54 protein-coding genes are annotated in these 57,671 nt (G+C 58.7%); 27 read left to right on the forward strand and 27 right to left on the reverse strand.

The window, feature by feature from the left end; all coding sequences use genetic code 11:
* Positions 1 to 261: 261 nt before the first annotated feature.
* The 4 genes from lhpI (at position 262) to EYC79_RS14360 (ending at position 5,713) form a co-directional block, all read left to right on the forward strand.
* Complete coding sequence (gene lhpI, locus EYC79_RS14345; RefSeq protein WP_130978420.1) at positions 262 to 1,212, forward strand: bifunctional Delta(1)-pyrroline-2-carboxylate/Delta(1)-piperideine-2-carboxylate reductase; 951 nt, start codon at positions 262 to 264, stop codon at positions 1,210 to 1,212.
* Between the two features lie 4 nt (positions 1,213 to 1,216).
* On the forward strand, positions 1,217 to 3,706 hold the full coding sequence (gene hrpB, locus EYC79_RS14350) for an ATP-dependent helicase HrpB (protein WP_130978421.1): 2,490 nt from the start codon (positions 1,217 to 1,219) through the stop codon (positions 3,704 to 3,706).
* A gap of 18 nt (positions 3,707 to 3,724) precedes the next feature.
* Positions 3,725 to 5,032, forward strand: coding sequence for an ActS/PrrB/RegB family redox-sensitive histidine kinase (locus tag EYC79_RS14355; protein WP_130978422.1), 1,308 nt, complete (start codon positions 3,725 to 3,727; stop codon positions 5,030 to 5,032).
* Positions 5,033 to 5,128: 96 nt separating this feature from the next.
* Positions 5,129 to 5,713, forward strand: coding sequence for an ActR/PrrA/RegA family redox response regulator transcription factor (locus tag EYC79_RS14360; protein ID WP_062597505.1), 585 nt, complete (start codon positions 5,129 to 5,131; stop codon positions 5,711 to 5,713).
* Positions 5,714 to 5,728: 15 nt separating this feature from the next.
* Here EYC79_RS14360 and EYC79_RS14365 read toward each other — a convergent pair whose 3' ends face one another.
* Positions 5,729 to 6,214 (reverse strand): MmcB family DNA repair protein, encoded by a 486-nt coding sequence (locus EYC79_RS14365; RefSeq protein ID WP_113326815.1) that lies wholly within the window; start codon positions 6,212 to 6,214, stop codon positions 5,729 to 5,731.
* 182 nt (positions 6,215 to 6,396) lie between these two features.
* On the opposite strand from EYC79_RS14365, the gene EYC79_RS14370 reads away from it, so the two are divergent.
* Positions 6,397 to 7,083 (forward strand): L,D-transpeptidase, encoded by a 687-nt coding sequence (locus tag EYC79_RS14370; protein WP_062424793.1) that lies wholly within the window; start codon positions 6,397 to 6,399, stop codon positions 7,081 to 7,083.
* Between the two features lie 113 nt (positions 7,084 to 7,196).
* On the opposite strand, the gene EYC79_RS14375 is transcribed toward EYC79_RS14370, so the two are convergent.
* The 4 genes from EYC79_RS14375 to hslV form a co-directional block, all read right to left on the reverse strand.
* Entirely contained in the window at positions 7,197 to 9,365 is a 2,169-nt protein-coding gene (locus EYC79_RS14375; protein WP_165457040.1) for a malate synthase G, read from the reverse strand.
* 118 nt (positions 9,366 to 9,483) lie between these two features.
* Positions 9,484 to 10,437: a DUF1402 family protein gene (locus EYC79_RS14380; protein ID WP_130978424.1), complete on the reverse strand. Its 954-nt coding sequence runs from the start codon at positions 10,435 to 10,437 to the stop codon at positions 9,484 to 9,486.
* A 173-nt stretch (positions 10,438 to 10,610) separates the two neighbouring features.
* Entirely contained in the window at positions 10,611 to 11,918 is a 1,308-nt protein-coding gene (hslU, locus tag EYC79_RS14385; RefSeq protein WP_062444636.1) for an ATP-dependent protease ATPase subunit HslU, read from the reverse strand.
* Positions 11,919 to 11,996: 78 nt separating this feature from the next.
* Positions 11,997 to 12,521 carry an ATP-dependent protease subunit HslV gene (gene hslV, locus EYC79_RS14390; protein ID WP_062444634.1) on the reverse strand — a complete coding sequence of 175 codons (525 nt, stop codon included), beginning with the start codon at positions 12,519 to 12,521 and terminating at the stop codon, positions 11,997 to 11,999.
* Positions 12,522 to 12,734: 213 nt separating this feature from the next.
* Here hslV and hisB point away from each other — a divergent pair, with 213 nt between their 5' ends.
* The 7 genes from hisB to coaA all read left to right on the forward strand — a co-directional run bounded on the left by hisB (position 12,735) and on the right by coaA (position 17,384).
* Positions 12,735 to 13,331, forward strand: a complete 597-nt coding sequence (hisB, locus tag EYC79_RS14395; protein WP_062424656.1) for an imidazoleglycerol-phosphate dehydratase HisB — start codon at positions 12,735 to 12,737, stop codon at positions 13,329 to 13,331.
* Positions 13,332 to 13,392: 61 nt separating this feature from the next.
* Positions 13,393 to 13,881, forward strand: coding sequence for a DUF2628 domain-containing protein (locus EYC79_RS14400; protein WP_130978425.1), 489 nt, complete (start codon positions 13,393 to 13,395; stop codon positions 13,879 to 13,881).
* Position 13,882: 1 nt separating this feature from the next.
* Entirely contained in the window at positions 13,883 to 14,533 is a 651-nt protein-coding gene (gene hisH, locus EYC79_RS14405; protein ID WP_130978426.1) for an imidazole glycerol phosphate synthase subunit HisH, read from the forward strand.
* A 1-nt stretch (position 14,534) separates the two neighbouring features.
* Positions 14,535 to 15,269: a 1-(5-phosphoribosyl)-5-[(5-phosphoribosylamino)methylideneamino]imidazole-4-carboxamide isomerase gene (gene hisA / locus EYC79_RS14410; protein WP_130978427.1), complete on the forward strand. Its 735-nt coding sequence runs from the start codon at positions 14,535 to 14,537 to the stop codon at positions 15,267 to 15,269.
* Positions 15,266 to 16,042, forward strand: a complete 777-nt coding sequence (hisF, locus tag EYC79_RS14415) for an imidazole glycerol phosphate synthase subunit HisF (protein WP_113267542.1) — start codon at positions 15,266 to 15,268, stop codon at positions 16,040 to 16,042. Before hisA ends, hisF begins: the two co-directional genes overlap by 4 nt.
* A gap of 20 nt (positions 16,043 to 16,062) precedes the next feature.
* Complete coding sequence (locus EYC79_RS14420) at positions 16,063 to 16,386, forward strand: phosphoribosyl-ATP diphosphatase (RefSeq protein ID WP_062444624.1); 324 nt, start codon at positions 16,063 to 16,065, stop codon at positions 16,384 to 16,386.
* A gap of 5 nt (positions 16,387 to 16,391) precedes the next feature.
* Positions 16,392 to 17,384, forward strand: a complete 993-nt coding sequence (gene coaA, locus EYC79_RS14425) for a type I pantothenate kinase (protein ID WP_186330281.1) — start codon at positions 16,392 to 16,394, stop codon at positions 17,382 to 17,384.
* Between the two features lie 40 nt (positions 17,385 to 17,424).
* On the opposite strand, the gene arfB is transcribed toward coaA, so the two are convergent.
* Positions 17,425 to 17,859 carry an alternative ribosome rescue aminoacyl-tRNA hydrolase ArfB gene (arfB, locus tag EYC79_RS14430; protein ID WP_130978428.1) on the reverse strand — a complete coding sequence of 145 codons (435 nt, stop codon included), beginning with the start codon at positions 17,857 to 17,859 and terminating at the stop codon, positions 17,425 to 17,427.
* Between the two features lie 209 nt (positions 17,860 to 18,068).
* On the reverse strand, positions 18,069 to 19,679 hold the full coding sequence (locus EYC79_RS14435) for a phosphoenolpyruvate carboxykinase (RefSeq protein ID WP_130978429.1): 1,611 nt from the start codon (positions 19,677 to 19,679) through the stop codon (positions 18,069 to 18,071).
* A gap of 340 nt (positions 19,680 to 20,019) precedes the next feature.
* Here EYC79_RS14435 and chvI point away from each other — a divergent pair, with 340 nt between their 5' ends.
* From chvI to trxA, 12 genes are all read left to right on the forward strand, one after another.
* Entirely contained in the window at positions 20,020 to 20,745 is a 726-nt protein-coding gene (gene chvI / locus EYC79_RS14440) for a two-component system response regulator ChvI (protein WP_062444621.1), read from the forward strand.
* A 42-nt stretch (positions 20,746 to 20,787) separates the two neighbouring features.
* A complete protein-coding gene (locus EYC79_RS14445; protein ID WP_062444619.1) occupies positions 20,788 to 22,578 on the forward strand; it encodes a sensor histidine kinase in 1,791 nt (596 codons plus the stop codon).
* Positions 22,568 to 23,032, forward strand: coding sequence for an HPr kinase/phosphorylase (locus tag EYC79_RS14450; protein ID WP_130978430.1), 465 nt, complete (start codon positions 22,568 to 22,570; stop codon positions 23,030 to 23,032). Before EYC79_RS14445 ends, EYC79_RS14450 begins: the two co-directional genes overlap by 11 nt.
* Positions 23,033 to 23,178: 146 nt before the next feature.
* Positions 23,179 to 23,580 (forward strand): PTS sugar transporter subunit IIA, encoded by a 402-nt coding sequence (locus tag EYC79_RS14455; RefSeq protein ID WP_062424667.1) that lies wholly within the window; start codon positions 23,179 to 23,181, stop codon positions 23,578 to 23,580.
* Positions 23,581 to 23,594: 14 nt separating this feature from the next.
* Entirely contained in the window at positions 23,595 to 23,870 is a 276-nt protein-coding gene (locus EYC79_RS14460) for an HPr family phosphocarrier protein (protein ID WP_062424668.1), read from the forward strand.
* 130 nt (positions 23,871 to 24,000) lie between these two features.
* Entirely contained in the window at positions 24,001 to 25,401 is a 1,401-nt protein-coding gene (ahcY, locus tag EYC79_RS14465) for an adenosylhomocysteinase (protein WP_062424669.1), read from the forward strand.
* Positions 25,402 to 25,710: 309 nt separating this feature from the next.
* Positions 25,711 to 28,191, forward strand: a complete 2,481-nt coding sequence (locus EYC79_RS14470; RefSeq protein WP_130978601.1) for a sensor histidine kinase — start codon at positions 25,711 to 25,713, stop codon at positions 28,189 to 28,191.
* The gene (gene tsaE, locus EYC79_RS14475; protein ID WP_130978431.1) at positions 28,188 to 29,705 is read left to right on the forward strand and encodes a tRNA (adenosine(37)-N6)-threonylcarbamoyltransferase complex ATPase subunit type 1 TsaE; all 1,518 of its coding nucleotides are present in this window, start codon (positions 28,188 to 28,190) and stop codon (positions 29,703 to 29,705) included. Before EYC79_RS14470 ends, tsaE begins: the two co-directional genes overlap by 4 nt.
* 10 nt (positions 29,706 to 29,715) lie before the next feature.
* A complete protein-coding gene (locus EYC79_RS14480) occupies positions 29,716 to 30,435 on the forward strand; it encodes a nucleotidyltransferase family protein (RefSeq protein WP_130978432.1) in 720 nt (239 codons plus the stop codon).
* Positions 30,436 to 30,556: 121 nt separating this feature from the next.
* Entirely contained in the window at positions 30,557 to 33,733 is a 3,177-nt protein-coding gene (gene addB / locus EYC79_RS14485) for a double-strand break repair protein AddB (protein WP_130978433.1), read from the forward strand.
* The gene (gene addA, locus EYC79_RS14490) at positions 33,723 to 37,301 is read left to right on the forward strand and encodes a double-strand break repair helicase AddA (RefSeq protein ID WP_130978434.1); all 3,579 of its coding nucleotides are present in this window, start codon (positions 33,723 to 33,725) and stop codon (positions 37,299 to 37,301) included. Before addB ends, addA begins: the two co-directional genes overlap by 11 nt.
* A 75-nt stretch (positions 37,302 to 37,376) precedes the next feature.
* The gene (gene trxA, locus EYC79_RS14495) at positions 37,377 to 37,697 is read left to right on the forward strand and encodes a thioredoxin (RefSeq protein ID WP_062424674.1); all 321 of its coding nucleotides are present in this window, start codon (positions 37,377 to 37,379) and stop codon (positions 37,695 to 37,697) included.
* An 82-nt stretch (positions 37,698 to 37,779) separates the two neighbouring features.
* Here trxA and EYC79_RS14500 read toward each other — a convergent pair whose 3' ends face one another.
* The 8 genes from EYC79_RS14500 to EYC79_RS14535 all read right to left on the reverse strand — a co-directional run bounded on the left by EYC79_RS14500 (position 37,780) and on the right by EYC79_RS14535 (position 46,085).
* Positions 37,780 to 39,123, reverse strand: a complete 1,344-nt coding sequence (locus EYC79_RS14500) for a bifunctional folylpolyglutamate synthase/dihydrofolate synthase (RefSeq protein WP_130978602.1) — start codon at positions 39,121 to 39,123, stop codon at positions 37,780 to 37,782.
* Between the two features lie 37 nt (positions 39,124 to 39,160).
* Complete coding sequence (gene accD / locus EYC79_RS14505) at positions 39,161 to 40,054, reverse strand: acetyl-CoA carboxylase, carboxyltransferase subunit beta (protein ID WP_130978435.1); 894 nt, start codon at positions 40,052 to 40,054, stop codon at positions 39,161 to 39,163.
* A gap of 165 nt (positions 40,055 to 40,219) precedes the next feature.
* A complete protein-coding gene (gene trpA, locus EYC79_RS14510) occupies positions 40,220 to 41,047 on the reverse strand; it encodes a tryptophan synthase subunit alpha (RefSeq protein WP_062597490.1) in 828 nt (275 codons plus the stop codon).
* A gap of 1 nt (position 41,048) precedes the next feature.
* Entirely contained in the window at positions 41,049 to 42,269 is a 1,221-nt protein-coding gene (gene trpB, locus EYC79_RS14515; RefSeq protein WP_130978436.1) for a tryptophan synthase subunit beta, read from the reverse strand.
* An 11-nt stretch (positions 42,270 to 42,280) separates the two neighbouring features.
* On the reverse strand, positions 42,281 to 42,940 hold the full coding sequence (locus tag EYC79_RS14520) for a phosphoribosylanthranilate isomerase (RefSeq protein WP_130978437.1): 660 nt from the start codon (positions 42,938 to 42,940) through the stop codon (positions 42,281 to 42,283).
* Positions 42,941 to 43,042: 102 nt separating this feature from the next.
* Positions 43,043 to 43,810 carry a M48 family metallopeptidase gene (locus EYC79_RS14525; protein WP_113226907.1) on the reverse strand — a complete coding sequence of 256 codons (768 nt, stop codon included), beginning with the start codon at positions 43,808 to 43,810 and terminating at the stop codon, positions 43,043 to 43,045.
* A gap of 44 nt (positions 43,811 to 43,854) precedes the next feature.
* The gene (locus tag EYC79_RS14530) at positions 43,855 to 45,090 is read right to left on the reverse strand and encodes a polyhydroxyalkanoate depolymerase (RefSeq protein WP_130978438.1); all 1,236 of its coding nucleotides are present in this window, start codon (positions 45,088 to 45,090) and stop codon (positions 43,855 to 43,857) included.
* Between the two features lie 152 nt (positions 45,091 to 45,242).
* Complete coding sequence (locus EYC79_RS14535; RefSeq protein WP_130978439.1) at positions 45,243 to 46,085, reverse strand: fumarylacetoacetate hydrolase family protein; 843 nt, start codon at positions 46,083 to 46,085, stop codon at positions 45,243 to 45,245.
* Positions 46,086 to 46,217: 132 nt separating this feature from the next.
* Between EYC79_RS14535 and EYC79_RS14540 the strand changes: the two genes are divergently transcribed.
* The gene (locus EYC79_RS14540; RefSeq protein ID WP_130978440.1) at positions 46,218 to 46,817 is read left to right on the forward strand and encodes a nitroreductase family protein; all 600 of its coding nucleotides are present in this window, start codon (positions 46,218 to 46,220) and stop codon (positions 46,815 to 46,817) included.
* A 24-nt stretch (positions 46,818 to 46,841) separates the two neighbouring features.
* Here EYC79_RS14540 and EYC79_RS14545 read toward each other — a convergent pair whose 3' ends face one another.
* The 6 genes from EYC79_RS14545 to EYC79_RS14570 all read right to left on the reverse strand — a co-directional run bounded on the left by EYC79_RS14545 (position 46,842) and on the right by EYC79_RS14570 (position 52,434).
* Entirely contained in the window at positions 46,842 to 47,063 is a 222-nt protein-coding gene (locus EYC79_RS14545; protein ID WP_130978441.1) for a hypothetical protein, read from the reverse strand.
* Positions 47,064 to 47,096: 33 nt separating this feature from the next.
* Positions 47,097 to 49,532 (reverse strand): DNA topoisomerase (ATP-hydrolyzing) subunit B, encoded by a 2,436-nt coding sequence (gyrB, locus tag EYC79_RS14550; protein WP_062597485.1) that lies wholly within the window; start codon positions 49,530 to 49,532, stop codon positions 47,097 to 47,099.
* Between the two features lie 160 nt (positions 49,533 to 49,692).
* Entirely contained in the window at positions 49,693 to 50,058 is a 366-nt protein-coding gene (locus EYC79_RS14555; protein ID WP_062424683.1) for a helix-turn-helix domain-containing protein, read from the reverse strand.
* Positions 50,055 to 50,630: a Smr/MutS family protein gene (locus EYC79_RS14560; protein WP_130978603.1), complete on the reverse strand. Its 576-nt coding sequence runs from the start codon at positions 50,628 to 50,630 to the stop codon at positions 50,055 to 50,057. Before EYC79_RS14560 ends, EYC79_RS14555 begins: the two co-directional genes overlap by 4 nt.
* A complete protein-coding gene (gene mltA / locus EYC79_RS14565; protein ID WP_130978442.1) occupies positions 50,630 to 51,745 on the reverse strand; it encodes a murein transglycosylase A in 1,116 nt (371 codons plus the stop codon). The genes EYC79_RS14560 and mltA overlap by 1 nt, the downstream gene beginning before the upstream one ends.
* Positions 51,742 to 52,434 carry a Tim44/TimA family putative adaptor protein gene (locus tag EYC79_RS14570; RefSeq protein ID WP_130978443.1) on the reverse strand — a complete coding sequence of 231 codons (693 nt, stop codon included), beginning with the start codon at positions 52,432 to 52,434 and terminating at the stop codon, positions 51,742 to 51,744. Before EYC79_RS14570 ends, mltA begins: the two co-directional genes overlap by 4 nt.
* Positions 52,435 to 52,575: 141 nt before the next feature.
* Here EYC79_RS14570 and EYC79_RS14575 point away from each other — a divergent pair, with 141 nt between their 5' ends.
* Entirely contained in the window at positions 52,576 to 53,085 is a 510-nt protein-coding gene (locus tag EYC79_RS14575; RefSeq protein ID WP_112519312.1) for an FxsA family protein, read from the forward strand.
* Positions 53,086 to 53,169: 84 nt separating this feature from the next.
* A complete protein-coding gene (secB, locus tag EYC79_RS14580; protein WP_112519476.1) occupies positions 53,170 to 53,652 on the forward strand; it encodes a protein-export chaperone SecB in 483 nt (160 codons plus the stop codon).
* A gap of 82 nt (positions 53,653 to 53,734) precedes the next feature.
* On the opposite strand, the gene dnaQ is transcribed toward secB, so the two are convergent.
* The 6 genes from dnaQ to EYC79_RS23475 form a co-directional block, all read right to left on the reverse strand.
* Positions 53,735 to 54,439: a DNA polymerase III subunit epsilon gene (dnaQ, locus tag EYC79_RS14585; RefSeq protein ID WP_112519313.1), complete on the reverse strand. Its 705-nt coding sequence runs from the start codon at positions 54,437 to 54,439 to the stop codon at positions 53,735 to 53,737.
* Positions 54,440 to 54,502: 63 nt separating this feature from the next.
* Complete coding sequence (coaE, locus tag EYC79_RS14590; RefSeq protein WP_130978444.1) at positions 54,503 to 55,093, reverse strand: dephospho-CoA kinase; 591 nt, start codon at positions 55,091 to 55,093, stop codon at positions 54,503 to 54,505.
* Complete coding sequence (locus tag EYC79_RS14595; protein WP_130978445.1) at positions 55,090 to 55,950, reverse strand: shikimate dehydrogenase; 861 nt, start codon at positions 55,948 to 55,950, stop codon at positions 55,090 to 55,092. Before EYC79_RS14595 ends, coaE begins: the two co-directional genes overlap by 4 nt.
* Positions 55,943 to 56,542: a Maf-like protein gene (locus EYC79_RS14600; RefSeq protein ID WP_130978446.1), complete on the reverse strand. Its 600-nt coding sequence runs from the start codon at positions 56,540 to 56,542 to the stop codon at positions 55,943 to 55,945. The genes EYC79_RS14595 and EYC79_RS14600 overlap by 8 nt, the downstream gene beginning before the upstream one ends.
* Before the next feature lie 135 nt (positions 56,543 to 56,677).
* Complete coding sequence (locus EYC79_RS14605; RefSeq protein WP_130978447.1) at positions 56,678 to 57,499, reverse strand: pyruvate, water dikinase regulatory protein; 822 nt, start codon at positions 57,497 to 57,499, stop codon at positions 56,678 to 56,680.
* Positions 57,463 to 57,666, reverse strand: coding sequence for a hypothetical protein (locus EYC79_RS23475; protein ID WP_165457041.1), 204 nt, complete (start codon positions 57,664 to 57,666; stop codon positions 57,463 to 57,465). The genes EYC79_RS14605 and EYC79_RS23475 overlap by 37 nt, the downstream gene beginning before the upstream one ends.
* Positions 57,667 to 57,671 lie beyond the last annotated feature (5 nt).

The raw sequence follows: 57,671 nt of genomic DNA on the forward strand, positions 1-57,671 counted from the left end.
CTTCGTCGCCAGCAGCGCCGCCGCCCTCGTCAGTGAGCGGACTTATAAGAGACACACCCCAAACAAGTCAACAGAGGTTTTTCATAAATCTGTCGTTTTTTGTTAAGGCACGGTAATCGTTGCGTTTTTTCGAGGGCACGCTTCGGGCTGCATCTCAGACCCTGACATCAAGCGTGTTTTACAGCTCTGTAAATCGCCCATCTCTTCAATGATGCGCTCACCATGCTAAGCTCGACGCATAAGAGAAGAAGGGAAAAATCGATGCTGGTTCTGAATGAAGACGAAACGCGCAACGCACTGGCGTGGCCACAGCTTATCGAAGCGATCGAAACGATGTTTCGCACCGGTTGCGAGATGCCAGTTCGGCATCATCATGATGTCGCCGTGCCGGGCGAGAGGGATGCGACGCTCCTGATGATGCCCGCCTGGGTGCCTGGCTCCTATATGGGTGTGAAGATCCTTTCCGTCTTCCCGGATAACAGTACACGTGCCCTGCCTGCGATCTTCGGAACCTATCTTCTCTCTTCCGGCAAGACTGGGGAAATGCTGGCGGCGGTCGAAGGCGGCGAGCTAACGGCGCGCCGGACTGCGGCGACCTCCGCCCTTGCAGCAAAATACCTCGCGCGGCCTGATGCGTCGTCCATCCTAATGGTTGGCACCGGGCGCCTGTCGCTCAACCTGATGCAGGCCCATGCCACTGTGCGAAACATTTCCACCTTCCATATATGGGGACGGAATATGGCCTCTGCGGAAAAGGCAGCCGCTGACGCCCGGCAGATGGGGCTCAATGCTTTTGCCTGCGCCGATCTGGAAGTTGGCGCACGGGACGCCGATATCATTTCCTGCGCCACGCTCTCCAACGAGCCGTTGATCCGAGGCGCCTGGCTGAAGCCGGGCGCGCATCTCGATCTCGTTGGCGCCTTCAAGCCTTCCATGCGTGAGAGCGACGATGCGGCCGTGCAGCTGGCAAGCGTTTATGTCGACACCTTCGATGGTGCTCTTAAAGAAGGGGGCGATATCGTCCAGCCGCTTGAGGCCGGTCTGCTTCAGCGAGAGGATATCAAGGCAGAGCTTGCCGATCTCGTTTCAGGGCGTCAAAAGGGCCGAGACAACGATAACGAGATCACGCTGTTCAAATCGGTCGGTGCGGCGCTGGAAGATCTGGCTGGCGCGATCCTTGCCTATGAAAGCGTGACGCGACGGACCAACTGACGTCATGACGAGTACGATCAAAACGGCAATCCAGGATTCGAGCAATCTCCCGGTCACGGATGTGCTGGCTGAGTTGGGGCAGGAACTCGCCCGCGCGAAGAAAGCCGTCCTCTGCGCCCCGCCAGGGGCTGGCAAGACGACCCTGGTGCCGCTTTATCTGCTCGACCAGGAGTGGCTGGGGGACGGCAAGATCATTCTTCTGGAGCCTCGACGACTGGCGGCGCGAGCGGCGGCAAGCCGCATGGCGTCACTCCTGAAAGAGGATGTCGGGGGCACGGTGGGCTATCGCATGCGTCTCGATAATCGCGTTTCTGCCAGAACGCGAATCGAAGTGGTGACCGAAGGCGTGTTCGCGCGGATGGTTCTGGACGATCCTGAGCTTCGCGGCGTGTCCGTTGTCATCTTCGACGAGTTTCACGAGCGCTCGCTTGATGGCGACTTTGGCCTCGCATTGGCGCTGGATGTGCAGGCAGGCCTTCGCGATGATCTGCATTTGCTGGTGATGTCCGCCACGCTGGATTCGGAGCGGATCAGTGCGCTGCTCGATGATGCGCCGGTCATCACCAGTCTCGGCCGCAGCTTTCCGGTCGATATACGCTACGAAGACAAAGCCGGACAGGAGCGGGTCGAAGACAAGGTGGCGCGGGCGATCATCGAGGCGCATGCCGCAGAGACCGGTTCGATCCTCGCCTTTCTTCCAGGTCAAGCGGAGATCAAGCGCACCGCTGAGAGATTGGAGGGCCGCTTCGACCCGGATACGCAGGTGATCCCGCTCTATGGAAACCTCTCGCAGAAAGAACAGGACGCGGCGATCAAGCCAGCGGAAAGCGGTCGGCGAAAGATCGTGCTGGCAACCTCGATTGCGGAGACCTCGATCACCATCGACGGTGTGCGGATTGTGATCGATAGCGGGCTGCAACGCTTGCCCGTCTTCGAGCCATCCACTGGCATCAGCCGGCTTGAGACAGTCAAGGTCTCGCGAGCGTCTGCTGACCAGCGCGCTGGCCGCGCGGGCCGAACGGAGCCGGGTATTGCCATCCGTCTGTGGCACGCTGGACAGACAGCGGCGCTGCCTGCCTTTACGCCGCCACAGATTCTTTCCAGCGACCTTTCCGGTTTCGCGCTCGATCTTGCCCATTGGGGTGTCAGCGATCCGGCGTCCCTCAAATTTCTCGATCAGCCGCCGGCGTCTACGTTGAAGGAGGCGAATGCGCTGCTGCAAGGGCTTGGCGCTCTCGACCGGTCTGGCGCGATGACCGCACGCGGCAAGCTGATGCGCGAGATGGCCCTGCCGCCGCGCCTCGCAGCCATGGTTCTCGCGGCAGAAGAGCTTGGATGTGGTCATGAGGCTTCGCTGCTTGCCGTGCTTCTGACTGAACAGGGGCTTGGCGGTAACGATATCGATCTTGAAGAGCGGCTTCGCCGGTTCAAGGGCGAGAAGACGGAGCGCGCAGCCGCTGCCAAAGGACTGGCAAAACGGCTCCTTTCCTCCCTTCCAGGCAAAAGGGACGGATCGGAAGCAGCAGCTCTAACGGCCGGGCAGCTTCTGTTGCATGCCTTTCCGGATCGCATCGCATTCCAGCGTGGTGGGCGCGGTCGATATGTGATGGCGAATGGACGTGGTGGAGAGGTGGAAGAGACGCAGCGACTGGCGGCCGAAAAGATGCTGGTGGTCGCCGACATCGTCGGCCGCGCCGCACGCCCGAGGATTCTGGCGGCCGCTTCGATCTCACTGCGGGATGTGGACGCATTTCTGCCAGAGGCGATCGTCAAGGAGGACCAGCTTTTCTTCGATAAGCAAAGCGGTCAGGTCCGGGCAAGACGCGTCTCGCGCATCGGCGCCATTATTCTCGATGAAACACCACTTGCGCGCCCGACCGGAGAGAAGGCGGCGCAAGCGCTTGCGAGCGGCATCCGCGAATATGGGCTCGGCATTGTGCCCTTTTCTAAAGAGGCCCAGCAGTTGCGCCATCGTCTCGGCTTTCTTCACCGCAGTGTCGGTGCGCCATGGCCAGATATGAGTGACGCGGCGCTGATCGACCGGCTGGACGAGTGGTTCGTGCCTTTTCAGCATGACGCCAAGACGATCCATGAGATCAATAGCGGCAACATCATCGATGGGCTGCGCTCGCTGGTTCCGCATGAGGAGCTGCGACAGCTTGGCAAATTGCTCCCCACCCATTTCGAAGCGCCGACCGGACAAAAGCACTCGATCCACTATGAGGGTGAGGAACCGACACTGACCATCCGCGTGCAGGAGCTCTTCGGCTTGAAGGATCACCCGAGTGTGGCAGGCGGCAAATTGCCACTGTTGCTGGAATTGACCTCGCCTGCCCACAGGCCGATACAGACCACGCGGGATTTGCCAGGGTTCTGGGCGGGCTCCTGGAAGGACGTGCGCGCGGATATGCGCGGGCGTTATCCGCGTCATCCCTGGCCGGAAGATCCGGCATCCGCGCAAGCCACACATCGCGCCAAGCCGCGCGGCACCTGAGATGATTAAGAGGCACCAATGGCAAAGCAGCCTGTAGAAACGACACGGTTTGGCCGCGCCAGCAGGCAGATCAGGCTGCAGACCATTGTCTGGCTGCGCTGGCTTGCCGTGGCCGGGCAGAGCACCACGCTTCTGATCGTTGCGTTTGGTCTTGGCTTTCCCCTGCCGCTGCTAACCTGCGCGCTTCTTATAGCGGCCCTTGCCACTGCCAACCTCTTTCTATCGGCTCGGTTTCCGGCGACCTATCGTCTGGAGCCCTGGGAGGCGACGCTTCTGCTTGCCTTCGACCTGCTGCAATTGACGGCGCTGATCTATATTACCGGCGGATTGTCCAACCCATTCGCGCCGCTGATCTGCGTTCAGGTCATCATTGCCTTTGCCTCGCAGCCGCTGAAACATTCTCTCGTTTTGCTGTTCTTCGCGCTGGTTTGCGCAACAGCGATTGCATTTTCGCCGTTTCCGGTTCCCTGGTATCCGGGGGAAGAATTGCCGATCCAGCTCATCATCCATATCGGCATCTGGTGCTCGATCGTGGCAATGATGTTGTTTGCAGCCTTCTATGCCTACCGCGTTTCGCATGAAGCCAATCAGCTTGCCGATGCGCTTGCTGCGACCGAACTGGTGCTGGAGCGGGAAAAGCACCTGTCGCAACTGGATGGTCTCGCCGCAGCCGCAGCCCACGAGTTGGGTACGCCGCTTGCAACCATCAGCGTGGTCGCCAAGGAGATGCAACGCGAGCTTGGAAAGGACGAGCGCTTCAGCGAGGATGTCGCGCTTCTACGCAGTCAGAGCGAGCGATGCCGCGATATTCTGCGCCGGCTGACATCGCTTTCTGCCGAAGGCGAGGAACATATTCGCCGGCTTCCGCTCTCCTCTTTGATCGAGGAAGTGATGGCACCGCACAGAGAATTCGGCGTGAAACTCAAGCTGGTGGAAAAGTCCGGACGGGCGGATGAACCTGTAGGTGCCCGCAATGCCGGAATCCTTTACGGTCTTGGCAATCTGCTGGAAAACGCCGTCGATTACGCCAAGGATATGGTGACCGTCACCGTGGCGCATGATCAGCAGCAGGTGATGGTGACGATCGAGGACGATGGCGACGGCTATTCGCCGGATATTCTCTCACGGATCGGCGATCCTTATGTGACCAAAAGGCACAATGATGCGACGGCTGGAGGGCTCGGACTTGGTCTCTTCATTGCCAAGACGTTGCTGGAGCGATCCGGGGCCTCACTGACATTCGAAAATCGTGGACCAAATGCCGCAGGTGCGAGGGTTACCGTCGTCTGGCCGCGATCGGTCATGGAAGATAATAAGAGCCGGTGATCTGAAGTCTCTAAGGAAACTCTCACGCTTGTGGCGCTTGTGGCGCATGAGGGATATGATCGCCGAAAGATAACAGAATGACCGAAGGAAACGACCATGGCTGATGACGGACAGAAGCACGAAGAAGAGGCGATAACGGCTTCGGATGCGATCGGTCCGGATAAGTCGCTGCTGGTTGTCGATGATGACGGTCCCTTCCTGCGCCGTCTGGCGCGCGCCATGGAGGCGCGTGGCTTTGTGGTGGACACCGCCGAATCGGTGAGTGAAGGCATCGAAAAATCGAAGAGCGCGCCGCCAAAATATGCGGTGGTGGACCTGCGGCTCGGCGACGGCAATGGATTGGAAGTGATCGAGGCCATTCGCCAGCATCGCGATGACACGCAAATCGTCGTGCTGACCGGCTATGGAAATATTGCGACCGCTGTCACTGCCGTGAAGCTTGGTGCGCTTGACTATCTGGCAAAACCTGCGGATGCCGACGATGTCTTCAACGCGCTGACACAGCGCGAAGGCGACCGGATGGAAGTGCCGGAAAACCCGATGTCCGCCGACCGGGTACGATGGGAGCACATTCAGCGCGTCTATGAAATGTGCGAGCGCAACGTCTCGGAGACGGCACGACGGCTGAACATGCACCGCCGCACGCTGCAGCGCATTCTGGCCAAGCGCGCGCCCAAGTAAGCAACGGGCTACGGATCAGTCCGAGTAGCTGGTGCCGGTGGACCATTCCGCCATCATCAGGCGGCGGGCAGCGGTCCTGGAGAAATCCAGCATCAAAGATTTGCGCGTGGCCGGCGCCAGCTTATGTTCCGGCGCCTCGCGCACCATATGGGCGCCATATCCATCCGAGAGAAAAAGGCCGCACTCTTCGGGAAAGATATCGAGCGGGACGCCAGCGTGTGTGGCGAAGAACAGCCGGTCGCAGTGCAGCCGATAATCCGGCCATTTGCGGTCCACCCTGAAATCCTCGATCGAGGATTTGATCTCGATGATCCAGATTTCCCCTTTGACCGACAGGCTGATGAGATCCGCACGCCGGCCGCTGGATAGCGCGAGCTCTGGCAGAACGGAGTGCCGCATCTCATTCAGCAATACCTGCACGCCCCGGCGCACAAGCATGGCTTTCTCAGATTGGCGACCGTCGATTAACGGGTTGTTATTGGTAAAGGAAAGAATAGTCATGGACGGATTCTGGAAAAGGCCCCCGAAATTGTTGCAAAAAGACCATGAAGCAGCATATTCGCACAAGCGGTAATCTTGCTGCGGTGCGATGGCTTGCAAAGCATGGATTAATCGAAAATAACCCGATGATCCAATATCGCTTCATGCACCGCTTATATAAGCGAATTTTCCGCGAGAACACCATGCGCATTCGCACTTCATTGACTGCACTCGGCCTGTCGTCCATCCTTGCGCTGACCGGCTGCGCGTCCACAACGACTGAAACCTCTTCCGCCCGCCCGCTCGCTGCTCCGGTTGTCGTCGAGACCGCCCAGATCTTCGGCGATGAAGTTTACGGCGCGACAACGGACGCTGGTTACGCCCTGCCCGCCATTCCGATCAACCGCGTTGACAAGAAGTTTCATCGCCAGATCGTGAACTATGAAACCGCTGAAAAGCCGGGCACGGTGATTGTCAACACCCGCGAGCGCTTCCTTTATTACATCCTGCCCGGCGGCAAGGCCGTGCGTTACGGCATCGGCGTCGGCAAGCAGGGTTTTGCCTGGGCTGGTGAAGCCTATGTGGCCTGGAAGCAGGAATGGCCAACCTGGCATCCGCCGAAGGAAATGGCCGCTCGCAAGCCTGAAGTGGCCAGATATGTCGAAAACGGCATGGGTCCCGGCATCAGCAATCCGCTCGGTGCGCGCGCCATGTATCTCTTCAACGAACAGGGCCAGGATACGTTGTTCCGTATCCACGGTTCGCCTGAATGGGCCTCGATCGGCACCGCTGCCTCTTCCGGCTGCATTCGCATGATCAACCAGGACGTGATCGATCTCTACAGCCGCATCCGTCCAGGCCGCAGCTCCAAGGTTATCGTGATCCAGTAATTTCCGGATCCTGAGTATTGAAAAAGCCGCCGTGGATCTCCCGGCGGCTTTTTTTGTTTCCGGTCTGAGATGCCTGCCGATCAGCGCGCATCCCAGACGGTGAGAGGATGCTCTCAGGCGCGTTGTTTCGCCTTCAGTTCAAGGCGGCGACGGTGAAGGACTGGCTCGGTATAGCCGTTCGGCTGCGCCCTGCCCTTCAATACCAGTTCCACTGCCGCCTGGAACGCAACCGAATCGTCGAAGTTGCCTGCCATGGGCGTGTAGGCCGCATCGCCAGCATTCTGCTGATCGACGATAGTGGCCATGCGCTTCATGGTCTCGACGATCTGCTCCTCCGAGACCACACCATGGCGCAGCCAGTTTGCCATGTGCTGGGCCGAGATGCGCAGCGTCGCGCGGTCTTCCATCAGGCCGATATTGTTGATGTCCGGCACTTTGGAGCAACCGACACCCTGATCGACCCAGCGCACGACATAGCCCAGAATACCCTGGGCGTTGTTATCCAGTTCACGCTGGATTTCTTCAGGCGTCCAGTTGGGGCGAACCGCGACGGGAACAGAGAGAATATCGGCGAGCTTGGCACGACCGCGGCTTTTCAACCCTTCCTGCACCTGGGCGACGTCGACCTTGTGATAATGCGTCGCATGCAGCGTTGCGGCCGTTGGCGAGGGCACCCAGGCTGTGTTGGCACCCGCCTTGGGGTGGGCGATCTTCTGCTCCAGCATGGCAGCCATCAGGTCGGGCATGGCCCACATACCCTTGCCGATCTGCGCATGACCGGACAGGCCGCATTCGAGACCAATATCGACATTCCAGTTCTCATACGCCGCAATCCAGGCGGCCTGCTTCATGTCGCCCTTGCGGATCATCGGGCCCGCTTCCATCGAGGTGTGGATTTCATCGCCAGTGCGATCGAGGAACCCGGTATTGATGAAGACGACGCGGTCCTTGGCGGCGCGAATGCATTCCTTGAGGTTGACGGTCGTGCGGCGCTCCTCATCCATGATGCCCATTTTCATGGTGTTGGGCCGCATGCCGACAAGCTGTTCAACGCGGGTGAAGATCTCAGCTGCGAAGGCGACTTCTTCCGGGCCGTGCATCTTCGGCTTCACCACATACATCGATCCGGCGCGCGAGTTCTGGTGGCGACCGATCGGGCCGACATCGTAAAGCGCAATCAGACCGGTGATGACCGCATCCATGATGCCTTCCGGAACTTCCTGGCCATTACGGTCTAGGATAGCGGGGTTCGTCATCAGGTGGCCGACATTGCGCACCAGCATCAGCGAGCGGCCGGGAAGCGTCAGAGCCGTTCCGTTGCGCGCGGTATAATTTCGGTCGGGGTTCAAACGACGGGTAAAGGTTTCCCCGCCCTTGGAGACCTCCTCGGTCAAATCGCCGCGCATCAGGCCAAGCCAGTTGCGATAGACGACCAGCTTGTCCTCGGCATCCACAGCCGCGACGGAATCCTCGCAGTCCATGATGGTGGTCAGTGCCGATTCGAGGATGACATCGGAGATGCCGGCGCGATCAGCCTTGCCGATGGCAGTGGTGGGATCGACGACGATTTCGATATGGATGCCGTTGGTTTTCAGCAAAACAGCGGATGGCTTTGACGCATCGCCATCGAAGCCGGCGAAATGTGCCTGATCGGCAGGGGTTGTCGAACTGCCGTCCAGGTCGATGACCAAGGCACCGTCAACCACGCGCAAGCTGCTGACATCCGCCCATTTGCCGCTCGCAAGCGGTACGGAGCCGTCGAGGAATGATCTTGCCCAGGCGATGACCTTTTCGCCCCGACGGGGATTGTAGCCCCGGCCCTTTTCGGCGCCGTCGTCTTCGGCAATCGCATCCGTGCCGTAAAGCGCATCGTAAAGCGAGCCCCAGCGGGCATTGGCGGCGTTCAGCGCGTAGCGCGCATTCATCACCGGTACGACGAGCTGCGGCCCGGCAAGTTCGGCAATTTCGGGATCGACGTTCTGGGTGTTGACCTTGAAGGCCGCGCCTTCCGGAACGATGTAGCCGATCTCGCGCAGATAGGCCTCGTAGGCTGGGAGGTCGGAGGGCGCGCCGTTCTGGCGGTACCATTCATCGAGTTTTTCCTGGAAGGCGTCGCGCTTGGCGAGGAGCTCTTTGTTCTTTGGCGCAAGATCGTGAACAATCGCAGAGAAACCGTCGAAGAAGGTGTCGGCGTTCAGCCCCGTCTCGGGCAGAACCTCATCCTTCAAAAACTGGTAGAGCGTCTCGTCGAATGACAGTCCATTATGCTCGATGCGGCTCACAACATATCTCCCTATGATCATTGTCCATAGAGTGGAGGCTGTACCCAGCCTCCGTCAACCGTCGCTATGCATCAAAGATTTTTTCTGTTCAGGAAATAATCTTAAAAACCTGTTCCAGTTAGAGAAGCTTCTGCAACTCTGGCAGCTTCTCATTGATCAGCCAGCCATAATAATTCTCTTCCGGCCAGACCGTACCGCCGCTTTGGCGGTTCTTCTGCGCCAGTGCAGCAGCCCGCTGCTGTGAGCCGCCGAGATTGTAGAGCGTTGATGTCAGGCCAGGATTTCTGGAAATATCCATGTCGGCGATCGACTTGTAGTCATCGATGGATTTGCGGATCGCAGCCGCCATGTAGGCAAGCGAATGATCAGGATCCATGATGGCCGTATAGACGGCAGAGGCATCGTTCTCGTCCAGCTTCTCATAGCCAGAGGTACGCGCCACCGTATCCGACAGCATGAGCGCCGTCAGCGGATTGATCTGTCCCAGCCCGAATGTCTGGCCGGCATAGAAGGGCTGAAAGAACACGGCGCTGAAGCGGTTGTCGGGATAGCTGACGCCATCGACCGTCTTTCCGCGGAAGCTCGCCTCCCAGACATCTTCTCGACAATTCCACAGGCCGTAGGAATCGCTTTTCGACTGACATTTGGCAAATTGCGAATGCGTCAGAAACTGCGCGATCGTTTCATCCTTATAGCCGAAGCGGAAGCTGTTGCCCGCGTAGGACGCTGCCTTCACATAGTAAGACTGCAGGCGATCATAGGCATCGACATTGTAGGTGTGTTCGCCAACGATCGCGCCGACCATGTGGATCGGATCAATGCCATAGCGGCTTGCCGTCGATTTGATCTTGGAGATCAGCTGCTTGTCGCTGGACAGAAGTTCGTAGACCTTCTGGTATTTTCGCTCGTAGGTAGAGTTCGAGCCCTTGGTACGGCGCGCCGAGGCACCCGGAACACCCGGTTGTTCCGCATTACGGTTACCAGGCGGCACAAGCGTCGCGGCCTCAGCATAGGACGGGAGAACGGTGCCAATGGCCAGAAGCGCGGCCAATGCCAGGAGGGTTTTGCGCACGAGCGGATGCCTTTTCTCTTGCCGGCTCTCATGCCGGAGTAATCCAGAGGATCGACTTTGGACATTCATTAACGAAAAGCGATGCCACATGTCGAGAGAAGGCCGGTAAAATAAGAGTGCGGCAAGATTTGCCGCACTCCCTCTGATTTTTGAAAATTATTCTCGGGTCTGCCTTAAAGAATGTAGCGCGACAGATCCGTATCGGCGGCGATATCGCCCACATGTTCCTTGACGTAGGCGTCGTCGATCTTGACCGACGAGCCACCGCGATCGGGCGCGTTGAAGGAGATTTCGTCGAGAACACGCTCCATGACCGTTTGCAGACGGCGCGCACCGATGTTTTCGACCGATGAATTGAGGTGGACCGCCACGTCGGCCAATGCATCGATGGCATCGTCGGTGAAATCCAGATCGAGTTCTTCGGTTGCCATCAGCGCCTTATACTGGCGGATCAGGCTCGCTTCGGTTTCAGTTAGAATGCGGCGGAAGTCTTCCTTTGTCAGCGGCTTCAGCTCCACGCGGATAGGCAGGCGGCCCTGAAGTTCAGGCAGAAGATCGGAGGGCTTTGCCACATGGAAGGCGCCGGACGCGATGAAGAGGATGTGATCCGTCTTTACCGGTCCGTACTTCGTCGAGACTGTGGTGCCTTCGACCAGCGGCAGGAGATCGCGCTGCACGCCTTCGCGAGAGACGCCGGCTCCCATGCCACCATCGCGGGCGGCGATCTTGTCGATTTCGTCGAGGAAGACGATGCCATCATTTTCGACCGATTTGACCGCTTCGCGCTGGATTTGCTCGTTGTCCAGAAGCTTGTCGGACTCGTCGCGAATCAGTTCGGCATAGGATTTCTCCACCGAGGTGCGGACCTTCTTGGTGCGCCCGCCCATGGCCTTGCCGAACATTTCAGACAGGTTGAGCACGCCGATATTGGCGCCCGGCATGCCGGGGATCTCGAAGCCGGGCATGCCGGAGCCGGTATCGGCCACCTCGATATCGATTTCCTTCTTGTCGAGTTCGCCATCGCGAAGCTTCTTGCGGAAGCTGTCACGGGTGGCGGGCGACGCAGTCTGCCCGACGAGAGCGTCAAGAACGCGCTCCTCTGCACTGGCATGAGCCTTGGCCTGGACCTCGGCGCGCATCTTTTCGCGCACAAGGCCGATACCGATCTCGACCAGATCGCGGATGATCTGTTCAACATCCCGGCCGACATAGCCGACTTCGGTGAATTTCGTCGCTTCCACCTTGATGAAGGGCGCACCGGCGAGCTTTGCCAGGCGTCTTGAGATTTCGGTCTTGCCGACACCGGTCGGGCCAATCATCAGAATGTTCTTCGGCATAACCTCGTCGCGCAGGCTCTCATCGAGCTGCTGGCGGCGCCAGCGATTACGAAGCGCAATGGCGACCGCGCGCTTGGCATCATGCTGACCGATGATGTAGCGGTCCAGTTCCGAGACGATCTCCCGGGGAGAAAAAGTGGTCATTTCGATCCTTTCGGCTTCCTGTTGCGGCCAGCCATGACGGCCCGGCCCGCAGGAACCATGGGTTGGTGATCCGTGCGCTTATTCAGCGTCCAACGTTTCAATGACGAGATTGTGGTTGGTGTAGACGCAGATGTCCGCGGCGATATCGAGCGCCTGACGGGCAACCTCTTCGGCGGACTTATCCGAATCCATCAAGGCACGTGCCGCGGCAAAGGCGTAGTTGCCGCCCGAGCCGATAGCGATTGCGCCATGCTCGGGTTCCAGAACATCGCCATTGCCGGTGATGGCAAGCGTGATCGACTTGTCGGCGACGAGCATCATGGCTTCGAGATTGCGCAGATATTTGTCTGTTCGCCAATCCTTGGCGAGTTCGACCGCGGCGCGCATCAGCTGGCCTTGATATTGCTCCAGCTTCTTTTCCAGCCGGTCGAGAAGCGTGAAGGCGTCTGCCGTGGCACCAGCGAAACCGGCGATCACTTCGCCCTTGCCGATGCGACGCACCTTGCGGGCGTTGCCCTTCATCACGGTCTGGCCAAGGCTGACCTGTCCGTCGCCGGCCATGACGACCTTGCCGCCCTTTCTCACTGTAATGATTGTTGTCATAAAGCACCTGTCTGCCCATCCGGGCCTTGCATCTAAAGCTATCGAACCGCTGATCGGCTGCGGTCCTTTTCGCAAATTATGTAAGTCCCGTTTTGCCGATTGCAATCTTGCTTAACCGTAGCACCCAGGCGGCACGCACAAGACGATGGAATGACTGGATATTTGAGGTGCAGGCTGGTAAGGAACGGCCAGATTGTCCAAGGAGCAGCCGCAATGGCAGAGCGCACAGCCGAGATTTCCCGCAAGACCAATGAGACCTCCGTCTCGGTCCGCGTGAATATCGATGGAACGGGTACGGCGAAAATTTCGACAGGCGTCGGCTTTTTCGATCATATGCTGGACCAGCTGAGCCGCCATTCGCTGATCGACATGGAGATCGACGTGAAGGGCGACCTTCATATCGACGATCACCACACGGTCGAAGACACCGGTATTGCCATCGGCCAGGCGATTGCCAAAGCCTTGGGCGACCGCAAGGGCATCACGCGTTATGCCTCGCTCGACCTTGCCATGGACGAGACGATGACGAAGGCTGCCGTCGATATTTCCGGCAGGCCCTTCCTGGTCTGGAACGTGCAATTTTCCGCACCGAAGATCGGTACATTCGATACGGAACTGGTGCGCGAATTCTTCCAGGCGCTGGCGCAGAATGCCGGGATCACGCTGCATATTCTCAACCATTACGGCGCCAACAACCATCATATCGCCGAGACGTGCTTCAAGGCGGTTGCGCGCGTATTGCGCAGCGCCACCGAAATCGATCCCAGGCAGGCAGGTCGCATTCCTTCAACGAAGGGCATGCTGGCCTGATCCGGTGAAACATGAAGAGCAACCGAGACCGGTGCTGCTCTGAACGTCGTCAGGAACGCCAATGACATCTTATCTTGTTCTGGAAGCACCGGGCGGACCCGACAGGGATCACCGCACCACTCGCTTCATCGCGGACAGATTTTCGTGGCTTGCTTTGCTGTTTCCGTGGCTCTGGTTTGCCATCCATCGCATGTGGTGGATTGCCGTCTCCGTCGTCATTCTGCAGGTCGCCGCCGGTCAGGTGTCGAGGCTCGATGGCCTCGGCATAGTGGGCCTCCTATTCACCATCACGGCAGGGTTGATAGCCGGATTCGAAGGTCGCAACCTGCTTCAGCGTCATTTGATTGCCAAGGGCTGGACGCTGAAGGACGTGATCGTGGCACTTGATCTTTCGACGGCGGAAGAGATGTATTTTTCGAACCTGCCCGAACAGGACGATGCGCATATGACGTTGTCGCAGCCTGAGTGGAAGACCGGTGATCGGGTGGGCGGCTTCATGACGAACGATCCCGCGGGCTCGTTTCAATTCGATTTGAATGGAAGGCGCTGATATGCGTGTGGCAATTATCGATTATGGCTCCGGCAACCTTCGATCTGCGACGAAGGCGTTCGAGCGCGCGGCGCGGGAAGCCGGCATCGACGCGACAATCGACCTGACCGACAAGCCTGAAAGCGTGGCGTCTGCAGACCGTATCGTGCTGCCAGGTGTCGGCGCCTATGCCGATTGCCGCGCCGGATTGGGTGCGGTGACGGGCATGCATGAAGCGCTGATCGACGTGGTGGAGAAGAAGGGTCATCCCTTCCTCGGCGTCTGCGTCGGCATGCAGCTCATGTCCTCTCGCGGCCTTGAGAAGACAGTGACCGAGGGGCTTGGCTGGATCGAAGGCGATGTGGTGGAGATGACGCCATCTGACCCGGCTCTCAAAATTCCGCAGATCGGCTGGAATACGCTGGAGCTGCACCGCCCTCACCCGCTCTTCGATGGTATCAAGACCGGCCCCGACGGCTTGCACGCCTACTTCGTCCACTCCTATCATCTGGCAGCCAGGCACCGGAATGACGTGATCGCCACCACCAATTACGGTGGCGCGATGACCGCCTTCGTTGGGCACGACAACATGGCTGGTGCCCAATTCCATCCGGAAAAGAGTCAGAGCCTTGGCCTTGCCCTCATTTCGAATTTCCTCCGCTGGAAGCCCTGACATGATCCTTTTTCCCGCAATCGACCTCAAGGACGGCCAGTGCGTTCGCCTCAAACTCGGCGATATGGACCAGGCCACCGTCTACAACTCCGATCCCGGCGCGCAGGCCAAGGCCTTCGAGGATCAGGGCTTCGAGTGGCTGCATGTGGTGGATCTGAACGGCGCCTTTGCCGGCCAGACCGTCAATGGCGAGGCGGTCGACGCCATTTTGAAATCCACCAGGAACCCGGTGCAGCTCGGCGGCGGTATCCGCACACTGGAGCATATCGAGGCTTGGCTGAGCCGCGGTCTCGCACGCGTCATCCTCGGCACCGTTGCGGTGCGCGATCCGGTCCTGGTTCTGGAAGCCTGCAAGCGCTTCCCCGGCCAGGTTGCGGTGGGAATCGATGCCAAGGGCGGCAAGGTTGCGGTGGAAGGCTGGGCAGAAGCCTCCGAACTTGGCGTGATCGAGCTTGCCAAGCGCTTCGAAGGGGCAGGCGTTGCCGCGATCATCTACACCGATATCGACCGTGACGGCATTCTGGCAGGAATCAACTGGGCCTCGACACTCGAGCTTGCCAATGCGGTGTCCATTCCGGTGATCGCATCCGGCGGGCTTGCCTCCATCGACGATATCAAGCGCATGCTGGAGCCGGATGCGGCAAAGCTGGAAGGCGCCATTTCCGGGCGCGCGCTCTATGACGGGCGCATCGATCCGGCAGAGGCACTGGCGCTGATCAAGGAGGCACGGGCATGACACTGAAAGCACGCATTATCCCCTGCCTTGACGTAAAAGACGGTCGCGTCGTCAAGGGCGTGAACTTCGTCGATCTGATCGACGCCGGCGATCCGGTCGAGGCGGCGAAAGCCTATGATGCGGCCGGTGCCGATGAGCTTTGCTTTCTCGACATCACCGCCTCTTCCGACAATCGTGAAACGATTTTCGATGTGGTGTCACGCACCGCCGATCACTGCTTCATGCCGGTGACGGTGGGGGGCGGCGTTCGTGCCGTGTCGGATATTCGCAAGCTTCTGCTCTGCGGTGCCGACAAAGTGTCGATCAATTCGGCAGCGGTCAAAGACCCGGATTTCGTCGCCCAGGCGGCGGATAAGTTCGGCAATCAGTGCATCGTTGTCTCCATCGACGCCAAGAAAGTGTCGGCTAACGACGAAGCCGATCGCTGGGAAATCTTTACCCATGGCGGACGCCAACCGACAGGCATCGATGCGGTGGAATTTGCCGTGAAGATGGTGGAGCGTGGTGCCGGCGAATTGCTGATCACCTCCATGGATCGCGACGGCACGAAGAGCGGCTACGACATCGCGTTGACCCGCACCATTGCCGATCAGGTTCGTGTTCCGGTGATCGCTTCCGGCGGTGTCGGAAATCTGGATGATCTGGTAGCGGGCGTGAAGGAAGGCCATGCGACAGCGGTTCTGGCGGCGTCGATCTTCCACTTCGGCACCTATACGATCGGGCAAGCCAAGGCCTATATGGCCGATCATGGCATTGCCATGCGTCTCGACTGATCTTTGAAAGGACAAGCAGCATGAGCGGGTTTTCCCTTTCCGATCTCGAGCGCATCGTTGCCGAACGCGCCAGCGCATCGCCTGATCAATCCTGGACGGCCAAGCTTTTTGCTGCTGGCCAAGCCAAGGCCGCCAAGAAGCTCGGCGAAGAGGCGGTCGAAACGGTGATCGCGGCGATCTCGCAGGATCGCAAGAACCTGACGGACGAGGCAGCCGATCTGCTTTATCATCTTCTCGTGGTCCTCAAGATCGCCGATATCCCTCTCTCCGATGTCTTTGCGGAGTTGGAGAGACGGACAGGTCAGTCCGGATTGCAGGAAAAGGCATCAAGGCCTCAATCATGACGACGATGGCACGCAGGGGGGAGCAAGGCATGCCAACGACGCTCGATCATTTCAGGCCGGATGAATACTCGCCCTATCACTTCTTCAGTTCGGAAGAGTGGTCGAAGTTTCGCGCCGATACGCCCCTGACGCTGTCCGCCGACGAGGTGAAACGCCTCCGATCGCTTGATGACCCGATCGATCTCGACGAGGTTCGGCGGATCTACCTGTCGCTCTCGCGACTGCTCTCATCCCATGTGGAAGCGTCGCAACTGCTCTTCGAACAGCGCAACCGCTTCCTCAACATGGAGCACGTCAACAAGACGCCCTTCGTCATCGGCATTGCGGGCTCTGTGGCGGTCGGAAAATCCACCACGGCGCGTATTCTAAAAGAGCTTCTGGCGCGCTGGCCTTCCAGCCCAAAGGTCGATCTGATCACCACGGACGGGTTTCTCTACCCGAACGAGGTGCTGCGGCGTGAAAACCTCATGGAGCGCAAGGGCTTTCCGGAAAGCTACGACATCGGCGCGCTTCTACGCTTCCTTTCCGCCATCAAGGCGGGCCAGCCGAACGTCCAGGCACCCCGCTATTCGCACCTGGTCTACGACGTCCTGCCCAGCGAGTTCACTAATGTCGATCGGCCCGACATCCTGATTTTCGAAGGCATCAACGTGCTGCAGGCACGCAACCTGCCAGCCGGCGGGCGCATCGTGCCGATGGTGTCTGACTTCTTCGATTTCTCGATCTATATCGATGCGGACGAGACAATCATCCATAACTGGTACGTCAACCGCTTCATGAACCTGCGCAAGACGGCCTTCCGCGACCCGACATCCTACTTCAATCGGTATGCGTCGATTTCGGAAACTGCGGCGCTCGCGATCGCAGAAGGGCTTTGGGAGAATATCAACCTCAAGAACCTGCGCGAAAACATCGTACCGACGAGACCGCGTGCCGACCTCATCCTGAGAAAAGGCCAGAACCATCTGATCGACATGGTGGCGCTGAGAAAGCTCTAAGTCTGAAGACGGCACCGAGAGCGTTTCTCGGCCAAAGCTGTTAGTCCTGTCCCGGCTTGCCACGCATCTTCTTGATATCCGAACGGCCTGATTTTTCTTTCAGTCTTCGTTCGACAGAGCCTTTTGTCGGCTTTGTGGCCTTGCGCGGCGGCGGCGGCGGCTCGGCTGCCTTAAGGATCAGTTCCTTCAGGCGCTCCCGCGCATCTTCCCGGTTCCGCTCCTGGGTGCGGAACTGGCTTGCCTCGATCATCAACACGCCTTCTTTCGAGACGCGCCGCCCACCAAGCTTGACGAGATTGGTCTTGATGCGATCCGAGAGCGCCGGAGAAGCCGTGATGTTGAAGAAGAGCTGAACCGCGGTGGAGACCTTGTTGACATTCTGTCCACCCGGCCCGCCAGCCAGCACGAATTGCTCCGTCAGTTCCCATCCGGCAATCGTTATTCTGCTGCTGATGTAAAGGGGCGCGCTTGCCATGTCATTCTCCGGCAGGCGTGATGCCACAGATGCGGTGGAATGAAAACAGTTGAGAATGCTTCAAGCGCCGGAATGAACTGATAGAGCGCTATACGTCTTTTCAGACGCACAAAGGACGCTCTATCTTCTTTAAATCGCCGATGCTGTAAAAGCCTTAAATGAAAAACCCGGCGCGAGGCCGGGTTCCGTATTTTGAAGAGATCGACTGCTTATTCGGCAGCAGCCAGGAGGCCAGGAGCCGCGTCGCGGACGGTGCTGTCGACATGGTCTTCGAACTTGGTGAAGTTCGTGACGAACATGTTGACCAGCTTCTTGGCTTGCGCGTCGTAGGCAGCGCCATCGGCCCATGTCGAGCGTGGGTCGAGGATGCTGTTGTCGATGCCTTCGAGCGAAGTCGGTACGGCAAAGCCGAAATTGGCGTCGGTGCGGAACTGGGCATTCTTCAGCTCGCCGGTCAGTGCGGCGGTCAGAAGCGCGCGGGTGGCCTTGATCGGCATGCGCTTGCCAATGCCATAGGCACCGCCGGTCCAGCCGGTGTTGACCAGCCAGCAATCCACACCATGCTGTGCGATCAGATCACGCAGCAGGTTGCCGTATTCCGTCGGATGACGCGGCATGAAGGGTGCGCCGAAGCAGGTCGAGAAGGTGGCTTCCGGCTCTGTCACGCCCTTCTCCGTGCCGGCGACCTTGGCGGTGTAACCGGAGAGGAAGTGGTACATGGCCTGTTCCGGCGTCAGACGCGCGATCGGCGGCAGCACGCCGAAGGCATCGGCGGTCAGCATGATGATCGTCTTCGGATGACCTGCAAGGCCGGTCTTCGAGGCGTTGGGAATGAAGTGCAGCGGGTAAGCGCTACGCGTATTTTCCGTCAGCGAATTATCGTTGAAATCCGGAACGCGGTTTTCATCGAGAACGACGTTTTCCAGAACCGTGCCAAAGCGACGGGTTGCCGCGTAGATTTCAGGCTCAGCTTCCGCCGACAACTTGATCGCCTTGGCGTAGCAGCCGCCTTCGAAATTGAAGATGCCGTCTTCGCCCCAGCCATGCTCATCGTCACCGATCAGCGTGCGGGCGGGATCGGCAGACAGCGTGGTCTTGCCGGTGCCGGACAGGCCGAAGAAGACAGCGGCATCACCATCCGGGCCGACATTGGCCGAGCAGTGCATCGGCATGACGCCCTTGGCAGGCAGCAGGTAGTTGAGAACGGTGAAGACCGACTTCTTGTTCTCGCCGGCATAGGATGTGCCGCCAATGAGGACGATACCCTTGGTCAGATCGCAGGCGATGACCGTTTCGGTGCGCACGCCGTGACGGGCAGGATCAGCCTTGAAGCTCGGCAGGTTGATGATTGTGAGCTTCTGCTTAAAGGAGCCAAGCTTCTCGCGCGCCGGGCGGATCAGCAGGTTGCGAATGAAGAGGCCGTGCCAGGCAAGCTCGGTAACGACGCGGGTCGGAAGCGCATTTTCTTCATCGGCACCGCCGACGAGATCCTGAACGTAGAGCGTCTTGCCGGCGGCATGTGCGAGCATATCCTTATGCAGAATTTCGAAATGCTCAGGCGACAGCGGCTTGTTGTTGTCCCACCAGATGGCATCTTCCGTGTGGGCATCGCGCACCACGAATTTGTCCTTCGGAGAACGGCCGGTGTGCTGACCGGTCACGGCGCGCAGAGCGCCATCGACGGTGATGTCCGATTCGCCGTTGCGGATCGATTCTTCGTACAACTCACTCTCGATGAGGTTGTAATGTACGACAGCGGCTCCGCCCAGACCGAGTGCAGCCACTCCGTTTTCTGGATTGTGTACTCCGAGTTCTTTCATGGCGCGTTCCCTTTTTCTGAATGCGAGCCGTTCAAATTTTCAGTGAAGCTAACGGCAACAAACAGGATTGGCAAGATGCCGCACGAAAAATATTCAACAATTTCAATATATTAATCGATTTAAAAGATTTTATTCCTTTTTAAATCGGTTTAGCCACGCTGCAAATCCGGACTCTTAGTCTCTGCTGGAATATCCTGCTGCAAAGCTCTCCAATCGTGGGGCTTGGTCTTTGCCACAATTTGTTCCACCTTTATACTCATGAGACGTGTTCGCGGCGCACAACCTAGGCTGGGGTGAATGTCGGGAGCATAGATTGCAAATGACGATGGAGACCAATTTAATGCAAACGATTGCGCTTGTAGACGACGACCGTAATATCCTGACATCGGTGTCGATCGCGCTCGAAGCGGAAGGCTATAAGGTCGAAACGTATACCGACGGCGCCTCCGCCCTTGACGGGCTGATTGCACGCCCGCCGCAGCTGGCGATCTTCGATATCAAGATGCCGCGCATGGACGGCATGGAACTGTTGCGTCGCCTTCGGCAGAAGTCGGACCTTCCCGTCATCTTCCTCACCTCCAAGGATGAGGAAATCGACGAACTGTTCGGCCTGAAGATGGGCGCCGACGATTTCATCACCAAGCCTTTTTCGCAGCGCCTTCTGGTGGAGCGCGTCAAGGCGATCCTGCGCCGCGCCAGCAGCCGTGAAGCAGCGGCGACCGGCGCAAGCCCCATGAAGATCGCTGCCGATCAGGCCGCCAGAACGCTGGAACGCGGACAGCTTGCCATGGACCAGGAACGCCACACCTGCACCTGGAAGGGCGAGCCGGTGACACTGACCGTCACCGAATTCCTGATCCTGCACTCGCTGGCACAGCGCCCAGGCGTCGTCAAAAGCCGCGATGCGCTGATGGACGCCGCCTATGACGAGCAGGTCTATGTCGACGACCGCACCATCGACAGCCACATCAAGCGCCTGCGCAAAAAGTTCAAGCTGGTCGACAACGACTTCGACATGATTGAAACGCTTTACGGTGTGGGTTATCGCTTCCGCGAAGCGGCGTAAGGCCGCATAATGACGCCGCGTAAGCGGGGCTGAGGAAAGCACGTGCTGAACAAAACGCAGGATAGCGCATCGGACACATCCGATGCCGACGATCGTGAGAGCGGTCGGCGGCACCGGATTCATCCGCTGACGATCGTCCGGCGTATCTTCGGCAATGCCGTCTTTTCCAGCCTGACGCGCCGCATTCTCTTCTTCAACGTCGCGGCGACGGTGGTTCTGGTCGGTGGTATTCTCTACCTCAACCAGTTTCGCGAAGGGCTGATCGACGCGCGCGTCGAAAGCCTGCTGACGCAGGGCGAAATCATCGCCGGTGCGATCTCCGCCTCGGCTTCTGTCGATACCAATTCGATCACCATCAATCCGGAAAAGTTGCTGGAGTTGCAGGCGGGCCAGAGCATCACTCCGGTGCCGAATGATGAGGACCTGAGCTTCCCGATCAATCCGGAGCGTGTTGCTCCCGTTCTTCGCCGCCTGATTTCCCCGACCCGTACCCGCGCCCGTCTCTTCGATGCGGATGCAAACCTGCTTCTCGATTCCCGGCATCTCTATTCACGCGGGCAAGTTCTGCGCTACGACCTGCCGCCGGTGACCCCTGAAACCCAGACCTGGGGCGAGTGGTTTGCCAGCCTGTTCAACCGCATGCTGCAGCCAAGCAGCCTGCCGCTTTATAAGGAAACGCCAGGCGGTGACGGATCGATCTACCCCGAAGTGATGAATGCGCTGACGGGTGTTCGCGGCGCTGTCGTGCGCGTCACGGAAAAGGGTGAGCTGATCGTTTCAGTGGCCGTTCCAGTGCAACGCTTCCGCGCGGTGCTTGGGGTTCTGCTGCTATCGACACAGGCTGGCGATATCGACAAGATCGTCCATGCGGAACGTCTGGCGATCATGCGCGTCTTCGGCATTGCGACGCTGGTCAATATCGTTCTGTCGCTGCTTCTTTCTTCCACCATTGCCACACCGCTCCGTCGTCTCTCTGCAGCCGCGATCCGCGTGCGCCGTGGCGCCAAGGCGCGTGAGGAAATTCCGGACTTCTCCGCGCGTCAGGACGAGATCGGCAACCTCTCGATTGCACTTCGGGAAATGACCAATGCGCTTTACGACCGGATCGACGCGATCGAGAGCTTTGCAGCCGATGTCAGCCACGAGCTGAAGAACCCGTTGACCTCGCTGCGCAGCGCCGTCGAGACCCTGCCGCGTGCCAAGACGGAAGAATCCAAGCAGCGCCTCACGGAAATCATCTTCCACGATGTTCGCCGTCTCGACCGCCTGATCAGCGACATCTCCGATGCATCCCGCCTCGACGCGGAACTGGCGCGTGCCGATTCCTCGCCCGTCGATCTCGAGGTCTTGCTGAATGGCCTTGTCGAAATCTCGCGACAGATTTCCAGCAAGAAGAAAACGGTTACGATCGATTATGTGGCCGACCACAAGCCTGGCGTGAAGACGAGCTATGTGGTCAACGGCCACGATCTCCGTCTCGGCCAGATCGTCACCAACCTGATCGAAAACGCCCGCTCCTTCGTTTCGCAGGATGGCGGACGCATCTTCGTACACCTGCTGCGGCACAAGGATCGCTGCCTGGTCCGCGTCGAGGACAATGGTCCCGGCATCCAGGCTGAAGATATCGACCGTATTTTTGAGCGCTTCTACACCGACCGCCCTGCCAGCGAGGGTTTTGGCCAGAATTCCGGTCTCGGCCTCTCGATCAGCCGCCAGATTGCCGAGGCGCATGGCGGTACGCTGAAAGCGGAAAACATCATCGACAAATATGGTGTGATCTCCGGCGCCCGCTTCACCCTGTCGCTTCCTGCCGCACCGACGCATGAGCGCTGACCGCGTCAATTACCACGCAACTGCGATCGTCATTGACGAAACGGGAATGCTGTTCGTCGGTCCCTCAGGCAGCGGCAAGAGCGAGCTTGCCTTCAGCTTCCTGACAGAGGCACAGCGTTGCGGCTTGCAGGCGGCGCTCGTGGCGGACGATCAGGTTCTGATGTCGTCTCAAGATGGACGCGTTCTTGTCGAACGGCCGGAGAGCATTGCCGGGCTCCTTGAATTGCGCGGCAGCGGCATCGTCGAACTCCAGAGCATCAAATCAGCGACGATCGACTATGCGATAACGCCCGTTGCACACCCGCAATCCCCTCGCCTCCCGCCGAAGGATGAATGGCTGGATTTACCAACCGGCAACAGGCTACCGCTCATCCGGATTCCGCTTTCCAGCATCACGCCCTATGGAAAATTTGCTGCACTTGCTCAAAATCTGTTCAAAGCCAAGGGAAAGTGAACAAAAATCCCCTGTTTGGGGGCTTGCGCTTCCCATTTTCCTCATCAAGATGTCGTCCCACCGATGGACAGGTTTGCGGCATTGCGATAGGGCGGCACTCCAGACGCAAGTCCAGGTGGCAAAGTGCGTGTGTAAGGGAGCATTTCATGATCGGACTAGTGCTTGTCACTCATGGCAAGCTGGCTGAGGAATTTCGTCACGCGGTAGAGCATGTGGTCGGTCCTCAGAAGTTGATCGAGACCGTATCGATTGGTCCCGAGGACGACATGGATCAGCGTCGGCAGGATATCATCGATGCCGTGACACGCGCCAATGACGGCAATGGCGTCATCATCCTCACAGACATGTTTGGCGGAACGCCGTCCAACCTCGCCATCTCGGTGATGAGCAGCGGTACCGTTGAAGTGATTGCCGGCGTCAATCTTCCCATGCTGATCAAGCTTGCCGGTATTCGCAGCGAAGACAACATGGACAAGGCTCTGCAGGAGTCTTCCGATGCCGGTCGCAAATATATCAACGTCGCCAGCCGCGTTCTCAGCGGCAAATAAGAAGAACACGCTTCATGTCCTCACTGTCGAAGGAACTGCTGATCGTCAACAAGCGCGGCCTGCACGCGCGCGCCTCTGCAAAATTCGTGCAGATGGTGGAGAAGTTCGACGCAGCCATCAGCGTTTCGAAGGACGGTATGACGGTCGGCGGCACTTCGATCATGGGTCTGATGATGCTGGCGGCAAGCCCCGGATGCACGGTTTTTGTCGAAGCAAGCGGCAATCAGGCGGAAGAAGCGCTTGCAGCACTCGAGGCGCTGGTTGCGGATCGGTTCGGCGAAGAACTTTGATAACCATCATATAAAGACATAAAGACTTCTTTATATGATTATTGCCAGATCGGCGATTGCCTGTTAGAACCGCAGCCTGAATTGCAAGGCAGCGGCACGGGTCCCTGCCATTTTTGAGCAGGAGATCTTTATGAGCGCTGACAAAGACTACATCGTCGCGGATATCAACCTTGCCGATTACGGCCGCAAGGAACTGGACATTGCCGAAACCGAAATGCCGGGCCTGATGTCCTGCCGCAGCGAATTCGGTCAGAGCAAGCCGCTGAAGGGCGCTCGCATCTCCGGTTCGCTGCACATGACGATCCAGACGGCTGTCTTGATCGAAACCCTGAAGGAACTCGGCGCCGACATCCGTTGGGCGTCCTGCAACATCTTCTCGACCCAGGACCATGCTGCTGCAGCCATCGCGGCTGCCGGCATTCCGGTCTTCGCTGTCAAGGGTGAGAGCCTGACCGAATATTGGGAATACACCGACAAGATCTTCCAGTGGACCGATGGTGGTCTCTCCAACATGATCCTGGATGACGGTGGCGACGCCACCATGTACATCCTGCTCGGTGCACGCGCCGAAGCTGGCGAAGACGTTCTGTCGAACCCAGGCTCGGAAGAAGAAGAAATTCTTGTCGCACAGATCAAGAAGCGCCTTCAGGCTTCGCCAGGCTGGTTCACCAAGCAGCGCGACGCGATCAAGGGCGTGACCGAAGAAACCACGACAGGTGTTCATCGTCTCTATGACCTCAGCAAGAAGGGTCTTCTCCCCTTCCCAGCAATCAACGTCAATGACAGCGTCACCAAGTCGAAGTTCGACAACAAGTACGGCTGCAAGGAATCGCTGGTTGACGGTATCCGTCGCGCCACCGACGTGATGATGGCCGGCAAGGTTGCCGTCGTCTGCGGTTACGGCGATGTCGGCAAGGGTTCTGCTGCTTCGCTTCAGGGTGCTGGCGCCCGCGTCAAGGTCACCGAAATCGACCCGATTTGCGCGCTTCAGGCTGCCATGGACGGTTTCGAAGTCGTTCGCCTGGAAGACGTCGTGTCTTCGGCAGACATCTTCATCACCACCACCGGCAACAAGGACGTCATCCGCATCGAGCATATGCGCGAGATGAAGGACATGGCGATCGTCGGCAATATCGGTCACTTCGACAACGAAATTCAGGTCGCTTCGCTGAAGAACCTGAAGTGGACCAACATCAAGCCGCAGGTCGACATGATCGAGTTCGCCAAGGGCAACCGCATGATCCTTCTGTCGGAAGGCCGCCTGCTGAACCTCGGCAATGCGACCGGTCACCCTTCCTTCGTCATGTCGGCCTCGTTCACCAACCAGGTGCTCGGCCAGATTGAGCTCTTCACCAAGCAGGGCGAGTACAAGAACGACGTTTACGTGCTGCCGAAGCACCTCGATGAAAAGGTCGCGCGCCTTCACCTTGAGAAGCTCGGCGTGAAGCTGACCGAACTTTCCGACACGCAGGCAGATTATATCGGCGTCTCGAAGACGGGTCCGTTCAAGGCAGAACACTACAGATATTGATTTCATAGTTAATATCCACATCAAATACACCACATCTAGGCATCGCGGACTTGACAAAGTCCGCGATTTCTTTTTAGGCGCCGCCCTTCCCGGAAATTTGCTGAGACGGTATTGTCTGAAGACTTGATTCGTGTGGGCGGATGCCCGTGCGAAAATGGGATGTCTTGTCGAAGATGCGGCACATAGGACGGAGACAGACCGGGGATGTCGGTAAAAAAAGCGAACTCGCGCCAGCGGGCGAAAAAGAACGTGGAGACGGGCAGCGACGAGGCGCCCGTTCTTGAACGACTGCGCGGCTCTCTGACCACCATGGCAGGCGCTCTGCGCCGAAAGATTTGCGCGGTCTCCGCGTTGATGGCTGGAACGACACTCAGCGGCTTTGCCACCGTTGCCGAGGCTCAGGATGGCGCGCTCCTCCAACGAAGTGCACGCCTGTTCTCTTCCAGCGAGACCATCGCCTATTCGATCTTCATCGGCGTCGTCTCCGCGACCCTGTTTTCCATCGTCTGGCTGGTGCGCCAGCGCGGGAACATCGAAGCCGAGGTCAACGAATACCGCACGGCGCTGTCCGAAGCGCAGAACAAGATTTCCAAATATGAGGCGCTGATTTCCGACAAGTCGCGCCGGATCGTCATCTGGGAAGATACCGGCGAACGTCCTGAATTCGTCGGCCAGTTGCCGCCAGAAACCGGCGTGCCGGCTGCTGATTCCGACTTTCTGGCCTTCGGCCGCTGGCTGCGCCCCACGTCGGCAGCACCGCTGGAAAAGGCAATCGAGCTGCTGCGCAGCCAGGCGCAGAGTTTCGATCTGACGATCGAGACGCAGCGCGGAGAAGTCATCGAGGTTCAGGGACGCGTGTCCGGCGGCAAGGCATTTGCCCGTTTCATCGCGCTGAACAACATGCGTGCCGAACTGGCGGAGTTGAGAGTCGAGCGCGAGCGCCTGCTTTCCTCCATGTCTACCTTCCAGGAGCTGCTCGATTCGATCGAGCAGCCAGCCTGGCGCCGAAACAACGAAGGCGCGCTCATCTGGGTGAACCACGCCTATGCGATTGCCGTCGATGCGACGACGCCGCAGCAGGCCGTCAACGAACAGCGCGAATTGCTGAACACGGTGACCCGGCAGAAGATTAGGGCCACGGCCACGCCGGAATCGCCCTATCATGATCGGATCTCCACGGTGGTTTCCGGCAACCGCACATTCTTCGATGTGGTTGATATCAAGACGCCGAGCGGCTCTGCCGGTATCGCGATCGACGCGTCCGATGCGGAAACCATCCGCGAAGAGTTGAAACGCACGCTGAAAAGCCACGCCGAAACGCTCGATCATCTGGGAACGCCCGTCGCCATCTTCGACGGCGAGCAGCGCCTGCAGTTCTACAATCAGGCCTTCGCCCGCCTATGGGGCCTCGACCTTGTCTTCCTGGAATCGAAGCCCGGCAATTCCGAGCTCCTCGATCGTTTGCGCAGTGCCGGAAAGCTGCCGGAGCAACTCAGTTGGAAGAGCTGGAAAGAAACCGCTCTCTCCGTCTATCGCGCGCTCGATACCAAGACCGATCTCTGGCACCTGCCGAATGGTCAGACGTTGCGTGTAATTGCCACCGCGCATCCGCAGGGCGGCGCGACCTGGGTGTTCGAGAACCTGACCGAACAGGTCGATCTCCAGATGCGCTACAACACGCTGGTCAAGGTTCAGGGTGAGACCATCGATCATCTCGCAGAAGGCGTGGCGGTGTTTGGTGCCGATGGGCGTATTCGCCTGTCTAACCCCGCATTTCGCGCGCTCTGGGCGATCACAGCGGAAGAGGCCGAAGCCGGTAAGCACATTCGCTCCATCGAAGCGGTCTGCGCGCAATCCTACGAGAAGCCGGATGGCTGGCGCGCCTTTGCGCAATTCATCACCAGCTTTGACGACGAGCGTCCTTCGAAGCAGGGAACGCTGGAACTTCTTTCCGGCCTCGTGCTCGATTATGCCGTTATCCCGCTGCCCGACGCGCAGACCATGCTGACCTTCGTCAACATGACCGATAGTGTGCGCGCCGAACGCGCCTTGAAGGAAAAGAACGAGGCGCTGCGCAAGGCAGACGAGCTGAAGAACGACTTCGTCCAGCATGTGTCTTACGAACTGCGTTCGCCGCTCACCAATATTATCGGCTTTACCGATCTTCTCAAGACGCCCGGCATGGGCGAACTGAACGATCGCCAGGCCGAGTATCTCGACCATATTTCGACCTCTTCATCCGTGCTGCTGACGATCGTCAACGACATTCTCGATCTGGCAACCGTTGACGCCGGCATCATGCATCTGAACTATGCCGAGAACGATCTGAACGAGCTTCTCGACGACGTGGCGGTACAGATCACCGATCGTCTGCAGGAAAGCGGCGTTTCGCTCGAGATCGTCGCGCCAGCGCATCTCGGTTCCATCGTTGCCGATCACCAGCGGCTGAAGCAGATATTGCTGAAGCTTCTGACCAATGCGGTCAACTTCTCGCCCGAAGGGTCGGCGATCCGGCTGACCTGCCAGAGAAGCGAAGGCGATTTCGTCTTCTCGGTTGCAGATCAAGGGCCGGGCATTCCAGAAGACATGCTGAAGACGGTCTTCGACCGCTTCTCGACGCGCGGCCAAGGCGGCCGACGCACGGGCGCTGGCCTCGGCCTCTCGATCGTCGAGAGCTTCGTCAGCCTGCATCAGGGCACCGTCACGCTCGATAGCCGTCCCGGCGAAGGCACGGTCGTGACCTGCCGCATTCCTTCGCACGACCAGCCGCAGTCCATCGCTGCCGAATGAGTGACGAGACGCTTTCCCTTTCTCTCTTACTTGCAAATGAAGCCGAGACGATCCGGCTTGGCGAAGAGCTGGCGCTTGCCGTCAAGCCGGGCGATGCTATTGCGCTGGTGGGCGATCTCGGGGCTGGGAAATCGACGCTGGCGCGCGCTCTGATCCGCGCGATCGCCGATGATGCCGAGCTCGAAGTACCGAGCCCGACATTTACCATCGTCCAATCCTACGCGCTTCGCTTTCCAGTCGCGCATCTCGATCTCTATCGCCTCTCCGACGTGTCGGAGCTGGATGAACTCGGGATCGACGAGATGCTGTCCGACGGCGTGTGCCTGATCGAGTGGCCGGAGATGGCAAGCGATGTGCTGCCGAAGGCATCGACTATCCTGCTGCGCCTGACACATGAGGGAGACGGTCGGCGTGCTGTGATCGAAGCATCCCGGCGTCACATAGAGCGGCTTGAACGGGTTTTCGCCATTCGCCGCTTTCTGGAGCGGAGCGGTAAGACAGGCGCCATTCGGCGCTATTTCAGTGGTGACGCTGCCTATCGCACCTATGAACTGGTGCGCGATGACGACAGCCAATATCTGTTGATGGACTGGCAGCCCCAGCCCCCCGGCCCCGCTCTTCACAATGGCAAATCCTATTCGGAGATCGTGCATCTTGCCCGCACGGTCGAGCCCTTCGTTGCTCTTGATCTCCATCTCCGAAGCCAAGGCTTTGCGCTGCCGGAAATCCTGGCGCGCGACATGGATGAAGGCATCCTGCTTTTGAGCGATATGGGACGCGCAGGCGTTCTGGATGCCAATAGGGCGCCCATTGAGGAGCGCTATATCGAGAGTGCTGCCTGTCTGGCGGCGCTGCATGAAAAGCCGATGCCTGCAACGATCGACCTGCCGGATGGTGGTCGCTATCAGGTTCCGCGTTTCGATGCCGATGCTATGAAGATTGAGACCTCTTTGTTGCTGGACTGGTATTTGCCCCACATGCATGACGGCAAGCCGACCGACGATGCCAAGCGGCAGGATTTTTTCGCCGTCTGGGATCAGTTGATCGCCAAGCTTGCCGATGTGGAAACCGGTCTCGTCTTGCGCGACTTCCATTCGCCGAACATCATCTGGCAGCAGGACAAACCAGCGCCGCAGCAAGTGGGCATCATCGACTTCCAGGATGCGATGATCGGCCCAACGGCCTATGATCTGGCGTCTCTGGTGCAGGATGCGCGAGTAACCATCCCGCCTGAACTGCAGGCGCGAATGATGGAGCGGTACTTCGATACCCGCCGAAAGAACCCTGCCTTCGACGAAGAGGTATTTCTCAAAGCCTTCGCCATCATGGCGGCACAACGCAATTGCAAGCTGGTCGGCGCCTGGGTTCGGCTTTTGAAACGCGATGGCAAGCCGGGCTATATGAAGCATATGCCGCGCACCTTCACCTATATGCGCGCCGCGCTGGAGCATCCCGACCTTGCGCCGCTGCGGGACTGGTTCGCGCGTGCGGGCATAGACCTCAACTCTCAATGAAGCGTTTCCCATGACGATCAGACAAGCGATGGTTCTGGCAGCAGGTCTCGGCACGAGAATGCGCCCGATCACCGACACGATCCCCAAGCCGCTGGTCAAAATCGCTGGCAGGCCGATGATCGATTATGTGCTCGATCTTCTGGTGGCAGCGGGAGTCGAGACCGTATCCATCAACGTCCATCACCATGCAGACCAGATGGTCGCGCATCTTGAAGGCCGCAAGGATCTTGAGGTCCTGATTTCTGATGAGCGGGCCGAGCTCTTGAATTCCGGTGGCGGTCTTGCCAAGGGTTTGAAGTTGCTGGCGCCCGGGCCTGTGCTGGTGATGAATGCCGATCTGTTCTGGGTCGGGGAAACATCCGGCCGTCCTACCAACCTGCAAAAACTCGCGGAGGGTTTCGATCCTGCGCGCATGGATATGGCGATGCTTTGCGTCGATATGGACCGCACCACCGGACATAACGGCAAAAAAGATTTCAATTTTGCAGAGGATGCGCGCCTGACCCGTTATCAGGACGGTGGACCAAGCCCGGTCGTCTATGCCGGTGCGATCGCCATGGATTCGCGCCTGCTTGACGATGCACCGGCTGATGCCTTCAATCTCAACATCTATTTCGACCGCGCCATTGCGAAAAACCGGCTTTATGGCGTGATGCTCGACGGTCAATGGATTACCGTCGGCACACCGGATGCTATAGAGGATGCGGAGCGAACCATCGCTTCCGTTTAGAGCCGTTCGTCCCTCAGGACGCACAGAGGACGCTCTATCGCTTTGAATAGACGCATCGTGCTTTCCTAAAATCGATTCCGGTTTTTGGGCAGATGATGTCATCCTTGAGAAGGTCGAACCATTGGCGCATGCCAAACGCATCCTGACCATTGCGCCGGGAACACCCTTTCTAAAGACACTGGCGCAAAGCCTCTGTGCCGGGACGCTCGCGAGCGGCTTCTCGTACGACCCTGCCGATCCGCTGTCGCTTGCCCGCGTGACGATCTATGTACCCACGCGCCGTTCGGCTCGCGTTCTGCGCTCCGAATTCGTTGACCTTCTGGGCGGGCGTTCTGCCATTCTCCCGATTATCCGCCCGCTTGGCGAAACGGATGACGATAGCGGCTATTTCGATATCGAGACGCCGGCCACCATCGATCTTGCTCCACCGATTTCCAGCACGGCCCGATTGGTGGAACTGGCACGGCTGATCCTTGCCTGGCGAAACAGTTTGCCGGACGCGATCCGCGCCATCCATTCCGATTCGCCGCTTGTGGCACCCGCCAGCCCGGCGGATGCGATCTGGCTTGCGCGTGCCCTCTCCGAAGTCATCGATGCGATGGATACGGAAGACAAGGATTGGGAGGCGCTCTCCGAACTGGATACGGCCGATCATGCGCAGTGGTGGCAGCTGACCGCGAAGTTTCTGGAGATTGCCAGTATTTATTGGCCCGCCCGCCTTGCCGAACTCAACCGGTCTTCCGCCGGGCGCCACCGCAATGCCATCCTTCGCGCAGAGGCCGACCGGCTGACGAAGATCGCGAGCACGGATCCGATCATCGTTGCTGGCTCCACCGGCTCCATTCCGGCTGCCGCCGATCTGATTGCTGCCGTGGCGTCTCTCCCGCACGGCACCGTCGTGCTTCCCGGTCTCGACCTCGACATGCCGGAAGATCAGTGGCAGGCGATCAATGAGGCACCGGCTGACGCGGCAAGCCGGACGCATTCGCAATACGGGCTGTTCACCCTGTTGCAGAAGCTCGGCGTCTTGCGTCACGATGTAGAGCGGATCGGTGACCTTGATCGCGATCTGCAGGACAGGGCCGCGATTTTTTCCACCGCACTTGCGCCTGTTCAGGCGACCGCGGAATGGAATGAGTGGCGCTCGGACAAGTCCCCGGCCTTTTTCGAAGGCGCTTTTTCCGCCGCCTCGATGATAGAGGCGGCCAATGAGCGCGAGGAGGCAACCGCAATCGCCATCGCGCTCAGGCTGGCGCTTGAAAAGCCCGGTCAGAATGGCCCATCGCAGGCAGCCCTCATCACGCCGGATCGCGGACTTGGCCGCCGGGTGGCGACGGAGCTTTCCCGCTTCGGCATCGAGGCGGACGATTCCGCAGGGACGCCGCTGTCTGCGACGCCGCAGGCAGGTCTTTTGCAGTTGGCGCTGGAAGCGATCCTGCGCCCTGGCGATCCGGTCGCGGTCATTTCGCTGTTGAAGCATCCTCTTTGCCGCTTTGGCTTGAGCGAGTTGCAGATGAGGACAGCTGTTGCAGCGCTTGAGCTTCTGGCGTTGCGCGGCGGGCGCGAGGAAACGACACTTGGCAACCTCGATGCGCTTCTGGCGCATCAGATGACACTTCATGCAGAGGACCGCTATCCACCGCATTGGCGCACGGCGCTTTCCGATGATGCTCCGCTCGCGGCCGAAGATCTGGCGAGACGGATCAAAGCGGCGATCGAGCCGCTGGAACAGGCCTTCGTCCACCGCGATCCACTCCGCGGTCGCCTGACCTCCCGCCTGACGCTGGCGGAATGGGCGGAGCGTTCCGGCCGCGTCATCGAAGCGATGTGTCTGGATGATGCGGGCGATCTGGCGAGCCTCTGGTCCGGTGAGGCGGGTGAAAAGCTGTCCAGTCTTTTTGCCGAGCTGATGGAATGCGGCAGCGCGCTGGAGGCGGATGGTCCGCAATGGATCGATATCGTCGCGGCCTTCATCGCGGGCGAATCGATCAAGCCACGGGCAATGCGCGACCCACGCGTCTTCATTTTCGGCGCATTGGAAGCACGTCTGCAGAGCGTCGATACCGTCATTATCGGTGGCTTGAACGAAGGGGTGTGGCCGGGACAAACGGCCAACAACCCCTTCCTGTCACGCAGCATGAAGACATCGATCGGGCTTGAGCCGCCGGAACGCCGCATCGGGCAGTTGGCGCATGATTTCGAGATGGCGAACGGCACGCGTCACATCATCTACAGCCGCGCCCTGCGCCAGGGTTCGACGCCTGCCGTGGCTTCGCGCTGGCTGCAAAGACTGCTGGCGCTGGGCGGGGAAGATTTTGCAGAGGCGCTGAAGCGACGTGGCGAATCCTACCGCCATTGGGCAATGATGCTGGATGACAGCGAGACACAGGATCCAGCACGACGCCCTGCCCCAACCCCGCCCGCCGATCTGCAGCCGAAGAGCTATTCGTTCAGCGAAGTCGGACGGCTACGCCGTGACCCCTATGCCATCTATGCGCGGCGCATCCTGAAGCTCGATCCGCTGGACGAGTTCAATCGCGATCCGGGCGCTGCCGACCGCGGGACGCTCTATCACCGCATTATTGAACTCTACTCCCGTGAGGAGCACGTTCCCGGCACGCCGGCGTCCGAAGACGCGATGATGCGCGTGCTGAATGCGTGTTTCGATGAAGAAAATCTGCCGGCACATATCGATATCGTCTGGCGACCGCGCTTCGTTGCGGTGGCGCGCGAGTTTCTTGCCTGGGAGAAAGATCGCCGTCCCATGGTGCGCCGCTCCTATGTGGAAGCCCGCGCAGGGCAGGAAATTCCAGAGGCCGGTATCCGGCTGACCGGCGTGGCCGACAGGATCGACATCAAGACCAATGGCAAGGCGGATATCGTCGATTACAAGACGGGGCTCTCCCCGACTGTGAAACAGGCCCGCTCCCTGCTCGATCCGCAACTGGCGCTGGAAGCGGCGGCCCTGATGCGCGGCGCTTTCCGCGATGCCGGGACGCAGACGCCGGAGGATCTGATCTATGTGCGGCTGCGGCCCGGAGAGCGCTTCGGCACCGATGTTGTGAACAACGAAAACGCCAAGGCCACCGCCAAAAACGTGCCCAAGATTGCGGCAGAGCTGGCGACCGACTCGATCGACCAGCTGGCCAAGTTCATCAAGGCGTTGCGCGAGGGCAAGAACGGCTTCGTGTCGCGGCTGATCCCGGAAGAACAGCAATCCTATGGCGGCGAGTACGACCATCTGGCGCGCGTCTCCGAGTGGTCCACCGCAGAACCGGGAGATGGCGATGGCGAATGATCTTTTCGAATACGCCGCCGAGCAGGCTCAAGATCACGGCCCGGCGCGCGACGAGCCAGGCGCCTGGATCGACTGGACGACACGCCAGCAGACCCGCGCCTCCGATCCGAATAGCTCGGCATGGGTGTCGGCCAATGCGGGTTCGGGCAAGACGCATGTCTTGACGCAGCGGGTAATCCGACTGTTGCTGGCCGGTTGCCGTCCCTCCGCCATTCTGTGCCTGACCTATACCAAGGCTGCGGCCTCGGAAATGTCGAGCCGCGTCTTTGATCGCCTCGCGGACTGGGCCACGCTGTCTGACACCGCCTTGAAAGACCGTATCGCAACAATCGAAGGGCGTATCCCGGACGCGATCAAGCTGAAGGAGGCACGCCGTCTGTTCGCCAAGGCGCTGGAAACGCCGGGCGGGCTGAAAATCCAGACGATCCATGCCTTCTGCGAAGCGCTGCTGCACCAGTTTCCGCTGGAAGCAAATGTCGCCGGCCACTTCTCGGTTCTCGATGATCGTGCCGCCAGCAGTCTCCTGGCGGAAGCACGCCGCAGCCTGCTGACCGCCGTTTCGCTCGAGCAGGACACGCCGCTGGCTCAGGCGCTTGCCTATGTGCTTGATCTGGCTGATGAGACCGGGCTGGAAGCGCTGTTGAGCGCCATCGTTGCCAACCGCAATCCTCTGCGCGGCTTTCTCGAAGACGCCTCCCGCACCGGTGGAATCGACGCGGCGCTTCGACGCCACGCTCGCATCAGCGCCAATGAAACACTTGAGACGGCAGCGGCCGCCTATTGGCCACTCCCAGGTCTCTCCGGCCTGTCGCTCGACACCTATCTGACGCTGTCCGATGAGGTGGGCGGGGCGCGGACGCACGAAGTGTCCTACGCGTTGCGGGAAGCGGTAAGAGAAAGCGATCCGTTCAAACGAATCGCCTTTCTCGAAAGCGCGTTGCTGACCCAGAAGGGTGAGCGGAAGTCCGATGCCTACGTCATCAACAAGGCGATGCAGACGGCAGCACCCAATCTCCTGGATGATCTGACGCTGGCGCGCACCCACGTGGTTGCCTGCCGCGACCGGTATCGGACGCTGCGCATGCTGGAGGCGACCAGACATGCCTTGACCTTGGCAGACCGGCTGATCGGCGACTTCGAGGACTTGAAGAAGCAGCGCAGCCAGCTTGATTTCGAGGACCTGATCGAGCGCGCGGCCACGCTTCTCAACCGCGATACGGCGGGCGCCTGGGTGCATTACAAGCTGGACCAGGGTATCGACCATATTCTCGTCGATGAGGCGCAGGATACCAGCCCGGTGCAGTGGTCGATCATCCAGTCGCTGGCGGCAGATTTCTTCCATGGCGAGACCGCACGCGCTGGTCAACGCACGCTGTTTGCCGTGGGTGACGAGAAGCAGTCGATCTATTCCTTTCAAGGCGCAAGGCCGGAGCGGTTTTCGCAGGAGCGTGAGGAAACGGCGCGGCGGGTGACTGCCGTCCAGCAGATTTTCCATCCCGTTCGTCTGCCGCTTTCCTTCCGCTCCACGGCGGATGTGCTGGCTGCGGTGGATCAGGTCTTCTCTTTGCCCGAGAATGCCGCAGGCCTGAGCGCCGACAACGAACCCGTCGAGCATCGCTCCAACCGCCTTAGTCAAGCCGGGACGGTGGAGGTGTGGGACATGATCGCCGCTGAGCCGGTCGACGATGAAGAAGACTGGACGGCACCCTTCGATGCGTTGCGTGAAAGTGCCCCGCCCGCCATCGTCGCACGCCGGATCGCGGCGCGCATCGCAGCGATGATCGGCACGGAAACGGTGATCGAGAAGGGTGTCGAGCGCTTTATCGAGGCGGGCGACATTCTGGTGCTGGTGCGCAAACGCCATGCCTTCGTCAACGCGTTGACGCGCGAGTTGAAGCAGCGAAAGAACATTCCCGTTGCCGGTGCCGACCGCTTGAGGCTGACCGACCACATCGCCATTCAGGATCTGCTGGCACTTGGCCGCTTCGTGCTTTTGCCGCAGGACGATCTGTCGCTTTCGGCATTGCTCAAAAGCCCGCTCTTCAATCATGATGAAGACGATATTTTCGACCTAGCGGCCAAGCGTCCGGAGAAGACAAGCATCTGGGACTATCTCCAGCAGCGCGCTGGAGAGGATGACAGCCGCTTTGCCGAGACGCTTGAAACCCTCTCGTCCCTGATCGCGCTCTCTCGTAGCGCGACGATTCACGATTTCTACGCGGCGGTGATGACCATCTATCAAGGTCGCAAGCGCTTTCTTGCACGCCTTGGCAACGAAGCGAGCGACGTTCTGGATGAGTTTTTGTCCTTCGCGCTCGATCACGAAAAGACCGGCCTTCCCGGCCTGCAATCCTTCATCTCCGTGCTGGAAACGGACGCCCCGGAGATCAAGCGCGAGCAGGACAAGGAGCGCGGCGAAGTCCGCATCATGACGGTTCACGCCTCCAAGGGTCTTGAGGCACCCGTGGTGTTTCTCGTCGATGGCGGCTCGAAGGCCTTCATTCCAAGCCATGTGCCGCGGTTGCGCTTTGTCGAAACCAAGGATGCCGCATTCCCCGTTTGGCTGCCGGGAAAGAACTTCGATAACGCGTTGATCGACCAGGACGATGGCCGCTTGAAGGACGCCGCAGAGCAGGAATATCGCCGCCTTCTCTATGTGGCCATGACGCGGGCTGCCGACCATCTGATTGTCTGCGGCTATCGTGGGCCGAAGGAAAATCCGGATTGCTGGCACCAGATGATCAAGCGGGCGCTTGTCGCGGATGAAGCGCGATGCATCTCTCATCAGTTCCAGGCAGGCGGCGAAGCCTGGGACGGTCTGTTGTGGCGGATGAATGCCCATGAGCCAAAAGCGATACCCCAGAGCGAGACCCCGTCGAGTGCTGCACCAGAAGCATTTCCCGCCTCGCTGATGCAACCACTGCCACCGGCACCCGCCCTTCCCCGGCCCCTCAGCCCGTCCGGCGCGGGAACGATCATCGATAATGGGGCAGATGACCTTGTCGTGTCCTCCCCGCTCTTTACCAAACCGGAGATAGCTTCCGGCCTTGCACTGCAACGCGGACGTCTTGTGCACCGGATGCTGCAGACGCTGCCGGACTATCCCGAGCACGAGCGGGAAGATGCCGCCCGTCGCTATGCGGAGCGTGCCGCCCGCTACTGGCCGGAATTTGGACGCGAGAGATTGATCAGCACCACGCTCGCTGTTCTTTCCGAACCGGCCATCCAGTCTGCCTTCTCTGCCAATAGCCGAGCGGAGGTTTCGATCATGGGAACGTTGCGCCTGGGCAGGCAGGATTTTGCCGTTTCCGGCCGGATCGACCGCTTGGCGGTGGACGGGGAACGCGTCATTCTGGTGGATTACAAGACCAACCGGATACCGCCGGCCAATGAGAACACCATTCCCTTCGCCCATATCGCACAGCTCGCGATCTATCGTGAAATTCTGAAGCCGCTCTACCCGGACAAGACTTTCACCTGCGCGCTCGTCTATACGGAGAACGCGTCCTTCGTGACGCTCAGGGACGAAGCGCTGTCACAAGCCCTTGCCGCAATCTCGACAAAGTGAGATACCGGACATTGAAAATGCCCATCCCCCGCATCACATGAATGCCGAACAGATTCACTGAAAGGAGAGCCAATTATGGCTACCGTGAAAGTCGATACCTCCAACTTCCAGTCTGAAGTTCTCGAATCCGCTGAGCCAGTCGTCGTAGACTTCTGGGCCGAGTGGTGCGGCCCGTGCAAGATGATTGCCCCGAGCCTCGAAGAGATCGCTACGGAACTTTCTGGCAAGGTGAAGGTCGCAAAGCTGAACATCGACGAAAACCCTGAGCTTGCTGCTCAGTTCGGCGTTCGCTCCATCCCGACGCTCGCCATGTTCAAGGGCGGCGAAGTGGCCGATATCAAGGTCGGTGCCGCTCCCAAGACCGCACTCTCCGCCTGGATTTCCAGCGCCGCCTGATCGTTTGCCAATGCAAGATTAAAAGAAAGCCCGGTTCTGCCGGGCTTTTTTCTTGGTCGTCGGTTGCGTGATGCCTTCGCGATTATTGTGGCGGTGTGCCATTCAGCGCCAACGCATTCCCGGCGAGATAGAGCGATCCGCCTATCAGGATACGCGGCGCGGGCTTCGCCGGGTCGAGGCGCTTTGCCAATTCCTCCAAAGCTTCTTCGATGGAGGCTGTCGGCGCTGCCGTTAGGCCAGCGTCGAAGACGGCATGGGCCAGAACGACGGGGTCGATCGCTGCATCCGACCCGTGGATCGGTACGGTGAAGACATATTCGGCAATACCGGCGAAGGCCTTGAAGTAGCCGACCTGATCCTTGGTGTTGATCATGCCCGCAATGAGGACCAGCGGTCGAGCGCTCTTCTCCTCGAAACCGGCCATGGCTTCAGCAATAACCTCGCCAGCACCTGGATTATGACCACCATCTATCCAGATTTCGCTGCCCTTCGGCGCGAGATCGAAGATGCGACCGCGGGTGACGCGTTGGAGGCGGCCCGGCCACTCGACCGATGTCATGGCCTTTTCGATCATGCGATCGGTGACGCTGAAACCGGCAGCCTTGACGGCGCGAATGGCAGCCGCCGCATTGCCAAGCTGATGGCGGCCAGGAAGGCGCGGCAGTGGCGCATCGACCAGGCTGAACTCGTCCTGATAGACCATGCGGCCATGTTCTTCATGGGCGGAGAAATCCTGACCATAGATGGCAGTCGGGCATTTCAAACGCTCAGCGGTGGCGATCAGCACATCGAGTGCTGCGTCGTATTCCTGATAGCCGATGACGACCGGCGAGCCGGTCTTCATGATGCCTGCCTTTTCCGCCGCGATCAGTTCGACGCGATCGCCGAGATAAGCCTGATGGTCGAGCGAGATCGGCATGATGACCGAGACTGCCGGATTGGAAATGACATTGGTCGCGTCGAAGCGACCGCCAAGACCCACTTCCAGAACGACCACATCGGCAGGCTGTTCGGCAAAGAGCACGAAGGTGACGGCGGTCAGGATTTCGAAAACGGTGATATACTGGCCGTCATTGGCGGCTTCCACTCGGGCCAGAGCATCGGCAAGCATGGCATCGTCCACCAGTCGACCGGGAGCGCCGGCGACGCCGATACGGTAGCGCTCGTTCCAGTTCACCAGATGGGGCGAAGTGTGGACGTGAACGGCCAGGCCTGCGGCTTCCAGAAGCGCACGGCTGAAGGCCGTGACAGAGCCTTTGCCATTGGTACCCGCCACATGGATGACGGGCGGCAGGCGCCTATGCGGATTGCCAAGCTTTTCGAGGAGGCGGGTAATCCTGTCGAGCGACAGATCGAAGCCTTTGGGGTGAAGCTGCATCAATCTTTCGATGATGCGTTCCGCCTCGCTCATGTCAGGCTTCGTCATATCCGTCATCCACCCCTCCGGAGCGTGTTTGAATGCGTCAGGCCGTGGCAGCGATAGGCAGAATATCCTTGGAGGTGCTGGCCGGTGCCTTTGTCATGATCTTCAGGAGGTTGGCAAGCGTATCCGGGATCGCGTGGCGATCGACGACCATGTCCACCATGCCGTGATCCAGGAGATATTCCGACGTCTGGAATCCCTCGGGAAGCTTTTCGCGGATCGTCTGTTCGATGACGCGCTTGCCGGCAAAGCAGATTTCAGCGCCGGGTTCGGCAATATGGACATCGCCCAACATGGCGTAGGACGCCGTGACACCGCCCGTGGTCGGGTTGGTGAGAACCACGATATAGGGCATGCCTGCTTCTTTCAGCATGTTGACGGCAACCGTGGTACGCGGAAGCTGCATCAGCGACAGGATACCTTCCTGCATGCGCGCGCCGCCAGAGGCCGGGAACATGACGAGCGGGCAGCGCTCGGAGATGGCGCGCTCGAAAGCCTTGACGATCGCCTCGCCTGCGGCAATGCCGAGCGAGCCGCCCATGAACTGGAACTCATGCACGACGGCGACGATTTTCAGGCCCTGAAGCTTGCCGACGCCCGCCAGGATCGTGTCTTCCTGTTCGGTTTTGGTGCGGCTGTCGCGCAGACGATCGGAGTACTTTTTGGAATCGCGAAACTTCAGCGGATCCTGCGCCACTTTCGGCTGCGGTAGTGCTTCATAGGCGCCGTCATCGAACAGGTCGGCAAGGCGTGCTTTTGCAGGCATTTTCATATGGAAGCCGGACGCGGGAATGACCCACTTGTTTTCTTCCAGATCCTTGTGGAAGACCATTTCGCCGGTTTCCGGGCACTTGATCCAGAGATTTTCCGGGGTATCCCGGCGGCCCAGCATGGAATTGATCCGCGGGCGTACGTAATTGGTAATCCAGTTCACGTTCTTTACTCCTGACTGTCCGCGCTGAACCGATGATCCTTCGGCAGCAGTTGAGCGGAATGGCGACGCATCGCTGCGGTTTCAACCAAATTCCGCTCGTCTTCCTTTACATTCAAAATCAGCATGGCGATTTCAAGTCGGTCACGATCTGAGATCGCCTCGAGGTCATGCGCGCGACGCGCGCACGCCTGTCGAGAGGCCCTTTACCAGCGTTGTTACCGCCGGCACAGTGTCATTCGTCGCCTTGCCATCCTTGGTGAGGCTGAGCGCGATCTGGTTGACGATGGCCGAACCGACCACGACACCATCGGCAACCGCACCGATTGCCTTTGCGTGATCGGCCGTCTTGACGCCGAACCCAACGCAGACGGGCAGATCGGTATGCGCCTTGATCCGCTCGACAGCACCGGAAATCGTCGACGGATCGGGCAAGGCCGAACCGGTAATCCCGTTCATTGAGACGTAATAGACGAAGCCGGACGTGTTTCGCAGAACGGTCGGGAGACGCTTTTCATCGGTTGTCGGCGTCGCCAGACGGATGAAGTTGACGTCCTTCTGAACAGCCGGGATGCACAATTCGTCATCCATTTCCGGCGGTAAATCGACCACGATCAGTCCGTCGATGCCGGCTGAGAGCGCGTCGTCCAGAAACTTGTCGACGCCGTAGATGTAGATCGGATTGTAGTAGCCCATCAACACGATCGGCGTTTCATCATCCTGCTTGCGGAATTCGCGTGCAAGATCGAGCGTGGTTGCCAGCGTCTGACCACCCTTCAGTGCCCGCTGGCCGGCCATCTGGATTGCCGGGCCGTCTGCCATCGGATCGGAGAACGGCATGCCAAGCTCGATGACATCGGCACCGGCGTCCGGCAGTGCCTTCATGATGCCGAGCGAGGTTTCGAAATCAGGATCGCCGCCCATGAAATAGGTAACGAGGGCCGGACGATTTTGCGCACGCAGATCGGCAAAGCGCTTGTCCATACGTGCAGTCATATCAGAGTCCCATTCCCAGAATTTTACCGACCGTGAAAATATCCTTGTCGCCGCGACCGCAGAGATTCATCAAAATGATTTCGTCCTTGCTCATCTTCGGAGCGCGCTTGATGACTTCGGCCAGCGCATGGCTCGGCTCAAGCGCTGGAATGATGCCTTCGGTGCGCGTCAGCATCTGGAAGGCGTCGAGCGCTTCATTGTCCATGATCGGCACATATTCGACGCGACCGGCATCCTTCAGCCAGGAATGCTCAGGGCCAATTCCCGGATAATCGAGACCGGCGGAGATGGAATGACCTTCCTTGATCTGGCCGTCACTATCTTGAAGCAGGTAGGTGCGGTTGCCATGCAGGACGCCCGGCGAACCGGCTGTCAGCGAGGCGCAATGCTCTTCGCCATCCAGGCCCTTGCCGCCCGCTTCGACGCCGACGATCTTCACACTCGCATCATCCAGAAACGGATGGAACAGGCCGATGGCGTTGGAGCCACCACCCACGGCTGCGACCAGCATATCCGGCAAACGGCCTTCGAGTGCCAACAGTTGCTCGCGCGCTTCCTTGCCGATAACCGACTGGAACTCGCGCACCATTTCCGGATAGGGGTGCGGGCCAGCCGCCGTGCCGATCATGTAATAGGTGTCGTCGACATTGGTGACCCAGTCACGCAGTGCCTCGTTCATGGCATCCTTCAGCGTGCCGTGGCCTGCCGTCACCGGCTTCACTTCGGCACCAAGGAGCTTCATGCGGAAAACGTTGGGGGCCTGGCGCTCCACATCGGTCGCGCCCATGTAAACCACGCAAGGAATGCCAAAGCGTGCGGCTACCGTCGCGGATGCCACACCGTGCTGACCGGCACCGGTTTCGGCAATGATGCGGGTCTTGCCCATGCGTTTGGCGAGAAGGATCTGGCCAAGGCAGTTGTTGATCTTGTGCGAACCGGTGTGGTTCAACTCATCACGCTTGAAATAGATCTTCGCGCCGCCGAGTTCAGCCGTCAGGCGCTCGGCGAAATAGATCGGGCTTGGACGGCCGGTATAGTGAGTGTTGAGATGTTCAAGCTCCGCCTTGAATTCCGGATCGTCCTTGGCCTTTTCCCACTCGGCCTGCAGGTCGAGGATCAAAGGCATCAGCGTCTCGGCAACGAAGCGGCCTCCGTAGATACCGAAGCGTCCGTCCTCATCGGGACCGGCGCGAAACGAGTTGGGTTTCAGCGTTTCGTTCACTTTCAAACTCCCTAAAGCCTTGCCGATCGAACCGCATCGAAAAATGCGTCAATCCTGGCCAAATCCTTTACACCCGGCGCGCTTTCCACACCCGAGGATACATCCAGTCCACCTGCCCCGGTTTTTGCCAGAGCCTCAGCGACGTTATCGGCGTTCAGCCCCCCGGAAAGCATGTAATTTACGCCTTCGTCAAGAGAATGCAGAACGCTCCAGTCAAAGGAGACGCCATTGCCTCCCGGCAGTTCAGATCCCGCCGGCGCCTTGGCATCGAAAAGAAAACTGTCCGCAATCCCGATATAGGGATCGATCTTGGCGAGATCATCAGCGTCACGAATAGAAAAAGCCTTCATCACCGGCAGGCCGTAGAGTGCCTTGACGCTCAGCACGCGCTCCGGGCTCTCGCTGCCATGGAGCTGAAGGATATCGGGTTTCAGCAGATCGATGATCTCGTCCAGCTCATCATTATCGGCATTGACGGTGACGGCAACGATCTTGACGCTGCCGCGAACGGCGTCTGCCAGTTTGCCGGCAATATCCGGTTCGATGTTGCGAGGGCTCTTCTCGAAGAAGATGAAACCGATATGCGTTGCCCCGCGCCGAACCGCGCGTTCGACGGCTTCCGGCGTTTTCAGCCCGCAAATCTTGATGTCCGGAGTCCTGTCGCTTTTCATGACTGGGACGTGACATGAAATGGCGTGTGAGTCGAGCCAAAATGCGGGCAAAGAGGGTCGGCTGAAACATGTTTCACGTGAATCCAAACCTGCAATCGTGGCTTATTCGAAGTCGATGGCATGCAGTTGAGAGCCATTCTGCTTCAGCCAGGCTTTGGCCTTGTCCATCTCCGGGCAGAGCTTCTGGCAGAGCGCCCAGAATTTCGGTCCGTGGTTCATTTCTTTCAGATGCGCCACTTCGTGCGCGGCAAGATAATCGATGACGCTTTCCGGCGCCATGACGATGCGCCAAGAGAAACTCAAGTTGCCCTCATGTGAACAGGAGCCCCAGCGGCTGCGCGTATCCTTCATCGAGATCGAGCGCACCGGCCTTCCGACTGTCTTGGCGTGGATTGCCACCAGTCGCTCTAGATCGGCGCGGGCTTCCTTTTTGAGAAAGGTCGCGACGCGGCGGCCCGTATGTTCAGGTAACCCGCTGACCTTCAGCACAGGCTGACCGTCCTCGTCCCGGGCGATCTGGGTTACGCCGCGCATCGAGCCTGTGTGCCGGATCGTATGGAGGGTGCCACGGATGGAAATGGACGCGCCGTCGCTCATTCCCGTCGGCGCAGAAAACTTGGCAAACTTGGTTTCAAGCCATCCCTGATGACGATCGAGAAACATATCGACCTGCGCATGGTGGAGGCCGTAAGGGATCGTCAGCTTCAACGCCTTGCCGCCCGGTTCGATGCGCAGCGTAATGCGTGTCGCCCGCTGGTTCTCCTTGATGGTGATCGGCACATGCCGACCGCCGACCTCTACCGTGCGCTGGGTCAGCGCCGGTTTGCGGGACGAGGTCGATTTCAGGGACTTTCGAAGCAGCGAAAACATGACGCCGTCATAGCGCTTTCCGCCTTCAAAAGCCATCCGCTCCTTTATTGCTGGCGTTGATGCTCCTGGAAGAAGGCCACCATCTGCGGAACGATCTCGTTGCGGAAGCGTGAGCCGTTGAAGACGCCATAATGGCCGACATCCGGCTGCATGTAATGGCGCCGTTTTTTCTGCGGCAGGTTCAGGCAAAGATCATGCGCCGCCTTGGTTTGGCCGACACCGGAAATGTCGTCATTCTCTCCTTCCACGGTGAAGAGCGCGACGTTGCGGATGGCAGCCGGATCGACCGCCCTGCCCCTGTGCATCATCGTACCCTTCGGAAGAGCATGCTCGATGAAGACGGTCTCGACCGTCTGGAGATAGAATTCGGCGGTCAGGTCCATGACGGCGAGATATTCGTCGTAGAACTCCCGATGCTTTTCAGCCGAATCGCCGTCATTCTTCACAAGGTTCAGATAGAAATCCTTATGCGCGGTCATGTGCCGGTCGAGGTTCATGGACATGAAGCCGGAGAGTTGCAGGAAGCCCGGATAGACGGAACGCCCGAATCCGGGCTGCGGCCACGGAACCGGCATAACAACACTGTCGCGGAACCAGTCTATCGGCTTGGCTTTTGCCAGCTCGTTGACGCCCGTGGGATTGATGCGCGTATCGATCGGTCCACCCATCAGCGTCATGGAAGCAGGCGCGAAGCGGTCTTGATCCGCCTCCATCAACGCCACGGCCGCCAGAACCGGAACCGATGGCTGGCAGACGGCGACCACATGGGTCCCCTCCCCCAGATGATGCAGCATTTCGACGACGTAGGAGATGTAGTCATCCAGATCGAAGCGGCCTTCGGTCAGCGGAACGGTGCGGGCATCGATCCAGTCGGTGATGTAGATATCCGCGTGGGGCAGCAGCGCACCGACCGTACCGCGCAGAAGCGTGGCATAGTGACCGGACATGGGTGCCACGAGCACGATCTTCGGATCAGCTGGTCGTTCTTCCGGAAGTAATCGGTTGAAGTGGATCAGACGGCAGAACGGCTTCGTCCAGACAACCTCTTCCACGACATCGACAGTCTTGCCATCGATGTCTGCGCTGGAGATGCCAAACTCAGGCTTGCCGTAGCGACGCGTCAAACGCTCGAACACCTCGAAACCCGCATCGAGACTGCGGCCGAATGCCGTGTTGGACAAGGGGTTGAGAGGATTGTTGCACGCCTGGCGCATCAGGTCGGCACCTGCCCGCAAGGGTGCCATAGCCGCATGGTTCATTTCGTAAAGATGGTAGAACACGAATAAACGCCTCCCGTCGTCATCGTCGTCTTTTGTGACAGTCTAGCATCTTTTCGCAGTTGCACAAAATAACGTGCGGATAGCGATCGTGGCCGAGGTTTGTGGTTGATCCCTGCCCTCACCCATGAGGACAGGGATAAACGTATTCGGATTTAAATGTCAGCGACGAAGGTCTGCTTCTGGGAGCCAAGACCTTCAATGCCAAGCTCGACTACATCGCCGGCTTTCAGGAAGCGCTGTGGTTTCATGCCGAGACCGACACCCGGAGGCGTGCCGGTGGAGATGACATCGCCTGGATGCAGAGACATAAACTGGCTGAGATAGGACACGACATTGGCAACACCATAGACCATGGTCTTGCTGGAGCCGTTCTGCATGGTCTCACCGTTGACCTTCAACCACATGCCGAGGTTCTGCGGATCGGCGATCTCATCCTTCGTGACGAGCCATGGGCCGATCGGGCCGAAGGTGTCGCAGGATTTACCTTTCGTCCACTGGCCCTGGCGCTCCGTCTGGAAGGCACGCTCGGACACGTCGTGCGAGACGCAGTAGCCCGCGACATAGTCCAGCGCGTCGGCTTCCGAAACATATTTTGCGGTCTTGCCGATGACGACACCGAGTTCGACTTCCCAGTCGGTCTTTTCGGAGCCGCGTGGAATGACGACATTGTCGTTCGGTCCGACGATGGCCGACGTGGCCTTCATGAAGATGACAGGCTCGGACGGTACGGCGGCGCCCGTTTCTGCGGCGTGGTCCGAGAAGTTGAGACCGATGCAGATGAACTTGCCCGTTCCGGCAACACAAGCGCCGATGCGATCTTCGGTCAGAACAGGAAGCGTGGAAAGATCCAGCCCCGCAATCTTCTTGAGGCCTTCCGGCGAAATCGCGTCGCCGCCAATGTCCTTCACATGAGCGGAGAGATCGCGGATTTTACCTTCCGCGTCGAGAATGGCGGGCTTTTCGTGGCCGGGTTGACCGACGCGCATCAGTTTCATGGATCTCTCCCAGTTGTCAGACAAGATGATGCATATATGAACGAACTATTTATCCTTGTCACCCCTTGACCATGAAGAGGCCAAAAAAATACGATCATGTCAGCCTTTCTCCTCTGTTGATAAGGACAGATCATGACGACCAGCAATTCTCGTGACACAGATCATCCCGTCGATCCCCTTTTTCTGGATCGCTGGTCGCCTCGCGCCTATGACGGAAACCCAATGCCGAAGGGCGACGTGTTGACGATCCTGGATGCTGCGCGTTGGGCACCATCGGCTTCCAACCAGCAGCCCTGGCGCTTCGTCTATGGGCTGAATGGATCTCCGGAGTGGGACGAATTTGTCGGCCTGCTGATGGAAGGAAATCAGCGCTGGGCCAAGAATGCGTCTGCCCTGATCGTTATCCTGTCGCGCACCTACAATCTCCGCGACGGTGAAAAGAAACCTGCGACGACACACTCGTTCGACGCAGGCGCCGCGTGGTTTGCTCTGGCCATGCAGGCGCATAAACTCGGCTACCATGCCCATGGCATGGCCGGCATCTTCAAGGACAAGATTGTCGAGCAACTGGATGTCCCGGAAGGCTATGTTGTGGAAGCCGTGGTCGCGATCGGCAAGATTGCGCATAAAAGCACGCTTCCCGATGACCTCGCAGAACGTGAAGTCCCAAGCAAGAGGCTTCCGCTGTCGGATATCGCGTTCGAAGGCAAGTTCACGGGCAAGGCGGATTGACGCCTTGTCAACACATGCGCGAGGTTAGCCGGATTCTCCTGCGCTCCCCTGCGCCATTCTCAAACCTGAAGCGCCGGGCTTCCGATGGGACGCACGGCGCTTCACACTTTTGAATCGACGCATCTTGCTTTCCGAAAATCCAGAGCGATTTTCCGGGCCGATGCTGTAGCGAGGGCGGTCAATCAGCTTTCCCATCGCAACAAAAAACCCGGCATCAAAGCCGGGTTTCTTAACGAACTGTTTCACGTGAATCGTGCAGCAACACGATCCACAGCAAAATCAGATATCGAGGTTCGCGACGCTCAGCGCGTTTTCCTGAATGAAATCGCGTCGTGGCTCCACTTCGTCGCCCATCAATCGGGAGAACAGTCCGTCAGCATCGGTCGCATCAGGAACCTTGACCTGCAGCAGAGAGCGGACATTGGCGTCCAGCGTCGTTTCCCACAGCTGTTCGGCGTTCATTTCACCGAGACCCTTGTAGCGCTGCATGGATAGGCCCTTGCGTCCTGCGGCAAAGATAGCCTCAAGAAGCGCGCGCGGGCCGGAGATTTGCAGACTTCCCTCCTTGCGTTGCAGAACGGGGACGGTCGCATAAACGTCGCGGCTGCGTGCCGCCAACTGGTCGATGTGGCGGGCATCTGCAGAACCGAGAAGGCCCATGTCGATTGTGGAGAGTTCCTTGACGCCACGAACCATGCGCTGGAAACGCAGGCCGCCGTCTGCCAGGACCTCGCCGGACCAGCCACGCTCGGTTTCTTCTGCAATCATGTCCAGACGACGGGAGACTTCCGCGACCGTGGCTTCCGCCTGGCTCGCGTCTGCTGACAATTCCGGATTGAGCGCACCGGCAATCGCCGCCTGTTCCACGACCGAACGATTGTAACGGGAGTGCAGGCCATCGATCAGCGAGCGCATGCGAACGGCGTCTGCAATGACTTCACGCAAATCTTCGCCGACGCGTACTTCGCCGGAGCCGAGGGTCAGCGACGCTTCCTCGATACCCATGGAAATGAGGTAATCTTCCAGCGCCTTTTCGTCCTTCAGATACTGGACCGACTTGCCACGCGTCACCTTATAAAGAGGCGGCTGAGCAATGTAGAGATGGCCACGTTCGATCAGTTCCGGCATCTGGCGGAAGAAGAAGGTCAGAAGCAGGGTGCGAATATGCGCACCATCCACGTCAGCATCGGTCATGATGATAATCTTGTGATAGCGCAGCTTGTCCGCGTTGAATTCGTCCTTGCCGATCGAGGTGCCCAGCGCCGTGATCAGCGTGCCGATTTCCTGGCTGGAGAGCATCTTGTCGAAACGGGCACGTTCCACATTGAGGATCTTACCACGCAGCGGCAGGATGGCCTGCGTTTCACGCGAGCGTCCCTGTTTGGCAGAACCACCAGCGGAGTCACCCTCGACGAGGAAAAGCTCGGATTTGGCCGGATCGCGTTCGGAGCAATCCGCAAGCTTGCCCGGCAGCGAGGCGATATCGAGTGCACCCTTGCGGCGTGTCAATTCACGCGCCTTACGGGCGGCTTCACGGGCAACGGCGGCTTCCACCACCTTGCCGACGAGGATCTTCGCTTCCGTCGGATGCTCTTCGAACCAGGTGCTGAGCGCTTCGTTGACGAGGTTTTCGACGACGGGGCGGACTTCGGACGAAACAAGCTTGTCCTTGGTCTGCGAGGAGAACTTGGGGTCCGGCACTTTGACCGACAAAACGGCAGTCAGGCCTTCGCGGCAGTCTTCGCCCTGCAGCGAGACCTTTTCCCTTTTGGTGATGCCGGAGCTGTCGGCATAGGAAGTGACCTGACGCGTCAGCGCGCCACGGAAGCCCGCCATATGCGTGCCGCCATCGCGCTGCGGAATGTTGTTGGTAAAGCAGAGCACGTTTTCGTGGTAGCTGTCGTTCCACCACATGGCGACTTCCACCGTGATGCCGTCCTTTTCGCCGCGAATGGCAACAGGCTTATCCACCAGCGGCTTCTTGGCACGGTCGAGATAGCGGACGAAGGCCTCGAGACCGCCATCATAGACCATCTCTTCCTGCTTGATGTCGGAGTGGCGCTTGTCGGTCAGCAGAATGCGAACGCCGGAATTGAGGAAGGCGAGTTCGCGCAGGCGATGTTCGAGCGTGGCGTAATTATACTCGGTCATGGTGAAGGTGTCGGTGCTTGCCAAGAAGGTGACTTCCGTGCCGGAGCGACCTTCATACTCGCCGATCACTTCCAGCGGCTTATCCGCGACGCCGTGGGTGAAGGTGATTTCATGCACCCTGCCGTTGCGGCGAATGCGGAGCTTCAGCCAGACGGAGAGAGCGTTGACGACCGAGACGCCCACACCATGCAGACCGCCGGACACCTTATAGGAATTCTGGTCGAACTTGCCGCCGGCATGGAGCTGCGTCATGATCACTTCGGCAGCGGAGACGCCCTCGCCGGTATGAATGTCGGTCGGGATGCCGCGTCCATTATCCGTGACAGTGACGGAGCCATCGGCGTTCAACGTAACGGTGACGAGATCGGCATGACCCGCCAACGCTTCGTCGATGGCGTTGTCGACCACTTCGTAGACCATGTGGTGAAGGCCGGATCCGTCGTCAGTATCCCCGATATACATGCCGGGGCGTTTGCGCACAGCATCAAGGCCCTTGAGAACCTTGATCGAATCGGCTCCATATTCCGTATTCACGCTGGTTTCGCTCGACGGTGTTTCAGTCATAAGCATTCTTTCCAATGGGCGCTGCCAAAGCGTACCTCTTTTCGGGCGCGCAATCGCAGCGAATCACTTTCAATCCGGTTGACCGACTATAGGAATTCCGCCCCGATATCCAAAGTCTGCGCCCCTCAAACCCTCGATAAAGCAGGGGATAGCGCGACTTTCAGTCACAAGAACGGCCTTTTTGCAGCACGGCTGATAATTCGTCTATCACAGTCGGAGCCAGCTTGCGAATATCGCGCGCAAGAGTGTTGGCAAAAGCCGTATATTCCGGGGGAAGACCCACAGTATCGATGATGACGCGCGGTGCGGACGTACCGGCCAGGCGGAACAATTCATCGGCATCATCCCATATGATATTGAAGTAGCCGGAAATCCGCTGCAACAGATCGAAGCTGGGTGTTCCCCTCTTCCCGTGTTCCAGGGCAGAGAGATAGGCAGGCGAGACACCGATTGCGCGCGCCATCTCTTTCTGGGTTACACCCTTCTGCTCTCGCAGCCGCCGGACCGCTTCGGCAAAAGGAGTCACGTCTTGTCTCCACGTCTGCGCGACAGTCGCACATAGAGCGCGCCGTCCCCGCCATGGTTCATGGACGCATCCTCGTAGGAGGAGATGAGGTGGCGGTATTCAGGCTTCGAGAACCACATCGGCACCGCACGCTTCAGTGCACCATCACTTCCCATCGACCGACCCTTGCCGGTGATCACCAGCACATGGCGCAGGCCTCGTTCATGGGCCCGGACGAGAAAGTCCAGCAAGACGGCATGCGCTTCGCTCTGGAACATGCCGTGAAGATCGATCCGTGCCTCCAGAGCCAGACGACCGCGGGTCAACTTGCGCTTGACCGGTTTTTCCAACGGATGATGAACCCTGTCCTTCTTCGCAGTGGGCGCGGAAAGATCGGGTACCGGCTCGACGATCATTTGCGGAAATGGTGGTATGGGCTTGGTGGCGGGAACGGGAGGCAACGCAACCGACTCCCCTTCGACATCCTCGAAGGTCAGCAGTTCTTCCATGCGGCCGGAAATGGGTCGCGCCGTCCGGGCGACCTTTCCCCAGAGAACACGCTCCTCCTTGCCGAGTTTGCGCCCACCCTTCATCACGAATACCTTTCCGCAGCCTCTTTCGGAATGAGTATAGTGAAATCTGCCGGGTTGCGCACGGTGCCTGCAAGTTCGCCTGCCTCGTCGCCGGAGCCCGTAAAGATGTCGCCGCGCGCCGGCCCAACGATGGCAGAGCCCGTATCCAGCGCCAACATCAAGCGTGCAAAGGGTTTTCCGTCATCGAGATGGGTGAGGCTCTGCGACTGAATGAAAAAGGGAAAGCCGAAGGTATGGATCAGCCGATCGACGGCCAGAGATCGTCCTGCCACCAGTGGCACCTTGGCTGCGGCGATCGGGCCAAGATCCAGCCCCTCCACCGCTGCCTCGCGGAAGAAAATGTAGGAGCGGTTGTGCCAGAGCACCTCGTCCACCTGGTCGGGATGATCCTGAAGCCATTGGCGAATGGTCTGCATCGAGATGGAAGCGGGATCGAGCTCTCCGCGATCCAGTAACAGGCGCCCAATCGGGGAGAAGCGATGTCCCGCCTTGGCAGAATAGGTGATGCGTCTCAGCGACCCATCGGTAAAGCGCAGCCTTGCGGCACCTTGGACATGAACGAAGAACAGATCGACCTTGGATTTTGCGTAAGCAATTTCGAGACCTCGTCCCTCAAGATAGCCCTGGTCGATAGCGCGGCGATCCGGATATTCGGAGATCGCGCCGTCTTTTTCCAACGCAAAGGCGTAGTAGGGATCGACGTGTGATGGGCGGTTGTCGTCGTCGAGATCGATCAGATCGTCCGGCCGATTGTAGATCGGGTATTTCCAGACGTCGTCGGGAGTAGCGGAGACCTCAAGTTCAGGCTCGTAAAAAGCCGTGACGAAGCCGCGCTTGTCATCCGGCAACGTGATCCTGAAGGGGACGCAATTTTCCTCGAAAAAGCGCCTCGCTTGCTCCGGTCCGCTGACCGTTACGTCTTTTGCCTTGTCCAGCAGCGCTGCCAGGTCCTCCGCGGTGAGGCCGAGGCTTGCGGTGCGATAGGGCTTGCCCTTGTTGAGATAGGTCGCAATATCGCCCATTGCTGCAAAAAGGGCTGAGGGGTCATCCTGCCCCCAGCCCTCCAGCTCGTTATACGCCACCTGTTTCAGGTGAAAATCAGCGCCCGTGGTCATGCTTCGGATTCAGTGGCGATCAGCTTCCAGTTCGGATCGCGCGAGCGGATATCGCGGGAGAAGGTCCAGATGTCATCGACCTCCGAGACGTTTTCGGCGTCGCCGTCCACCAGTTTGCCGTCCTTGTCATAGGTCGCGGAAATCAACTGGCTGATGATGCGAAGCGTGATCTGCTCTTCCGAGTCACGAATCGCTGCCTGGGTCATCTCGATTCTCTCGATGCCAACAAAGGTGGATTTCACCACTTCGCCGCGCTTTTCGCGCTCGGTAATCGCAGCGTCGAAACCGTCATAAACGTCCTTCGAGAGAAGGTTCTTCAACGTATCCCGGTCGCCATCGGCAAAAGCCATGACGATCATCTCATAAGCCATCCGGGCGCCGTTGAGGAATTCCTTCGGCTGAAATGATGGGTCGGTTTCGACAAGCTGGCGCAGCGAGTCATTGAGCGCCGTGCCCGGTGCTGCAACCGCGTCCACAGCAGCAAAGCGATTTTCTTCCGTCTCGCCGCGCTTCGGCAAGGTAACGACCTTGTTATCGTCAACCGGCACTTTCGCGGCCTCACGGGCGCTAAACGGATCGAAAGGCGGCTTTTCGTTGCCCGTACGGCGGCCGAGGACACTGCGCAGTTGGAGAAAGATCAGCACCGCTGCCACAAGGAAAAACAATGTTATGAAGTCACTTGAGCCCATCTTTTACCGAAACCACCATTTAAATCCAATGTTGAACCATCATATAGTCTGCATCCGATCAATCTTCAAATAAGCAGATTCAATCGGCGGTTTCCCAAGATTGGTTTTCTGCCAACGATATAACACGCAAGGCTTGATAAAATGCGTTTCTCACTGCTGCCGGTCATCGTCCTTCTGATGCCGATTCTGGAAATTGCTGGCTTCATCGTGGTCGGAAAGGCAATCGGCCTGTGGCCAACCCTTGCGCTGATCATCCTGACCTCGATGCTGGGCCTCATCATTCTGCGCAATGGCGGCCTTGGCATGGTACGCAATCTGCAAAATGCCGGCCGCACGGGTGAACAGCCAGCCGAGGCCCTCGTCAATGGCGGCATGCGCGTCATCGCTGGCATCCTGCTTTTCGTTCCAGGCTTCATTACCGACATCATCGGGCTCCTGCTGCTCATGCCGGCGGTGCGCAGTTTTTTCTGGAAGATATTTAGACCGAACATCATCGTCGCGGATTTTGCCAGCACCGGCTTTCGCAGCAATCCGCGCGGTCCGGCATCATCCAAGGTCGTCGATCTCGACGAAGAAGATTTTCACCGCGACGGGCCAAACAACTCCCCCTGGTCGCCGGATCGCAACGACCGCGATCTACCAAGACCCTAAACCGGCAAGCCGGGTCCTGAGGGTTGTAAGCCTCCGGCCCAGATGATAGACGGCTTTCACGGCATTCACTTTGCGAGGCATATCATGACCACTGAAAATGGTGCACAGAACGGCGCAGCGCCGTCTCTCAATATTCTGACCCAGTACACAAAGGATCTTTCGTTCGAAAATCCGGGTGCACCGCGTTCGCTTCAGGCTCGTGATGGCGCGCCTGCTATCAACATCAACGTCAACGTCAATGCGAACCCGATTTCCGGTTCCGATTTCGACGTGGTGCTGACGCTGAATGCAGAAGCCAAGGACGGCGAAAAGGTTCTTTTCGTTGCCGAACTGACCTATGGCGGCGTTTTCCGCATCACCGGCTTCCCGCAGGAACACATGCTGCCGGTTCTCTTCATCGAGTGCCCACGCCTTCTCTTCCCCTTCGCGCGTCAGATCATTGCCGACGTTACCCGCAATGGCGGCTTCCCGCCGCTGATGATCGACCCGATCGACTTCGCGCAGATGTTCACGCAGCGCGTTGCCGAAGAACAGGCCCGCTCTCAAGTTCAAGCCGTTCCGAACTGATCGGATCGTAGCCAGCCATTAAAAAACCCGGGTTCAGTAGACCCGGGTTTTTTATTGTCTCGAGAACCGGCAAGCGGTGCTGTCACTGCGACTGCCGATACTTGGTCCAGATGGCCTTGTCGCCCATCGACTGGACAAGTTTTTCATGCGCGGCCAAGGCCTGGACATCAAGCCGTGGCGGTAGGGATCGCTCGCGCTGCATCGGCGCCATGGGCTGATCGTCCACCTGCATCGAGGCCTGCGTCTTCGAGGCAGAGCCGAAACCGAGCGCTGTCTGCCGGCCGCCGATCATCTCGATATAGACTTCCGCCAGAAGTTCTGAGTCGAGGAGCGCGCCGTGCTTATCACGACGTGAATTGTCGACACCGTAGCGGCGGCAAAGCGCGTCGAGAGAATTGGGACCCATCGGATGCTTCCGGCGCGCCAGCGCCAGCGTATCCGTCACCCATTCCGGCGATACAGACTCGATTCCGAGCCGCGCAAATTCCGCATTGATGAAGCCCATGTCGAAGGTCGCGTTGTGCGCCACCCAGCGGGCGCCTTCAAAGAATGCGCGGATCTCGTCAACCACCTCTGCAAATTTCGGCTTGTCCTGAAGAAACTCATCGGTAATGCCATGCACCGCAAGCGCGTCCGGATGCACCTTGCGATCTTCCGGATTGATGTAGATGTGAATGCTTCTCCCGGTCGGGAAATGATTCATCAGTTCGATGCCACCAATTTCGATGATGCGGTCGAACTTGGATTCCAGGCCTGTGGTTTCCGTATCGAAAATGATTTCGCGCATCGAAATGCTACCCTTCTGATCTGAATGTGAAAGCGTCCAAGCACTGAGGTGTCTTCGGCTTTATCAGCTTTTTCGTTTTTGCAACGCGTCAAGCACAGCGCGAACTTGGGTCCGCGCGTCTTCGATACCACGTCCGGTATCGATGAGGAAATCGGCCTTATGGCGCTTCTCCCCATCCGGCATCTGCCGTCCAAGGATCATCTGGAATTTCTCTTCCGTCATACCCGGGCGAGATAAAACCCGTTGCCGCTGAATCTCGGCCGCGCAACTGACGACCACGACGGCATCGACGCGGGCCTCAGCTTTCGTCTCAAAAAGCAGAGGAATATCGAGGAGCGCAAATCTCTCGCCGTTCCCCCTTTGCACTTCAACGAAAGCGTCTTGCTTTGCGCGTACCAGCGGATGAACGATATTCTCCAACGCAGGAAACTGAGCCGGATTCTCGCGTAGGATTTTACTGAGGCGGTCGCGGTCCACAGCACCATCCTTGACCGCGTCCGGAAAAATATTGGCGATCGGACCGACCGCTTCGTTTTGATAAAGGTCATGCACCACCGCATCGGAATCGCAGACCGGCACGCCCTCCTCCGCAAAAAGTTTTGCAGTGGTGGTCTTTCCCATCCCGATAGATCCGGTGAGACCGATGACGATCATGCGTGGCCTTCCATATCGGCAATAATTAAGGATCGGAGGTCTTCGGTCACCTCTGGCTTTCTGCCAAACCACGTCTCAAACCCCGGACGTGCCTGGTGAAGCAACATGCCCAGACCATCCACCGTCGCAAAACCTTGCTGTTCTGCCATCTTCAGGATGGGTGTCTTGAGCGGCACATAGACGATGTCCGTAACAACGGCGTTGGCGTCGAGAGGTGAAAAGTCGATGAAGGGCGCCTCTGTGCCATCCATGCCAAGCGACGTGGTGTTGACGAAAAGTCCGCAGCCATTTGAGACTTCGATAAGCGCGTCCATGGCGTGCGCATGGACAGTTTGGCCAAATCGGTCGGCAAGCTCTTGCGCTCGTTCAACAGTGCGATTGACGACATGGATTTCGGCGATGCCTCGATTGCGAAGGGCCTGGATCACGGCGCGGCTCGCGCCGCCTGCCCCGAGAACCACAGCCTTGTTCGTGTTGTCCCAGCCCCTATGCCGATCATCGAGGTTGGACACGAAACCGAAGCCATCGGTGTTGGTCGCATGGATCAGTCCATCCTCGACCCAAATTGTGTTGGCAGCACCTAACTCATCGGCCACTTCATCCGGCCTGTCGGCCAATCGGTAGGCGGATTCCTTGTGAGGGATAGTGACGTTCCCGCCCACATAGGTCCTGTCCGACGGCTTCAACGATTCCAGAAAAGACGGAAAATTTTGCGGCGATCGCTCCACTGCCTCATAGAGCCCATCGATCTGAAATTGCTTGATCCAGAAGTTGTGGATTAGGGGTGAACGCGAGTGCTTGACCGGGAAACCGGTCACAAACGTTTTTTTGGTTAATGTTTCACGTGAATCAGCCATCGATCAGTTTCAGCTCCCTCAATTGCGCCAGCAGCGGAAGGAGCGGCAGTCCCAGCACCGTGAAGTAGTCGCCTTCTATGGAATTAAATAGCTGGATTCCCTCACCTTCCAACTGGTAGGCGCCGACGCTGGAAAGAACCTGCGATCCTACCTTCTCCAAATAGTGCGACACGAATTCATCCGAGAGGTCGCGCACCGTCATCTTCGCGATGCTGACGGCAGACCACAAAATCTCATTGTTCTTTGCAATCGCAATTCCGCAGTTCAGTCTGTGCGTCTTTCCCGTAAGCGAGAGAAGATTGGAATGCGCTTCGGCCATGTCTTTATCCTTGTGGTATATCCTGGCACCAAGCGACATCGTCTGATCGGAGCCGATCACGAAAGCGTCCGGGTGTAAGCGGCTCACGGCGATCGCTTTGGCTTTTGCCAGTTCCAGTGCGATTGTCTCAGGGGTTGCACCTTCTGCTTCCAGTCTGGCATCGATGGCGCGCTCATCAATCTCTGCAGGAATGCTGGAAAAAATAAGACCGGCATTGCGCATCAACATCTGGCGCGAGGCGCTGGCTGAGGCAAGGATCAGTTCGGATGTCATGGCTGTCTCCGATGAATATCGAGAATCGGATTACAGCATCGGCTCGGAAATCGGAATCGATTTTCGGAAAAGCACGATGCGTGGATTCAAAATGTGAGACGCGTTCTTATAGCGCCCAAATCAGCGCTCAGCGCCCTATCGTGTCTTTTGGCGCAGAGCAAGGATAGCTGCCGCCGTCTCTTCAATCGAGCGCCGCGTCACGTCGATGAGGGGCCAGTTGTTGCGGGCACAGAGCGCGCGCGCATATTTCAGCTCCTCCATGATCGTCGCCCGGTCGATATATTGTCCCCTGTCGAAACCACCGGTCGCACCAAGCTCTCGGTTTTCACGAATCTGCGATATCCGATCGGACGTCGCCACCAGCCCGACAATCAAAGGCTTCGTGGCCTTATAGATGCTATCGGGCAAAGGCACGTTCGGAACGACGGGAATATTGGCGGTCTTGATGCCGCGATTCGCCAGGTAGATGCTCGTCGGTGTCTTGGATGTCCGGCTGATCCCAATGATGACGATATCCGCTTCGTCATAATGTTCCGGCATCTGACCATCATCATGGTCCATGGCGAAGTTCAAAGCCTCGATGCGCGCAAAATAATCGGCATTCAAGGCATGCTGTGCCCCGACCCTTCGCCGCGAGGTGGCGCCAAGATAGGTCTGAAAGATGCCGATGATCGGCTCGAGCACGTTGACGCACGGGACGCCAAGCGCGTGGCACTGGATTTCGAGAAACGAGGAAAGCTGCTGATCGACGATGGTGTAAAGCACGATTCCCGGCTGGCGATCAATCTCGTCCACGACGGCCTGCAACTGCTTTTGATTGCGGATCATCGGATAGACATGCTCGATCGGCATGGAGGCATGAAACTGTGCCGAGACAGCCCGACCGGCCGACATCAGAGTCTCTCCGGTTGAGTCCGATATCAGGTGCAGATGGAAGAAGTTTTTTTTATTCTCCACGCTGTTTTCTTCTCCCTGTTGATAAAGCTGGACAGATCCGGGACGGCGTTGGCGGCGAGCCCGGCCTGGCGGAAAACTGCCGACTTATCCACACTTGCCGGTTTTGTGTAGCAAGCTGAAGGGCCGCTGTGAATTGCTGGGAGAAGGGAAAATTGCTCTTCTTTCATTCTTG

This window comes from Agrobacterium cavarae, assembly GCF_004310285.1.
In the GTDB taxonomy this organism is placed as follows: domain Bacteria; phylum Pseudomonadota; class Alphaproteobacteria; order Rhizobiales; family Rhizobiaceae; genus Agrobacterium; species Agrobacterium cavarae.

Bases quoted from the DNA above. Each gene is read 5' to 3' on its own strand.
- EYC79_RS14460 (WP_062424668.1), top strand. From the start codon at position 23,595: ATGTCCTCACTGTCGAAGGAACTGCTGATCGTCAACAAGCGCGGCCTG.
- EYC79_RS14575 (WP_112519312.1), top strand. From the start codon at position 52,576: ATGCGTTTCTCACTGCTGCCGGTCATCGTCCTTCTGATGCCGATTCTG.
- EYC79_RS14435 (WP_130978429.1), bottom strand. From the start codon at position 19,679: ATGAAAGAACTCGGAGTACACAATCCAGAAAACGGAGTGGCTGCACTC.
- dnaQ (WP_112519313.1), bottom strand. From the start codon at position 54,439: ATGCGCGAAATCATTTTCGATACGGAAACCACAGGCCTGGAATCCAAG.
- hisF (WP_113267542.1), top strand. From the start codon at position 15,266: ATGACACTGAAAGCACGCATTATCCCCTGCCTTGACGTAAAAGACGGT.
- EYC79_RS14595 (WP_130978445.1), bottom strand. From the start codon at position 55,950: ATGGCTGATTCACGTGAAACATTAACCAAAAAAACGTTTGTGACCGGT.
- trpA (WP_062597490.1), bottom strand. From the start codon at position 41,047: ATGACTGCACGTATGGACAAGCGCTTTGCCGATCTGCGTGCGCAAAAT.
- EYC79_RS14570 (WP_130978443.1), bottom strand. From the start codon at position 52,434: ATGGGCTCAAGTGACTTCATAACATTGTTTTTCCTTGTGGCAGCGGTG.
- EYC79_RS14560 (WP_130978603.1), bottom strand. From the start codon at position 50,630: ATGAAGGGTGGGCGCAAACTCGGCAAGGAGGAGCGTGTTCTCTGGGGA.
- EYC79_RS14455 (WP_062424667.1), top strand. From the start codon at position 23,179: ATGATCGGACTAGTGCTTGTCACTCATGGCAAGCTGGCTGAGGAATTT.
- hslU (WP_062444636.1), bottom strand. From the start codon at position 11,918: ATGACCACTTTTTCTCCCCGGGAGATCGTCTCGGAACTGGACCGCTAC.
- gyrB (WP_062597485.1), bottom strand. From the start codon at position 49,532: ATGACTGAAACACCGTCGAGCGAAACCAGCGTGAATACGGAATATGGA.
- EYC79_RS14470 (WP_130978601.1), top strand. From the start codon at position 25,711: ATGGCAGGCGCTCTGCGCCGAAAGATTTGCGCGGTCTCCGCGTTGATG.
- EYC79_RS14520 (WP_130978437.1), bottom strand. From the start codon at position 42,940: ATGAAAAGCGACAGGACTCCGGACATCAAGATTTGCGGGCTGAAAACG.
- secB (WP_112519476.1), top strand. From the start codon at position 53,170: ATGACCACTGAAAATGGTGCACAGAACGGCGCAGCGCCGTCTCTCAAT.
- EYC79_RS14525 (WP_113226907.1), bottom strand. From the start codon at position 43,810: ATGTTTTCGCTGCTTCGAAAGTCCCTGAAATCGACCTCGTCCCGCAAA.
- EYC79_RS14480 (WP_130978432.1), top strand. From the start codon at position 29,716: ATGACGATCAGACAAGCGATGGTTCTGGCAGCAGGTCTCGGCACGAGA.
- EYC79_RS14535 (WP_130978439.1), bottom strand. From the start codon at position 46,085: ATGAAACTGATGCGCGTCGGTCAACCCGGCCACGAAAAGCCCGCCATT.
- coaA (WP_186330281.1), top strand. From the start codon at position 16,392: ATGGCACGCAGGGGGGAGCAAGGCATGCCAACGACGCTCGATCATTTC.
- arfB (WP_130978428.1), bottom strand. From the start codon at position 17,859: ATGGCAAGCGCGCCCCTTTACATCAGCAGCAGAATAACGATTGCCGGA.
- addA (WP_130978434.1), top strand. From the start codon at position 33,723: ATGGCGAATGATCTTTTCGAATACGCCGCCGAGCAGGCTCAAGATCAC.
- EYC79_RS14360 (WP_062597505.1), top strand. From the start codon at position 5,129: ATGGCTGATGACGGACAGAAGCACGAAGAAGAGGCGATAACGGCTTCG.
- chvI (WP_062444621.1), top strand. From the start codon at position 20,020: ATGCAAACGATTGCGCTTGTAGACGACGACCGTAATATCCTGACATCG.
- EYC79_RS14370 (WP_062424793.1), top strand. From the start codon at position 6,397: ATGCGCATTCGCACTTCATTGACTGCACTCGGCCTGTCGTCCATCCTT.
- EYC79_RS14355 (WP_130978422.1), top strand. From the start codon at position 3,725: ATGGCAAAGCAGCCTGTAGAAACGACACGGTTTGGCCGCGCCAGCAGG.
- EYC79_RS14400 (WP_130978425.1), top strand. From the start codon at position 13,393: ATGACATCTTATCTTGTTCTGGAAGCACCGGGCGGACCCGACAGGGAT.
- EYC79_RS14365 (WP_113326815.1), bottom strand. From the start codon at position 6,214: ATGACTATTCTTTCCTTTACCAATAACAACCCGTTAATCGACGGTCGC.
- trxA (WP_062424674.1), top strand. From the start codon at position 37,377: ATGGCTACCGTGAAAGTCGATACCTCCAACTTCCAGTCTGAAGTTCTC.
- EYC79_RS14600 (WP_130978446.1), bottom strand. From the start codon at position 56,542: ATGACATCCGAACTGATCCTTGCCTCAGCCAGCGCCTCGCGCCAGATG.
- coaE (WP_130978444.1), bottom strand. From the start codon at position 55,093: ATGATCGTCATCGGTCTCACCGGATCTATCGGGATGGGAAAGACCACC.
- EYC79_RS23475 (WP_165457041.1), bottom strand. From the start codon at position 57,666: ATGAAAGAAGAGCAATTTTCCCTTCTCCCAGCAATTCACAGCGGCCCT.
- hslV (WP_062444634.1), bottom strand. From the start codon at position 12,521: ATGACAACAATCATTACAGTGAGAAAGGGCGGCAAGGTCGTCATGGCC.
- tsaE (WP_130978431.1), top strand. From the start codon at position 28,188: ATGAGTGACGAGACGCTTTCCCTTTCTCTCTTACTTGCAAATGAAGCC.
- mltA (WP_130978442.1), bottom strand. From the start codon at position 51,745: ATGACCACGGGCGCTGATTTTCACCTGAAACAGGTGGCGTATAACGAG.
- lhpI (WP_130978420.1), top strand. From the start codon at position 262: ATGCTGGTTCTGAATGAAGACGAAACGCGCAACGCACTGGCGTGGCCA.
- hisH (WP_130978426.1), top strand. From the start codon at position 13,883: ATGCGTGTGGCAATTATCGATTATGGCTCCGGCAACCTTCGATCTGCG.
- hisA (WP_130978427.1), top strand. From the start codon at position 14,535: ATGATCCTTTTTCCCGCAATCGACCTCAAGGACGGCCAGTGCGTTCGC.
- ahcY (WP_062424669.1), top strand. From the start codon at position 24,001: ATGAGCGCTGACAAAGACTACATCGTCGCGGATATCAACCTTGCCGAT.
- EYC79_RS14450 (WP_130978430.1), top strand. From the start codon at position 22,568: ATGAGCGCTGACCGCGTCAATTACCACGCAACTGCGATCGTCATTGAC.
- EYC79_RS14540 (WP_130978440.1), top strand. From the start codon at position 46,218: ATGACGACCAGCAATTCTCGTGACACAGATCATCCCGTCGATCCCCTT.
- EYC79_RS14500 (WP_130978602.1), bottom strand. From the start codon at position 39,123: ATGACGAAGCCTGACATGAGCGAGGCGGAACGCATCATCGAAAGATTG.
- hrpB (WP_130978421.1), top strand. From the start codon at position 1,217: ATGACGAGTACGATCAAAACGGCAATCCAGGATTCGAGCAATCTCCCG.
- hisB (WP_062424656.1), top strand. From the start codon at position 12,735: ATGGCAGAGCGCACAGCCGAGATTTCCCGCAAGACCAATGAGACCTCC.
- EYC79_RS14420 (WP_062444624.1), top strand. From the start codon at position 16,063: ATGAGCGGGTTTTCCCTTTCCGATCTCGAGCGCATCGTTGCCGAACGC.